The organism is Bradyrhizobium sp. NBAIM03, from assembly GCF_020194055.1.
GTDB classification, from domain to species: domain Bacteria; phylum Pseudomonadota; class Alphaproteobacteria; order Rhizobiales; family Xanthobacteraceae; genus Bradyrhizobium; species Bradyrhizobium yuanmingense.
The window spans coordinates 57672-115342 of the sequence record NZ_JADYVS010000022.1 but is presented as its reverse complement, the minus strand read 5'-3'; the positions used below and the strand labels follow the sequence as shown (position 1 = coordinate 115342).

Below are 57671 nucleotides of genomic sequence, written 5' to 3'. Positions count from 1 at the left end.
GCCAGCTAGACCGCTACTGTGTAAGCGGTGCGACGTATTTGGTCCGGACGCGCCTGATGCGTGATCCAAATGGTAAACTCTCCTCCTCGAAGACCCGCCCGAAGCCGGATGTCGTAACCGGCGATCAGTCATAAAGCTTGCAGTGGACTAGGCTGACCGCCCCTCCGGTCCGTCGCGCCGCTGTAGCGGCCGCTGATCGTAAGCGCGCCGAACGGCCTTTTGTCTGGACCTGAACGTCCTGACGTCTAGTGGCAAGCTGCCCTGGGGCCCCTTCCATTTGTGATTTGTCGCGCAGGTCTGTCAGCTTTCAGTAAGCTCCCCCGGATACAGAGCCGTTGAGGTTGGCGGGATGTGGCAGGGACAGTGCTAGCGTACCAGAACGGTCGGCGCCGAGTCATGTTTCTCGTCAGCCTCATCAGCAGTGCGGATGCGGCAGGAACCTTTCGTCAACTCAGCCCCCCGCCGGTAGGATCCGGACCGCGCCCGCACTGCTTCATTGGGCGGCTCGGCGTACAAATCAAGCACATCCTCGATGCGCCGGAGGCAGACAGGCGGTGCGCAAGCTAAAGGCGCAGATGCCGCCGATGCCGGGATGAGTGGTGACGATATCGCCAGCAGCGTGGACGTCGGCCACTCGATGGTCTATCGAACCCGTCGGCGTTTTGTCGCAAGGCAACCCGGTGGCCGCCCAGAGCGGAGAGCCCGTGCAGGGGCAGAGCGCGAGCTCAACGACAAAGAAGAGGTCCTTCTGGTGGCCACCTCCTGCTTCAGCCCTCCGACCGCGCGCGCTGGACACTGGAGCTGCTGGCCGACGAGACGGTCAGACTGACGTCGCAGGAGAGCCTGTCGCGCGAGACGGCGCCTGGCCGAGAACGATCTCAAGCCATGGCGCAGAAGCATGTGGTGCACTCCAAAGGTACAAATGGGGTATGTGGCCAGTGAAGGCCATCTAGCACCGGCCGCCGTCGACTTTGCCGAGCGCATGCGCGAATTTCATTGCCCCCGAAGCATGCCAATTGGCTCAACATCATCGAGATCGAGATTAGCGCGCTCGCCCGTCAGTGTCTCGACCGGCGCATCGACAGTTATGCCCATCTCGTCAGAGAGACCGCTGCATGGGAGAACGCCGCAACGCCGAGCGCGCACCCATCAATTGGATGTTCGCGATCGAGAAGGCGCGCACCAAATTAGGCCGCTCTCTATTCTAAAATATCTACCAGAGTGCCGAAAGCAAAAAGACTCAAAATCTCTGTGCCGAAACACTAGGTGCCCACGAGCCCCGTTCAGCCAAGTTGCGGCCGATGGAAGAGAAGAACGCGGCCTCCCGGTAGGCTCTCGGCCGTGTAGGGCTGACCGTGGACTAAGAAACGGGTCATTGGGACATCCCGGCTCGGCAGAAGACCTAGGCTCTGCAATATGTCGATCACGACAGGCGAAGCCTCTTGGGGGCCGTGCGTCCAGTGATCGCCGAACAACTCTCTCAGTTCAGGCACTTGCGGGAGTGGCTGATGGCCTGATGCCGGTGCGGCAGACGGCAGGGAAAGGTTTGGCGCCAGCGCCGAAGGAGCGTCCTCACGCCATTCGAAAAGTGCCGGCGAATCAAACCCTGGCGCAAGACCGCCATAGATATCTGAGGAAGTCCTTGGTGCCGCAGCTTCACTCGGCAAAGTTGGCCGAGGGTGATGAATGAGTTGAACGTCGTTGGGGCCTTTCGGTCCCAAGATGGCCGTGTAGCGTTCGCCGCCATCGCTCTCTCATGAACTTAATGGACCCAAGGTGACTGGGACCTCTTCCCTGATGGGATTTCAGAGCGCCGCGCCAAGAGTATAAGTCAGCACCGATCAACGCCAGCCTCGTTGTGGCCGGCGGCGGCTAAGCCATCGTCTGGTCGCGCTGCCCCCATTAATGGTGAGCCTCGCGTCCTGCGTGGCTCTGCGGCTCGGCTACAGCGTCGCGCATCACGGGCCTCTTCGGCTCGTGCTCTGAGCATAATCGACCATGCCTTCCCGCTTGAAGAAGTCGAGAACGTCTTCATTGATGCGAATGGAAATGGTGTTGTTCGTTGCTAGAACGGAGCAATCGCGGTTGCTGCCATAGAGCAGATAATAGCAGACCTCCTCACCGTTCCCAAGGTCCTCACTTAACGAGTAACGCACACTTGCTCTGTATGAAGCTCAACATCAGCGGCACAGACAGCCGCGATGGTCGCGCCGGCACCGGCCAACGGAAGGAGGTTCAGAACTAGCGAAGAGCTCAAGCTAAATGATCTCGAAGTATCTCCGACGTTCAAAGTCGGTGACCCGATGTTGAACGGATTCCCACTCCCAACGGCGCGAGCAAGCGAACGCTTCAACAAACCTTTCTCCGAAGACATCACTGGCCGCTGCAGACTCTGCAAACCGAGATGTTGCCTCTGATAGGCTTTGAGGCAGCCTCGCGGACGGACGACACATTTCCAGGCTTGCATCACCGACGATCGAAGCCGGTAGTTCCGGACCTGTCTCGACGCCCAATATTCCTGAACCAATCGCACATGCGAGCGCGAGATACGGGTTCACGTCTGCGCCAGGCAGCCTATATTCCAGGCGATGCGCAGATGGCTCTCCCGGAATGGCGCGAACCGCGCAGGAGCGGTTGTCAAGGCCCCAGCTTGGACAGATTGGTGCCCAGCAGCCAGGTACCAATCTCTTGTAGCTGTTGACGTTCGGCGCAGCGAGCACACAGAACTCATTCATGTATTCTAGTTGTCCGGCGATGAATTGCCTCATAAGATCGGAGACGTTGCCTAACGCATCACCGTCGTAAAATACATTTTTACTATCCGAGGACATCGAGATGTGAATATGGCCGGACTGGCCGGGCCATTTCTCGGAAACCTTGGCCATGAATGTAGCCATCATGCCTCGCGTTTGCGCCCAGGCTTTTATCATCGACTTGAATATGATTGCTCGATCGGCGGCTTCCAGCGCATCACAATGACGAAGTGACGCTTCGACAACGGCAGGTCCCGTTTCAAAGTGTAGTCCGCTGAGAGGTATTCTAGCCTTCTCACAAATCGCCAAGATCTCATCGAACAGCTCATGTTGTGCGACAGAGCGCGCAATCGAGTAGCCGAACGGGCCGCGCGTTAAAGGAGCCCATTCGCCGAACGGCTTGTCTTCAATCGTGTCTGCGTTCTCCTTAAACAGCATAAATTCAAACTCGAACCCGGCAGTGCAGTCGTATCCGTGGTCAGCAGTCCTTCGCAGGACCTTACGCAGAACACCGCGCGGACAGATGTTCTCATGTGCGCCCGCGAACTCCGCGAGATAGAGATATTGATCGCCGAGATGAGACACCGAACGGCCGGTGCCTGACAAAATCCGCAGGTCAGCATCTCCGAACGCCGATAGCGGCTTTTGCGTGAAACTGGCCGGAATGACCCGGTCCGTACAATCCCACGCCAGCACCGCTTCAGAGAACTTGATAACTTTATCTTCACCCGCGAGATCTTCACCTAAGACGTGTTTGCCTCGCAGAACGCCATCGAAGTCGCTTAAGCCGACCATCGCCGCGCGGGCTGGATTCGCTCCGGTCAACCTGGGATCAGTTGGCATCAGTCGCGATCCTGCATCACCAAATCGAACACCTGGTCCATCCGCATTGCTCGCAACTTGCGATAGTCATTCTCAAGCTGAGTCAAGTCGCTATTCACGAGATAAACGATGCCTGGTGTCGACACTAAGTCGATCGTGGGAACTAGCTCTTGACCAATCGGGACGAATGCAATGGCATCCGCGAAGCTCGGGAGCTTGCGGATTGCTTCGAGTCCCGGGTAACCGGCAACGACACCGCTCATATCTGAGATCAGCGAGACGCAAAGTGCGTGAGCCTGCCGCTTGTAGGGCCCGCGCAGCCTCATATATTCACCAAAGCCCTTGGGATCTGCGTAACGCCAGGCCGTCAAGGTCATATGGTTGTGCCCCAACGCCATCGTTCGTGCTTTTGCCGACATGGTCCCTTGAAGCCTCGCTCCGAAGTCCACCAGAACCGGTCCCCGATGATCGACGATGATCTCAGCATGAGCCGGTCCGTCGACGATCTGTAGTGCCTGCAACGCACGCACCAAGTAGTCGGACAGTTCCTGAACGATTGGTTCGTTGCCCCCCAACAATCTCTCAAGTGAGCAGACCGATGATGCCCTCTCAATCGGAACCGTGTCATAGGTCCACGCCTCCGTAACGAAGGCTTCCCCTTCGATCGAGACGGCATTTACGGTATATTGCTGGCCGTTTATTTTTTCTTGCCCAAGGGCAAAACGATTCAACGCTCCGACACGGTTCGTCTTCCCGACAATTGCGCTCACAGCCCGCTGAATATCAGCGTCTGTCGAGCAAAAGAATACATCCTCGGTACCCGTACTGTTCAGCGGCTTGATCACGATCTGATCGAACTTCGCTTCACGCTTCCAGCTCGCGATCTCTACAGGACTGTCGGACACGACTTGTCTGATCGATCGCACGCCTGCAAAGGTCAGCGCGCAAGACAATCGCGCTTTGTCACGCCGAGCAGCGGATAGCGCAGTCCCATTTGATGGTAAGCCAAGCCGCTCCGACAGAGAATCGGCGAGTTCAACTCCGGTCTCGCAGCCCGCGACAACGAACTCCAATTCCCGGCCATGGAGAGCCTGAAGATGATAATCAACGATGTCGTCATATCCCATGCGCTCGGTGGGGCGAATGACTTCATCATAAAGATCCGCATTGAAATGCGATTGGAATATGGACGGAATCTGTGCAGCCGACATCACATGCACCGTTCCAATTCCATAGCGCTTGAATTCTTCCGGTAGGTATCGGCCGGTAGAATATGCGTCTACGATTACACAACTCCGTTCTTTCATGCGGATCTCCGATACTGCAAGTAGATGTTTCCGACAGCGACAGCCGTAATGAGAGCATTTCCTATGAACGTATGTAACGAAGGCACGATGCGAGAATCGAAGTACTGGAACAGGAAGGTGATGATAGGGGCGGTGGACAGGACCATGTTGACGGTGAAGGGCTCTACCCGGCGAATGCCCTGCTGGATCAAGAGCAAAGGAACAATGATCGTCGACAGCCCAATTGCCGCGATCGCAAACCAATGCTGCGAGATCTCAGGCACGATAGATGAATGGTCGACCAGTCCCAGCAGCAAGAGAATCGTTCCATAAAAGCGATGCGCCAGGACTTGTCGGCCAGAAAACCCACGATCGAACAGCAGTTTGACAAGTATATTTGTAAGGGCCAGCGATAGGCCGGCCACGATCGCCAAGACGATGCCGAAGGACGATCGAGCCCCCCACTCCACGCCTGCGTTGCCGCTGGCCGAGATCCAAATCATGTAACTCCCGATCGTTGCGATCGTAACGCTCACGACAATATCGGATGCTGGAGGGGCACCCTGGCGCCTGATCAGTGCGTTTAACCACACTGTTGCGGTGGGCCCCAGCGCCACCATGAAGGCGATGACGATCGCAGGTTCAGCGTATTTCAGTCCGATAAATAGGCCGATCCAGCTGATTGCTGTCACGACATTGAGCGCGACGAAGACGAGGAGCGACCATTTCGCCACCGTTGCCTCGCGTCCTTCCTGGCGAGCCAGGAGATTGAACATCAGACAAACCACAGCGAAGGTCAGCAGGAGCGCGACGAACACATCCGCTTGCTGAAAATACGACGCCGCATAAACCTCGCCTGCCGCGCTCACGACGACATAAAGCGCCACAAATAGGACTCCCAGAACGAAGCGATTCGCCAATCCTCCAGTCTTCCTGTGCCCGCGAGGCGGCGCACGGCCCTCGCAGGACCGGACGCGTGCTTCGGCTCCGAGGGAGTGTCCTTTCGACGTGCACGGACCACGTTTGGTTTGAAATGTCACAACCTGCCTCTAGTTCTTCTTAGTTCGGTAGTACCCAACACACGCCTCTCCAAATGCCTTGAACAGTTGCTTGCTGAGGAGATCGGTTGAGACGTGCCATTCGGGGTGCCATTGCACACCGATTTGGAGCGTCGGGGCGCCAATGACCGAAGCCGCCTCGACCAAACCGTCAGGCGCCCACGCCTCGCGCCTCAGCGCCGGGGCAAGCGCCTCGATGCCTTGATTGTGCAGCGAGTTGACTTGCGCTTCGATCGTCCGCGCGATTGGAAAGAGCGCGCCATCGGAGCATATCCTGACGGTGTGCGCGGCGTCGTACTGACGGTCTCTTGGACGATCTGGCTTCTCGGCATGCATCGCGCCACTTTCCGGCTTCCACTCCGCAAGCGATGAGCGGAGCGTGCCGCCGAAATAGACGTTGAGTTCCTGAAGCCCACGGCAGATGCCCAGAATAGGCATTCCGAGCGCGATGGCGCTCTCTATAGTTACGGCAGAGAGCCTGTCCCGCGGACGGTCAAGGATCCCAAGCTCAACGTCCTGCCGATCAGCCTGCGTCAAGGACGCAGGCGCTCTCAGGACGGCGGGGTCGATGTTCGATTCATCACCTGTCAACACTAAGCCGTCGAGCCGGCGCATGATCGCCGGGGCGATCTCCTCCCTCGCATCTTCGGCGTCGATCGTCGGCAATATGACGCAAGCCACTCCCGCATGACGATGGAGTGCCTGCAAGTACTTGCGCCGCAACCAGTCGCGATGCACACCATCGACCAGAAGACGGTTCGAAGTGACGCCGACCACGGCTCTGGTGCTCTCTGGCCGTAGAAACGTCACGCGAGCTGCCCTCGCGCGCGAACCTCGGCAACGGCCTGCTCATACAAGCGTCGATTTCGCTCTTTTAACTGACCTATGACGCTAGGTTGACCTTGAGGTCCCTTGACAAAGAGACCACCCCAGGTCGCGGCAACCTTCGCATAGTTCGGATCCTGCATTCGGATTTTCTGAGCTTTGCGCAACAGCCAAAACGGGATGCCCGGCGAAAGATGATGCTCAAGGTGGTACTCATCCAGATTCTGTCCGAGGATGGCTCGCTCGAGGAAGTTTCCTTTCCGATTCCTGGTGAGATAGACGTTCTGCGTCTCGGTTTCGCACATAGGTGAGTGCTCGGCTAGCTCGATAAACCATCCGAGGACCTGAAACGTGGTGAGATAGGGCACGATCCAAAACAGGACGACGATATGGAGCAGCCCAACAGCATATGACCCGGCCAGGATGCTGATCCAGAAGAGATAGAAGCCATACTTGTCGATAAGTATGCCTGAGCGGCTCTGCTCCTCGACATCTGTGATCGAAAATCGATTGGCCCAAAGATACTTCAGATACGCTACTGTCGCGCCGCCGAAGATCGGCTTCCAGATCATGTTGAAAGCGTACCGCTCCGGAGGCTGCACGTTGTAAACGCCGCTGGCCAGAAAGAACTTCAGGTCGGGATCCTTGTCCGGATCTCCGAGATAGGGATGATGCAAATAGACGTGCGAGATCCGGTAGGCCCAGTGGCGCTGGAACAAGGGATAGGAAGCGAACAGAATGCCCAGGACGTAGTTCCAGGTCGTGTTCTTCGCGAGCGTGCGGTGAGCCGCATCATGAGCAATGGTTGTCAATCCGCGCTGATAGGCGCCAATCAGAAGGACGGCCAGCGGGTAGAGCCACCATGAGACCGACACAGTCGCGAGCGTACACGCTGTGATGACAGCGTAATCTTTGGCAATATAAGCCGCTCCCGTTATGTTGTCGGGCCTGAGCTCGGAGAGCTGCTTATTGATTTCTCGGCTGAATTGAACGGCCTCATAGCGTGATGACCTCAATTTCCAAGCGTCTGCCTGATTCATGAGAACCTCCTCCTGATCGCCTTGCAGGTTGTCAGATTGCGGAAAGCGCCTTGTCCAGATCGCGCAGGATGTCGTTGACATCTTCGATGCCGACGCAAAGCCGGATCGAGCCGCCAAATATGCCGGCGGCTTCGCGCTTTTCCCGCGGGACGGTGGTGTGGGTCGTCGAGACAGGATGGGTCACGAGCGTGCGGGCATCGCCTACATTCGAAACGTGATACATCAAGTCGACGTTCTGGATGAACTTGCGCCCGGCTTGTTCGTCCTCCACCTCGAACATGACCATCGCCCCGTGTCCGTATGCAGCATTGAGTGTCTGTTCAACGGTTTCCCGATCGGCGCCTTCGAAGAGCCCGGGGTAGAAGACACGGCGCACTTTTGGATGCTCCTTGAGAACGTCGGCCACGATCCTGGCATTCGCGCAGTGCTGCTTCATGCGAAGTGGCAGCGTTTCAAGCCCTTGGATCAGTTGAAAGCTCGCAAACGGGGCGATGGCTGCGCCGGTATCGCGCAACCAGGTCATGCGAGCCTTGAGAAGAAACTCGCTCCTTCCAAGATCGTCGACATCGCGCACCGCATTATGCCAAACAACTCCGCCATGCGCATCGTCGGGACGGTTGAACAAGGGAAAGCGAGAGGCTCCCCGGTAGCTAAACTCGCCGTTGTCAACGATCAGTCCACCGAGCGTCGTACCGTGGCCGCATATATATTTCGTTGCGGAGTACGTCGTAATAGCAGCGCCGAGATCTGACGGCCGGCATACCAGTGGCGTCGTCGTATTGTCCACGACCAAAGGCACGCCGTACTTTCGGCCGATCTCGGCCAGCTGTTTGACGGGGAGCGGAATCAGACAAGGATTCGAAATCACCTCTCCGAACAGGCATATCGTGCGATCATCAATGGCACGTTCAAATGTCTCGGGCTTTCGAGGATCGGCCGTCCTCACGCTGATCCCAAGACGCTTTAATGTGTTGTGGAGCAGGTTCCAGGTATTGCCATATAGATACGGAGAGGCGACGACATTGTCCCCCACTTCGCCACTTGACAGGTTGACGATCGCAAGGAACGTCGCTGCTTGACCTGACGCAACGGCGAGCGAGTCGCTCCCCATATCGACGGCGGCGTAGCGCCTTTCCAGCGCGCGGGTCGTTGGATTGATGATCCTTGTGTAGGTGAACCCATCGGCCTTGACGTTGTAGACGTCAGCGATGTGGTTGAGATCGCCATCGAGTTCATAAGCCGTATTCTGGTAAATCGGCACTGCGACGGCTTTCGTCGCCGGGTCTCGCCGATAGCCCGCATGCAGAACAGCAGTCTCGGCCGAAAACGGCAGCCGCGGGTCCCCAGCCACTCGAGCCGGCATCTTTATGCGAGCCCCGCATGCCTCTTGGCCCGACATCGGCTTTGCTAACCGAGCCTGACCGGACCGGAAATATGTACGAAAAGCGCACCCCAACTGCTCGATCCAGCTGGATTGGATTTCCCCAATGCAACCGACGCGAAAACTCCGCGTGGCAAGATGCAGCTTTGAGTAGATGTAAAGGTTGTGGGCCGCCAAGTGGCGATAAAGCCCATCGAATCCTGCCTGGTCCACGATTCCCGACGGCGCACTGAACGCGACGCAGACCGGCGACTGCAAGTCCGCGGACAGCAGCGGAGACACCAGTCCTTCGAGTTCCTTGACGAGATCGTCCCTGACCTTTTCGTACCTGCAGCGTCTGGCATCGATGCCCTCCTCGTGCAGAATCTTCAGGGCCTTTGTCGTTGCCTGAACGATGTGGGTGGGAGGGGTCGACCGCCACTCACCGGTGCGCTCGAGCGAGAGCCATTGATCTCTCACGTCGAGGACAAACGACCTCGGTTCTTGAACCGCATTCTCCAGCAGCTCGCGGGACGCGATGACAAACGCCACTCCCGGCGGCCCTTCTATGCACTTGTTGCTCGACGTGACCAGGACGTCAGGTCCACGCTGGCTCAGGTCGATATTAAGGCCGCCGAAGGAACTCATCCCATCGACGATGGTCTTTACGCCACGTCTTCTCGCCTCCTCCACGATCGCGTCCAGCGGATTGACGATTCCGGTTGTCGTCTCACAATGCACGAAGCACAGGTGCGTAACGCCAGGATTTCGGCTCAGATGCTCGCCAATTTCTTGAGGATCCAAAGGATCGGTCGCTCGCTTCACAAGCTTCAGTGCTTCGACGCCCCACAGCCGCAAGATTTGCAAAATACGCTCGCCATAGATGCCGTTTATGCAAACGAGCGGCCTGTGGGCTCGGGACACAAATGAAGAGAGAGCGGCCTCCATCGCAAAGGAGCCCCCTCCCTGAATAGGCACGACCGAATAGTCGTCAGCATTTCCCAGCAAGTTGAGCATCAGCCGCCTCATGCAGGCGGTCACTTCCTTGAACTCGCAATCGCGCGATGCGAGATCAAGCTGCATCTGGCTCCTGACCGCCAGCGATAACGACAATGGACCAGGCGTCAGCAAAGAGCGCTGTCTTATCAAACCATTCCTCCTCAAGTTGTATTCTTCAATAGACCTGGAGTACGCCCACCCCACCAGGGAGCCCCTGTGGCGAGTGTCGACTTCCTCCGTTCAACAGCTTCGGGTCAGATGCCCATAGATTGCGGGCGCGCTTCGCGTCTGTGTCCGAAACCCTGCCGGATGACAACCTCCACATCTCATCGCAGATGCAGAGCGATCTTTCACAAAGCTGCTCACCGATACCATTCATCACCTCCAAGATATTGGCCTTGCGACCGCGCCCTCGAACGCAACCGGCGGCGACGCGCGCTGTCATCTAGCCATCACGCATGCGCAGGCGTGAGCGCGGTCGCCTTCTTGCGTCGCGAAGCGGCAGGTCGACCGACCGACTTACGTGCGAACCTGCGTCATTCAGGCAAACCTGACATTAGGAAAGCGATGCAGCCGGATCATCGCGCCGGGATGCAGATTAAGGCATGGCACACTTGATGACGTCGCAGGCAGCGGGAGTCTGATGCATGGGCTTGAGACTTGATGCATTCGCACTTCGTAGCTCGTTGGAGGTTTGGGACGCTGATGACTGTCGCTGTCCATTTCGAGATCGTACAACTTGACGTTAGGGGCGTTTCAACCCTCTCCGGGGATTTTCTCGTGAGATTTTTTTCCTGACGTACTCCCATCTGGCGGCGACAAGCCGACGTAGGCAGCGGAGTGCGGAGGTTCACAGCGAGCTGAAGTATTTTGAGAGTTCGACATCAGGACATTCGGCATTCCGCCTGCGGCCGCATACCAGCAGGTAAGGATGGCCAGCCTTTCCGTTCACGTATTCCTCGCCATACCGCAGATGGAGGTACCGAGCTTCTCCGCCATGCCGCCGAGATCCTCCTGGATAGCTGGCACCTGGAAAGTGTACGCCTCGTCGCACATGACCGCCGCTGTCAGGTGTCGTTGCGCTGAATGAAGCGCCCTTGGCAGGCTGTGGTCGAATCCGGCTTGAAGGTAATCTGAGCGACCTTGCGATTGCTGTCGCTTTAGCAACGAACAGTTCGACCTTTCGGCGAGGCGCCGTGACGCAGAACCTGTCGTCCTGCTTTGCTAGGACCAGGTCGACTCGACTCCAGATGAGTGGCACGTGTCCCTCTGTGAGCGCGATCGTTAGGCTGGCAGCATCTCTCGGGCCTGCACTCCGCTTCGTGGCGAGAAAGTCTCACGAACGATCATCGCCGTGGCGAGCGTGCCGCGGTTGACGGGCTGGTCCAAATCGTAAGGCCCAAAGTGAAAGGAGTTCCATCGCGTCCAACACTCAATGGAGCGCAAGTACCTCGGCGGTAAGGCGCTCTGATTCGACGGATCGCATCTCGCAGCCGTTCTGCTCGCGTTGGCCCCTCTGCAGCGCCTGCTCGTTGATGGCGAGCTCGCGTTCGACGCGGTCTACCGCGCGGTCGAACAGGTTGACGGTTGACCAGAGCAGATCATCAAGAGATCGTCCTTGTCGCTTGCCATGGATGAGCTCCCTTGCCTTTTCGGCCGCGCCATGGCCGCCTTCATGACGATCAACGACGGCAGGCGGTACGGAGCAGAACCCGAAGCGCGGAAGTCCGTAGCGCAGCACGGGATGGCTAAGGTTCGCGGCTGCTTTGTCTCGCAATGCCAAGGCGCGGGTGTAGGCAGGCGTTGTCCGCCGTCGAGCGGCGGGCCACCGAAGCAAGCTTGCCGAAAGCCGGCATGGCCGCGACAGGAGGGAGTCGTGGTCGACTGCCAAATTCGGGTCCTGAAAACAAGTGCCCGCTCGCCGGATGCGGCCAAGCCCGGAAACCGAGGCCCCTCATACTGCGCGAGAGATCGAAGCCGGCCGAGACGCTGTCCGGCTCGGCTTTAACGGGAGCTCGGCGTGTCGCTGGCCGTACGCGCAGCAAGAAGCGCCAAGCGAAAAGTCAACTTACTGGAAGTCGGACTTCCTCTCTGGACTTTGTTGTCACATCGTAGATTCTGATCTGGAGCATGGGACGGCGTTTCTTGAGCTCCTCCGCTCCCGCCCATGCTCCATCTCTGCTCGCGTACTCGGTTTTGAGTTGGCCATCCACTTCGAGCACATAACCGGAAGCGGGCAATCGACGAGTGGGTGCGACCATTTTGTTCCTTTAGAGCCAAAAGTCCGATCGCAGGCTCGCCAGAGCTGGATCGCCTTGGCCGGCTTGCGGGATATCGTGCGAATCGATGGTGCGACGCGAGGGACCTCTAACCATCAAGAATTGACCGCGCCATCAAGACATCCACTACCGCTTCCGCTGAATGCTCTAGGGTCTGCTCCATGGTCCTGAGATGAACCTCCGGTGTCGTTGGTGCTTCGTAGCACGAATCGATCCCGGTGAAGTTCTTGATCTTGCCGGATCTCACCTTTGAATACAGGCCTTTTGGGTCTCGCCGCGCGCATTCCTCGAGCGGCGTATCGACAAAGACTTCTATGAACTCATCCTTGCCAACCAGGCTGCGCACCCTGTCCCGTTCGGCCCTAGTGGGCGAGATGAACGAGCAGATCACGATCAAGCCGCTGTCCGCCATCAACTTGGCAACTTCGCCGACACGCCGGATGTTCGCCACGCGATCCGTCTCCGAGAAACCGAGGTCCGCGTTCAATCCGTGCCGGAGGTTGTCGCCATCCAGCAGCATGGTATGCCGCGACATCGCAAACAGCTTTTGATCAACAAGGTTGGCAATCGTCGACTTTCCCGCGCCAGACAAGCCAGTGAACCAGATGACGCAAGGCTTCTGATTCTTGAGCGCGGCGCGCTCCCTCCTGTCCACGGATAGCGCTTGCCTAGCAATATTGGTGGCCCGCCGTAGCGGAAAGGCAATCATGCCGGCCCCGACCGTACGATTCGTGTAACGATCGATGACGATAAATGATCCGGTCTTTCGATTGAGGTCGTAAGGATCGAATACGGCGGGCGTTGCGGTTACAACATCGCAGAAGGCGATCTCGTTGAGGGAAAGCGTCCCGGCGGCCAGATGCTCACAAGTGTTGACGTCGATTCGATGCCTAATTGTGGTAATGCTGCCAGAAATCGTCTGCGATCCAATCCGCAGGACGTAATTGCGTCCGGGAGCGAGCGGCTCCTTGTCCATCCAGATCACATAAGCAGCAAGCTGGTCGGCCACCTTCGGTCGGTCGTCCGGTCGCGACAGAATGTCGCCACGACTGATATCGATTTCGTCTTCCAGTGTAATGGTAACCGCATCCCCGGCTTCGGCGGCGACGAGGTCACCATCGTGGGTCACGATCCGCTTGACGCGCGTGGTCCGCCCCGACGCAGCGACAACGATCTCGTCTCCTGTCGAGATCCTCCCGGAAGCCACCGACCCGGCATAGCCCCGAAAATCCGGGTTTGGCCGGTTTACCCATTGGACCGGAAAGCGGAAAGCCTGGCTTGCGGTGCCGGACTGGATGTCAATGCTCTCCAAATGCTCGAGCAGGCAGGGACCATGATACCAGTTGGCATGAGCGGAGCGGTCCACGACGTTGTCGCCGTAGCGGGCCGAGATCGGGATCGGAACAATCGAGGTGAAGCTGAGACCGGCGGCAAAGGCCAGATAGTCACGGGCGATCCGATCGAAGCACTCCTTGTTATATGCCACAAGATCGATCTTGTTCACTGCCAGCACGACATGGCGAATACCGAGCAGCGAGCAGATAAAGGAGTGGCGGCGGGTCTGAACCATCACGCCTTTGCGGGCATCGATCAGGATGATGGCGAGCTGGGCATGCGAGGCGCCGGTAGCCATATTGCGGGTATACTGCTCGTGGCCGGGAGTGTCGGCCACCATGAAGGAGCGCCGCGGCGTCGTGAAGAAGCGGTAGGCGACATCGATTGTGATGCCCTGCTCCCGTTCGGCCTCCAGCCCGTCCACGAGCAGCGCGAAGTCGATGTCATTGCCGGTGCTACCATGCTTGATGCTGTCGCGTTCCAGCGCCGTGAGCTGATCGTGGTAGATCATCTTGCTGTCGTGCAGCAATCGGCCGATCAGCGTCGATTTGCCGTCGTCCACCGAGCCACATGTGATGAATCGCAGCTGATCCTTCGTCCTGGCCGGGACCAGTTCTGTTGCCGGATTCGTAAACATCAAAAGTAGCCTTCCCGCTTCTTCTTCTCCATTGAAGCGGCTTCGTCGGCATCAATTAGGCGTCCCTGGCGCTCCGACACAGTCGTAGTCTGCATTTCCGCGACGATATCTTCGATCGTCGTCGCATCGGATTCAATAGCTCCGCTCAAAGGATAACATCCAAGCGTGCGAAAGCGGATCATGCGCATTTCCGGCGTCTCGTCGCCGTTAAGCGGCAATCGCTGGTCATCGACCATGATCATCGCACCATTTCGACGCACTATCGGTCTTTGGTTCGCGAAGTAGAGCGGAACCACCGGAATCTTCTCGAGCATGATGTATTCCCACACCTCGAGCTCGGTCCAGTTTGACATCGCAAACACGCGCATGGTTTCGCCCTGGCGGATCCGTGTGTTGAACAGGTTCCAGAGCTCCGGCCGCTGATTACGGGGGTCCCATACGTGTCCGGCCGAACGGAAGGAGAGTATCCGTTCTTTTGCGCGACTCTTTTCCTCATCGCGCCGCGCTCCGCCAAAGGCAGCATCAAATCCGTGGAGGTCGAGCGCCTGCTTCAGCGCGTCGGTCTTCATCACCTGGGTATGGAGCGCGGAGCCGGAATCGATCGGATTGATCCCGCGCGCGAGGCCCTCCTTGTTGACATGGACGATCAGGTCGAGGCCGAGCCGCCTGGCTGTCGCGTCCCGGAAGCTGATCATCTCGCGGAACTTCCAGGTCGTGTCAACGTGAAGCAGGGGAAACGGCAATTTTGCCGGATAGAACGCCTTGATTGCAATGTGCAGCATTACGCTTGAGTCTTTTCCGATCGAGTAAAGCATGACCGGCCTTTTGAACTCGGCGACCACATCACGCATGATTTCAATCGATTCAGCTTCGAGGCGGCGCAGATGTTTCGGTAGCATGTGCCTTCTTTTCGATGCAGGATCTCTGTTCTTCGCCGTTCTATGGCTCCAGCCTAGAGTGGGAATATCCGCGGCGGAAACGGCTGGCCAAGACGCATGGCTCGTCGATGAGCTCAAGCCCCACTGGAGAGGAGACTTGCAGACGCGGGAGCATATCGCATTCCGCCGCTGGTGCGGTCGGCGCCTGGGTCACACCTGATCGGGAGATCAGCTCGTGCGGGTTAAGGATAATGGCTAAATCAGCCAGCGTGTTTTATTCGCAAGCATTCAGATCCGTTAGCGGATATTGAGGATCCGCTCAAGCCGCGCGACTTCGCCTCGCAGCATCTCGATAGCCGCTTCGCTGTTGCGAATGCCATCCAGCCCCGCAGCTCGATCAGCTTCTGACGCCAACAGCGTCTGTTGCAACTGGGCAGCCATCGTGTGGACCGGCTCTCCAGCGTGAGGTGGGCCGGATAATGCTCCCGCCTTGGAGCTTCGCAAATCCCACCAGGTTCGGAATACCTGACGATAAAGTTCAGTTACCTCCCCTCCCCTATCCAGGACTCCGGCTTGCTGTGCATGTACCAGTTCCTGCTCATATCCGAGTTCTAGCAGAAGCTCGGCGCCGACCAGATCGGTCACGGTTTGCATCTCTTCGACGCTCAATTGAGATTGCCATGCCTTGACAGAGCTTTGGTCGACGGCGTTTCGTTCCAAGATTTTTCGGTCTCCGAAGCTACTCGATCGAAGATAATCTGCTTGTCTCATCCCCGCCGATGCGACGGCCGCTGGATCACAGCCGAGGCCCCTCAACAGACGCCGGATTTCCTCGTCCGGATGCGCCACGAACAGTTCGTATTGCACGAACTGTGTGCGCGGGCGAGTGCGGTGGGCGGCGAGCTTGGGAAGGCCCAGAACCAAATCGGCGAGTGACGTTATGATGCCGTCGGGCAGACGGAGCATGAGATCGACGAGACTGGAGACGCTGACCGGATGCGAGCTTTCTGCCCGCAGTGGGACCCCCCACGTCGATTTCAGTGAAGCCGCGATGGCATAGGGATTGCGCATCAGAAGGATGTGTGGCGCCTCTGGATAGACAGATTCAAGAAACTCAAGCGCCGTCCAATAGCGTGGTGTCTTGTCTAGGATGATGCGCTTGCCCGCTTGTGCCAGATACTGATCATAGGCTGCATCGGCAAAAGCGCGGCTAGGGATCGTGCTATCTATCCGACCCAAGAATTCAGAGGTCGCGGCCTCAATCAGCGAGCCACCCGCCGGATGGCGCTGATCCACCCTGCCAAATGCTTCAACCGCCAGCATCAACCAGGGTTCAGGCGGAGCCACAATGTCTGGATGGTGCTGCAGCAAATGCGCCAGGAGTGTCGTCCCGGATCGTGGAAGACCGAGGAGAAAGCACACCGCAGGCGAACGGCCAAAACATCCGCTCATCGTTCAGACGCCTCGTCCTTGAAAAGCGAACCCTGTCGGCGCTCGCTCGATTGATCGACAGAAAGCCAGCCGCAAAGCGCTAAAACGACCAGAATTTTGTCTGCCACTCATGACTTGAGAACCGTTCAGTTCGATCGATCGGCTGGATACAGAAAGACACCGCAATCGCGTCCTCGATTACTCGACAGTTGAAACGAAGTCACGAGCCAGCTCAACTACACGAAGATTGATTGCGGATATGGGAAGGTTGGAACGAACTATACAGACGTTTGCCGAAGACCGCCAAGGCACATGGGAAGGTTATTACGTATAATCACAGCTCCCTGTTGCTGAGGTATTGAAGACGTAAATGCGACATGCAACCTCGCTGATGCTCGGCATACACCAAAGAAGTTCGGCAAAAGAGCGGACGGCTCGGCGAGCTCGGCAAAGAAGCAGACCATGTCGCGGACATCTCACGTGGCAAGGTGCAGCAATCTTGTCAGCGCGCATCGCTGCCGACGCAAGCGTGAATGCTGCCCTTGGTCCGCCAAGACACTCCATAGTCCGGCCAGCCTGTTGTTCGCCAGCCTATCCTTCCGAGTTATACCAAGTAATTGATTTTCCTGCTCTTGGAGAGTTGCCCCTCCCTTAATCGGCGCAAGGAGACTTGTAAACGATGGAACCTGACTTAAGATGCCTCCGGATCTACCTGATCCAGCAAGCGCGCTTGGCCGCATCTCTACTGACGGAGACGAGCTTGTCCGGTCATTTATGTGGGAGATCAGATCGATTCGTGCGTCGAAGAACTTGCCAAATTAAATGTGCTGGGCATCACTCGGCCACGGTGGACGATCCTGATGGCTGTGAACTATTTGGGCAAAGAAATGCGTGTACCGGTCAACCTGGTGTCACGATTGATGCTCGTCGACCCCTCCTTCGTGACAACCCACTCAAAGCTGCTAGAGAAAAACGGTTTGCTGCGGCATAAGTCCTCCGCAGACGATGCCCGGATCGGGCAGATGTCGCTGACGGCCAAAACGCGCAAGCATCTCCGACTTTGGAGCCACGACAGGCAGCCCTGGTTGAGCTCGCTTTTGATGAAAGCGGCGTTGACCGATCAAGCGAGTTCATTGCCAAGGCTGCTACAGTGAGGCTTCGCCTGGAAAGGGCCCGCTCTGGCGTTCAGAAGATCAAACGCACGACTGTCAGAAATGGAGCTCGCTAACATGAGTCTCCCATCCTTCGAATATGTTTTGAAGCAGCGCGGTCGAAGGTGGTTGTGGTCCGTTCACAACGCCGAGGGCGCTCAGGTGATGACGGGTTCAGGATGTAACCGCCGCGCCGCCACCTATCAAGCTAACAGAGCGCTTTTTCAATTGCTGTTGAGCGCGCCATATTGCCTCGGAGCTCGAGCTAGCCAACAGGCTCGGCGAGGTTCGCTTACGCCCAAACTTTAGTCTGGCACGAGCTTCGAGGATGCCCCATTCGCGAGTTGTTTCCATTTCGCTAAAGCGATCAGCCGATGTGTTCGGCCCAGCGCGGCCAAGACTGCCTCGCCGAAGCTGAAGAAGCTGCTGGCCGAACGGATGCTAGATTCGGCCCCTACAGGAGTTCCTCTGAGACTGGTCAGCTTCTCGAACTAACGCGCCAAGGACTGGGCGTAGTGGCACCATCGCATGCGTTCCGGGGCCGAGTGTCTTGGGGTTTTATCTTCGAGACAGGGCTATGGCTAAGACTATCTCTTCACTCGCGATCATACATCGCAAGCGGCTGTCGAAACCGCCTTCCAAGAAACTTGATCAAAGCGCTGGAGCACGTTCCGCGACATTGAAGGCATCCAGTACGTGCCTGAAAACTTCTCTCAGCGCGGGTCGGCCACGCTAATGTGCGACAAAGTCTGTATGGCCAAAGAGGGCGGCCCGCGAGCCGCCCTACCGGCCACTAGCCAGCGTTGCTCACAATTACCGCTGATGTCCGAGTCCGATTCCGAGATTTAAGGCCTTCTGGCGTAGCGCACCTTCGCTGCGTTTGGTCATTTTTGCTATTTTTATGACCGGGGTCCGAGCCTTCGAATGGACTTTGAGCTCTTTGATATCTGCCTTCGTCCACTCGCGCCGCTTAACGCGTTTCTTGGTTGCTTTTTTCACGATGAATGCTCCTTCTGAGAGGAGCGCCTGTAACACATTTTTTTCGGAGCGACGACCGTAAAAAAGAGGCACTCATCGGAACTCGCGCCAGCGTATAAGTTCGGTCATGCTTTCTGCCCATAGTGTTTCGAAGAAAGGGTCAGCGGAGATAGCCGCCTTGGCTACGTTTGTGACGAGGTCTCAACTGCCGTCTCCGACCGATTTGAGGTCAAACTACGTCGGTGGTAACCGCGCCGTTGGACATCTTGGCGAATGGCATCGCTCACTAAACGCACCGCCCGCTTCTTTCGCTTCCAATTGCCGTCCAACCCCGCGGGGATCGCAATGCCTCGCGGAACGACCAAAAGATCGCGCCTTCCGTTCAAATAAACATCAAACATGTCGTCCCTCGTCAGGCACGAGCGTAGATCGCGGGTTCATACATTTGGTGACATCGAAGCAACAGTCGCGATTAAGAACTCTACGCGAGTTTTCTCCGGATGTTGCCGCACTTGAGGGTGCATGGCGCAATCCCGCTTCTCCTTCAGGTGCTCCGCATCGCCGAGAACACAGGAGGCTTCTCACGCCTTATTGTCGCTAACGTATCCACTTATCGGGGCTTCGTCAGATCGACACGATAATGACCATCCGCGTTTTTAAGAATATTGCCGCCCTTGTCACGAATATACGCCCGAGCAGGTGGAGCGCACTCTTTTGTGTTGAGCGTCTGGATGCAACACGCCTTGCCCTTTGAGACTGATTTCCCTTATCCAGCGGCCACCTCGCCGTCGCTGAGGCGAATCTGATCGGACCGAGTTGTAGTTCGGCCGAACTTTGATCTCCGCCGGGGGTAGTCGCGCCGGCGGTTCATAGCGGCGATTGAGGACGACGACGGCGGCGGCGGCCAGGCTGGCGACGAAAGCCAGCAATACGCAGAACGTAAACGCCGGATCGTGTCCCATCGCTGCGGCAAAGAAGAAGACGTAGGCAGAAACAGCGAATATAGACATAAGGGCTGCTTCACTATGTCGTGGACTTCGAGGCGGCGATGGGCTTGTCCTGTATCGGCCTTCTTTGAATGCGGGCATGCTCAGGAGTCAAGATCTTCGGTGAGGAACTGATTGAGCGAGATGATCGCGAAAGAGCAGCCGGAGGATATCTCACGACCGATCGCGCCGGGTCTGTTCGTTCGGGCAGTCTTTGAGCGGACTTGCATGGTGTTGGCTCTCGAGGTCGGCGGCGCAGCGGACTTTGGTCTGACACAGGCCACACACGCGTTGCAGATCGCAGTCTCGATTGCGGCAGCAAGCGCATTCTCGGAAACACCGCCAAGTGCGAGGCGCTTGCTCAAGAGTTCAGGAGAGCCCGGTCTTTGCGCCATGGTTCGAAAGGCGGATACGGACAGACTAAGGTCACGTGCGATCGCATCGATGTCCTGCGAGCTCAACTAAGCCGGTTCGGATGTCTGGGACAGGCCCGCGCGTAACCGGCTGAGGAGATGTCTAAACCGTCAAGGATATGTGTGCAGATTGGACAACCAAGCCTAACCCTTCGAAACAGCCATAGCTGCCGGAGGCAGACTTGTTTTTGACATTGGATCAAACAAGACCGACTTGTGGGAGCAGGTCCTTCGATCCGGATGGCCCTGCCGGTACGATGCTTGGCGGAGCGCTGCAGACCCCATTGAACGGCAGGCGGCAAACCGTCCAGCGAGGTCCGCTTAGGTGTGGTGAGACAACAGGGTGCCCGCCGAATTGACGAAAGCATCACCAGTTGTTCTCTCGAATCGACGGTCGACACGACCCTGTCCGGGATCACGCTTAGATTACAGATTGACCCCACAACTCAATTCGCAGACTTCTCGCCAAACTCAAGCTAACCAGCCTATGCCGGCGGCAATGCAGGCGGGGTTCGAAGCTCGATCACATCGGCGAAGACTGTCCAATCGCGGACACTCTTTTGCTTGCAGAAATCGGTCTCCGCCTGCTGTGCAGCAGCACTTAGCGAGGCGGCATCGATCTTAAACGCTGCCTGACAGGCACGATGTTCGTGACCGGTATCGTCACAAACGGTCTTAATGAACCGAACGTTAAATGAAGGCATGGCCCCCTCTTCTTGTGGGTTTGCTTATCCACCATCCTGCCATTGGCGCCTCAAGAGTATTTGATCTGCCTCAAGCAGCACCCCCAAGAGGTTTGGTTGTCCGCTGCTCCGTCGAGATAAAGTCGAGACTTTGGCAGCGCGGCCCGCGCGCTCCTGTTGTCCCGCAAGCCGCGCTATCTCTATCTGTCTAGCTTTGCAGATCGCACTCTGTTTGAGCCGAGGGACAGCGTCTTCTGGTCTGCTCAAGCCCTCGACCAACAAATTGGGGTGACGATGAATTGGGGAATGTCTCGAAGAGAGGATCGAGAGCAGCATGCGCCGTCACGCCCGAGATGCCGGCTATTGATCTCTATCGATCGCGATCTCGGGGGAGCGTTACAATTTTGCACCTTGAACTCCCATACTCAACCGCTGGCAATATGGAGGCTCGAGACGCCGCGAACCTTACACGCGATATTTGGTGGTCTCACGAGGCATTGCCGCAAACACCAGGTCATTGCGCCAATGACCGGGCAGAGGCATTTCTGAGGCGTGCCGGCGGCCAGGACTATCGACGGCGAGACTACGCGCACGTGATCGCGGGCCAATGAGGCGAACCGCCCCGACCTTCTGACGGTCCGCCCTGCCGCCCCGACAGCAAAGCCGATGATCAGGCTTGTCGCAGCCAACGTTTGATAAGGCCAAGATTCCGGACTTCAGCGCCAAAGATTATCTGGGATCAGCGCCGGCAAGGCTGCCGACAATGCGAAGCGAGCGATCAATTGACTATCTGCTTGCTGGCTATCGCAGCATTGAGGACAGATGCTGTCGTGGCCCATCGCGAGGGATGCGCCTCAAATCAACTCGGCTACACGCTGGCGTGTTGCAGACCAACGCGGGACCCTGGCGGATCGCCCGAGTTGAGACATGTCGCCTGCCAACGCAGGCCTGTCGGGCTCGCAGCAGCCGCTCGAGCTTGGCCGTTTTGGACGCGCATCAGCTCTTTTTGACCTGTATCAATTCTGCGGCGACTGCCTACTGATAGAAGTGAGCTTCCAGTCCAAGGTCACACACATGGCAGACAGAAAGACTTGGCGCCCCATCATCTTTTCATGTCCAGATACCGGCGACCGAGTTCAAGGACTGCTGCCGGACGCACCCGAACCGCGTGCCGATGACCTGCACAGAATAACCTGCGCTGCGTGCGATGGCGTCCACTTCATCGACCTGCGGACGGGCGCGATGATCAGCGCCGAGCGCAACTAGGCCCATCCGAATGGTGTCAAGAAAATTCCCGCGCCTTCCCGTTCTCGATTGGGGATGCCGCTTCGCTCGTAAGGGCGCGGCTGACGTCATCACAACCCAACGCCCCGCGCTGACGTCGTGGGACAAGGAGATTTTCACCAACGGAGGATGTTTCGGCATGACAGACTACGGCGACATTTGTCGCGGCGCCGGCCAGATCGTCGCAGCGCAGTCTAGTTTAACTTCTGCAGAACAGCGATGAATACCAACCGCCGCGGGCTTGAGCTGATTCAGATCGATTCGACCGAAGCCCGGGAGTTGTTTCGCAGCGCCAATCCTAATATTTCGGTTAGCGAGCGGATCATGTCCCGGCACGATAGGTTCAACGGCGCCACGGCCGATAAAATCCCGGCCGCGGCCGACCCCATCGAGAGCACGCGCCGCCTAGGTTATACCGAGTTGAGCCTGTTCGCGCGGCACACCAAGCGATCTCGTCCGTAGTGTTCAGAAGGTTGCCTGAATTTGTCAGCCCGCAGCGATGAACTCCGTCCAGGATCTAGTGGCGACCTGACCTGGGAGCGGCTCGAAACTGCGCCGCCCTTTGATCGGGATCTGGAGATTGCCGTGATCGAGGGTAACACTATTCACCGGGTGGTCTTTCCTTGCCGCCGGATCTTCGACGGCTGGATTAAGGCAAAGACCGGAGAACGCGTCGCCGTGCAGCCGACGCACTGGCGCATCTGGCCCGGATAGCGGCGACCATCCTGCGCAATAGATTGGCGTGAGTTGAGGCCGGGACTGCCTCGGGGTGGCCTCTCGTGGTAAACAATTTAGAGTTGATCAATGAGAGGGCCTGCCAGAAACATGTCGGACCACATCAGGTACGGCTATGGGCCTGGCGCGGCAGACGCCGCGTTGGCTCTCGTGCTGCGACGGGCGTTAGTCCGCATCTTCAGGACCGCACGGGCACGATCATCTACCTTCCGGTCGTTTTTCCCGCTTTCGCCGCGGCCGCGGACTGGGGGAGCTTCGCTACCCTGCTCTGCATCAGCGACGGCCGGTTCCAGCCCATTGTCACGTCTAACACGCATGGCATGGGTGTGGGGCTATCGATCTGCTGGACGATCATCGAGCCACGAGGAATCCGGGCGGCGACAGGATCTTTCAGTTCACCGCGCGATTGCGGAGCTTAGTGAAGACACATGACTGGGCGGCGCATTCTCGTGATCGACGATGACGCCGCTATGCGGGACTCGCTCGCGTTTCTGCTTGATGTTAATGGTTTCTACGTAGCAACCTATGAGACGGCGACCGCGTTTCTCAATGACGTCGCAAGCGGTCCGGTTGACTGCATTGTGTCAGACATCTGTCTGCCGGCTATGAGCGGTCTCGAACTCGTCAGAAAAGTGAAAGCCGATCGCGCCGACTGCCCCGTCCTCTTAATAACTGGTCATGGCGACGTATCGCTCGCAGTCGAAGCGATGAAAGCGGGTGCGGTCGACTTCATCGAGAAGCCGTTCGAGGAGGAGGTGCTATTGCGTGCGATCAATAGTGCTTTGGAAGCGCGGCCAAAAAAGCCAGCCGACGCAGCGAAACTGCAGGCGGAAGCCCGCCTCGCGGATCTCTCGTCGCGCGAACGCGACGTCCTGCAGGGACTATTAGCCGGCAAGATTAACAAAGTGATAGCCCATGATCTCGGCATCAGTCCGCGGACAGTCGAGGTTTACCGTGCGAACCTGATGGCCAAGACTAATGTCCGCAGCATGTCCGAGTTGATGCGGATCGCCATTACCGCGGGACTCTAGCAGCAGCGCAAAATAGCGTGAATGGCTTATTCATGCATCAAGCTGACGAACGGCGGGTTTCGCGCGCACCGAGCCGATCATGTTTTCGGTGACGCCTGCCGATGCAACACACCCAGGCCGGCCGTTGCGCCAGGTCAATATGTCACGCGAGCCGAGACCTATGATCCGGGCTAGACCCCAACTCGGTCCACATGCGTACTTATCGCATGATCATCAAGCACGTCACCACGCCAGCGTACATCGATCAGGATGCCGTCAACATCGGCCCCGTCACCTCCGCGGCCGACCGATGCTGACGAGGATCAAAGTCAAGGCGCCGAACAAGACTTCCTGCGGCGAGCCGAAAGTGGCGATGGACGACAACGTTTCGGCTGGCTGGAGCTCTTCAGGGGTACGGCAGTGCGCGGCCGACGAAGCCAGCATGCAGCTTCGTAATCCGATTTGAGCATGTTTGAGCAACCAAGTGACCGCGCCGCCCCATACACGCCCCGCTCATGGACTTACGTGTAAATACTTAGGGGCTTCTACCTAGGGAAAACATCCAAATTTCCAATTCGTCAGGAGCAGCCAATCTGCGTCGAATCGACGTTGGTAAGATAGGGTCCGCCATGCACGCCCAGGCCGCCAGTTCTAGCGAGACGAGACGCCATCCGACCAGCGTCTTGCGTGGGCGACCTCATCGTCGTGAACCATTTGGCATAATTCCGAGACCGAAGCGTCTCACTCCCAATAGCGAGATCTACCGCGAAGACGAGGCAGCCCAATACCTCTATCAGGTGGTTTCGTGCGCTGTGCGGTCGTGCTGCGTAACGACGGACTGCCCAGGAGCTTTGTGCAACACTTCAGCTAAGTTGATTTACGCCAGCTCAAATTGAAGCGCGCTACTTTTTGCGTCGAATGGCGCGGACAAATCGCAGCCCCGCGAAGGACACCGAATTCGGCTTGGGCAGTCTTGCAAATGGCAGAAATCGCTTCCAGCCTAGATTGTGCCTCCAGGAACACCGCAATGATCATCGATCTTCTGCTTCGAGAGCATCGCAACATTGATCTTCTTCTGGTCGCTCTTCAACGCGAATTGGAGATTTTTGAGAAGGGGATCCGCCCCGATTATGAGGTCATTCGCGCGATTATCAGCTATTTCGAGGTTTACCCCGAGGTGTACCATCATCCACAGGAAGACTTGATTTTTTTCAAGCTCAAGTCTCGCGATCCGGAGGCAGCTGCAATCGTCGGCGATCTCGCGCTTGAACACCAGGAAGTTGTCGACCGTTTGCACCACTTCGCGCGAGCTATTGACGCTATCCTCGCGGATCGTGACCTCTTTCGGCAAGACGTCGGCAATATCATACGCGACTTTATAGTACGCGAGCGGCACCACATGATGTGGGAAGAACGAGATTTCTTTCCCGCCGCTCTGAAGGCTCTCTCGGCTAAGGATTGGACCGAAATCGCTTCCGCCCTCACGAATGATGGAGATCCGCTGTTCAGCGAGACAGCAGCAGCGACTTCCGATGCGCTAAGAGCGCATATTCTGCAATTGGAGCAAGAAGCTGAGGCCGAACGGAGCTCGGTCGCGTTGTCGTCCGCCAAGGCCGGCAATCCGTGACACAGCGCCGAGACGGACGGGCCGTATTGATCGCGGCCGTTTGACAGCAGGAAGTGGACCTCATGCTCATTCTGTCGAAAGAAAATGGGGGTGCTCGCGGGCACGTAGGCTGCCGCACCCCCAAAATGGCTTCTGCGCAATGTGATCGCTTCCTCGACCACCGGCGCAAACAGCATGGCCGAGCCTAGCTGAGCTCTGGTTCCGGCACCACAATGTAAACCTCGCAGGTCTGTCAGTTGCGCAGTGATATCGCGCGAAACGGACGCCTCTCATGTCCGCCGACCGATGAGGACGGACGATTGCCGCCGCGCGGGTGCGGCGAAGCACTCCTTGAGCCCCGCCCCATACGCTCTGAGACATCCGGCCGCAGCCGGTCCTACTCACTGCACGCGAAATGCGAGGCACTGCCAGTCCCGGGTACGTTCAGCACCAACAGCAAGGCGCTGGACGTGGATCGCCACGACCAGTTCTGGCGCAATTGGATTTCAACAAGCTATGGGGATCCGCATCGTAAATAATGCTCGTTCCTGACGCGTGTCCGCTTCATCGCGATCCTACATACGTGTATGCGGCGTGCAGCATGCCCTCCCATTGGCCTTGGAGCGGCCATAGGCATCGGCGACGCTCCGGTAATTAGGTCCAGAAACCTCTGTTTGAGATCTATGAGCGGACCATGCGGAGGGTGTCACGAGCTTGATGATGCCGCGGTGCCGATAGGGTGCTCCTCAGCGCCCAAGCCGAAACCCGACTATCGGGTGGAACCGGTCGACCAAGGACTGCCTTAAGCAAGGTTCAAATTTAGCAACCGCTTATGCATTGGATAAGCTTGCGAGATCCATGGAGCCGGGCTTACGTCGCCCTAATCGAACATAAGGCTCCAGGCAGGAAAGCGCACCGAGTTTGCTGTTGGTGTCCTGCGGCGACCGCCCGGCATGCCCCCTCGCTGCTATCGTAATCGTGCCGACGTGCTCATGAGCGACAAACCTTGGTGTAGATTCTAACTCTCAGGCTATACGGTCGCATACCACGGCATAATTGAGCTACGCTGAGCTTGTGCTTCAACTCGGCTCAGATTTTCGGCGAATGTCCTCGCCGTGATCGAACTGGCGGCTTCGCCGATGGAAGTCCGCGCGAATGCGTCAGCGTCGCTCCTCCCAGACTTTCGCCCGGCCCGCTAAGCGGGGCGGGGCATTTTTTATGTTCCTAAGGCTCCCGCGCAAATGACCACAAGCGGATCAGCTTTGTCGAAAAGAGACCGAAGCCCGGATCAACGGCCTCGCGGATCGAATGCAGCGCGCAGTTCGCGGGCGGCAGCGACCATGTTCGCTAGTGCTGGCCGAACCTCCTCCCATTTGCGCGTCTTCAGGCCGCAGTCTGGATTGATCCAGAGCTGCGAATCCTGCAGCCGCGTCCGAGCCAACACCATCAGCTCCTTCATTTCGCCTGTCTCGGGAACGCGTGGAGAGTGGATGTCGTACACGCCCGGCCCGATCTGATTTGGATATTCGTAGTTCCTGAACGCGTCGAGTAGTTCCATTTTCGAGCGCGATGTCTCGATCGAGATGACATCCGCGTCCATTGCAGCGATCGCACCAATGATGTCGTTGAACTCCGAGTAGCACATATGCGTATGAATTTGCGTTTGATCGGCGACGCCCGATGAACAGATGCGGAAGCAATCGACGGCCCAGTCGAGATAAGCCGCCCACTCCGATCGACGCAACGGCAATCCTTCGCGGACTGCAGCTTCGTCGATCTGGATCATGGTCGCACCAGCATTCTCGAGATCGCGGACTTCGTCTCGGATCGCGAGCGCAATCTGGCGGCAGACCTCGCTTCTGGGAATATCATCCCGAACAAAGGACCAGTTCAAGATCGTCACCGGTCCGGTCAACATCGCTTTCATCGGCTTCCTTGTTAGTGATTGCGCGTAGCGCCACCAGTCCACGGTGATAGGCTTCGGCCGTGCTACATCGCCAAACAGGATCGGTGGCCTGACGCAGCGCGAGCCGTAGGACTGCACCCATCCGCTCTTGGTAAATACGAAGCCGGCGAGTTGCTCGCCGAAGTACTGCACCATGTCATTGCGCTCAAACTCGCCGTGCACGAGGACGTCAAGACCGATGTCCTCCTGCCAACGTACGGCGCGCGCAGTCTCCTCCTTGAGGAACTTGTCGTATTGCTCGTCGCTTATCGCACCTCGCGCATGCGCCGCACGGGCATTCCGGATCTCTGTGGTCTGCGGAAATGATCCGATCGTCGTGGTAGGAAAAGCCGGTAGTCCGAATCGATTGCTTTGGATCTCGGCCCGACGGGCAAATGGGCTCGCGCGCCGACACATGGTCTGGTCGATCGCTCTCATCCGGACAGCGACATTGGCATCACGGATTTTCGGCGAAGTCCGGCGGACAGTCGCGGCACCTTCCGACTCGGCAAGAGCTAACGCAACATTCTGGTCGCCTGCGAGTGCACGCGCTAGGATCGCAAGCTCCCGCATCTTCTGGACCGAGAAAGCAAGCCAGCTCTTGACGTCGGAAGCGAGCCCGGTCTCGAGTTCAACATCGACCGGCACATGAAGCAGCGAGCAGGATGGGGCGATCTGTACACGATCCTTGCCGAGCTTCGCAATCGCGGGTTCGAGCCGCTGGCGCAGCGACGACAAATTCGACCGCCATACATTCCGACCGTCGACGACACCGAGCGACATGACGAGATCACTTCGGCCGCCAGCGATGATCTGGTGCAACAACTGTGGCGCTCGAACCAGATCGAGGTGCAGCCCGGCAACTGGCAGGCTCAAGGCGGTGTCCAGATTGTCGCCGAGGTCGCCGAAATAGCTGGCAACCATGATCTTGATCGCCGGCCCCTCCTTGGCGAGCCGGTCATAGGCATGTCGCAAAGATTTTCGCGTCCCCTCATCCAGATCAAGAACTAGGCTGGGCTCGTCGAACTGAACCCAATTTGCCCCACGTTTGGCCAATTCCTGCATAACCTCGATATAGGGCGGTATCAGTTCATCCAGCAGTGAGAGTGGCTGGAACGTGGGATCGGGACTCTTGCCGAGCTTTAGGAATGTGACCGGCCCGATCAGGACGGGGCGGGTCTGAAAGCCAAGGGCCTTGGCTTCCTCATACTCCTCGATCGGCTTGCGAGAGCATAGCCTGAAAGTCTGTCCCCTGTGAAACTCGGGGACCATATAGTGATAGTTGGTGTCGAACCACTTGGTCATCTCCTGTGCGGGTGCGCCAAATCCGCGCGGTCCGTGACCGCAACTCGCTTCCTGGTCGTCGCATTGTGAACCGCGGGCCATGGCGAAGTATGTCTTGAGCGAAACGGATTCGGCTTTCGAGGCGTAGATCTCCGGGATGGCGCCAACCATGACACTTGTGTCGAGCACCTGGTCATACAGCGAGAAATCGTTCGATGGAATGACCGTGACGCCGATAGATTTCTGACGGGCCCAATTCGCGGCACGCAGGCCAGCTGCGTCCTCGAGCAGCTGCTGTTCGCTGCTTTTTCCGGCCCAGTAGCTTTCTAGAGCGACTTTGAGCTCGCGCCTTGGACCGATGCGTGGCGTTCCGAGCGTGGCAACAGGGAGGGAGAGAAGAGACATAGCGTTAACCCATGTTGGGGGCAAAGGCCATGGCGGACGCAGGCAGGGGAAGTCGCGGTGCGACGGCTGCTTGGCGCACCACCGGGACACCCCGCCCGTGGACGAATATAGTGTCGGGGCAGGTCTCCTGGCTCGCAGGTCATCGCTGCTGTCCGGCCTTCCCGAAGCCGCGCAGGCTTCAGTGACGTCGTTGGACAGCGGCTCGCCGCTCACAGTTGCGGGGGCAGCGCCGGCATTTTCACCGGCTTCCCTCTTAGCTCCGGATCAAATGGAAACCGGAGAACCTCGACGACTTGGATTATCGGCAAGAGCAGTCTTCCGTCAACCTCTCAGATCATGTCTCAAGCTGATGCTGCGACATCTGCTACGCGAATGACCGTGCATCTCTAGCATTGAGATGATGTAGCAGTGCTCTCCAATCAGCGATACCGCAATGAGCATCGCAGTTGCCCGCGGGTTGCACGCCAGATCGGTGGAAAGGACAAATGCGGCTTGCGCGGTCGGGGCCGCTGCCTCGAGCAGAACGCATTTGTCGCCAGTCCCAGCTTCCCAGCGGTTTTTCGAGCACGCGCGCCATCCAGCCACCTTCTCGACCAACAGGATCAGTGTTGAATAGGCCAAGACACCTGGCTAAGCCAGCAACTTACAACTTACCCGGGCAGCACGTTTGATTTGCGGTGCCAGCCACACCCCAAATGCTCGGCGAAGATCGGCTTGCCGTCGTTCGCCATCGAGTACAAAGCGCGCCTGACTGAGGCTGTTCTCGACTTCCGGAGCGCCGGACGTCGCGAAAGGAGCGCCAAACGCGCCATGGCCCCTTGGCCGAAAGTGCCCGAAGGCATGGCAGCGATCAAAAGCCCACATTCCGGCAACGATAACCGAACCACACGGTTCAATGACGGCAAACGTGCTGCCACTTCTCATCAGGAACTTGGCACCGAGGCGTTCCGCTGTGCCGTCGAACATCCGGTGCGTGACGGGGATGCATAAGCCGTGCTGGAGAGGTTGAACGGAAACATCGAGACATGCGCCAGTCGGAAAGTCGACAAAGAGGACACAAAACCGGTGCGAATTGCCGTCTATTATCTGGCACGAAGAATGCACGTCCTCTGCCTGCCCAGTCCTCCTGCTGGGCATGTCCAGCACAGCAAATTGAGGCTGTCGGTGGCAGTGAAGTTAGCGGCGCGTGACATAGAGGGGAGCGCCTGCTCGCACGGGAAAACCAGTGGTCGCCCCGTCGCGTCGCCGCTAACTTCTTGCGCTCGCGCATAACAGGTTGAAGGTTGCCTGCTCTGGAATGACGTGTGGATGAGACCGGATAGGCCGACGGTTATGAAGAAAACGTCAGGAAGACGCGCGCTATGGCTTTGGCTCGGTCGATCCCTGATCTGCCTGGCCGGGCTGGCTGCGACGAGCAACACTGTTCGCGCTAACGACAGCCCCCTTGTCGAAAGAGTCAAGTCAACGTGGCGAGCGCAAGACGGTGAGACAATAGAACAAGTTATCTCCAACGTCTCGAAGGTGGCACAGTTCGTCCCTCGGATGTGGGGCGTCGCTGAACTTGACCAAAATGAATATGTTTTTGTTTCTTGGACCAGGCACCGGGATGATAAATCAGACGAAGAGTACGTTATCACCTGGAAGGTCGCGCTCGACGGGACGATTGAACTTGCGTCGACCTATGCGAAGCCAATGGAATTGGGCTGGCGCGCCTTCGCGCTCTCGTTGATCGCCAGTGAAGTCAAGGATGGCGAAAGGGACGCAAATCTTGGCTTTCTGCATGACCCGGCCAACTTCAACTTTGTGACGACCATGCAAGGTCGGCTCGGTGATCTTCTGCGGCAGGGCAGCTGCACTATCGTTGATCCTGTTGGAGTGGACTACTTGCCGAAGCAGAATGACAAGCCGACCGAGAAAGGTGATCTGTGGCGCGTTTTGCTTGTGGTGAACTGTAATATCCCAGGGCCCCGCTATTTTACATACAACGGGGTCATCACTTTCGAGAAGAGCGAAGGACAAGATTGGGAGCCGCAATCCTCCTTTGCCAAGCGTATCGCGGCTTTTCCTCCTGGCTCCTGGTTCGCTCGCATGGAGCCAAAGGAACGGGAGGATTAGAAGGGAGCTAAAGGCCTCGGTAAATGATCGCGCAGAGCAAGATCGCGCCGTAGCTCCTGCAGGGCCGAACGCCTCAGAGCAACGGCAAGACTATCAGCTCTAAACTCTCCGGTGTTTACACCTTGAACAGTCGCGAGCTTTCCCGCGGCCTTCAGCCGGCCATCGAGAAAATGGGGCAGCACGATTACCTCCGATTCTTTCTGCGAGGAGTCGAGCTCAGCGGCGCGTGCCGCCTTGCGAGAGGCGGCTTGACCTCGGCGCACCCCACGCAGTGGAAGGACACCATTTGCGAGAGAACCAGCTCTCCATGCCATTCTTCACGGGACTGGGCCTGCAGATGCCTCGGGCCCAAGCCCGATCCGGCGTGCGAACCGCGCATCGCGCGACTGACTGGCACCCGCAAGAGCGTGACCATTCCGAGGCCGAGGTGGCACGCGGGATCGACTGCTGCGACGAAACCGGTTAATAGGGTAATGGGGCAGTGTTAGCGGCCCCGGCTTGACCACCGGTCCTTCGAGTGCCCCCAACGAGGAGCCGGAGCCGTGCGCGAGGCATCGAAGACCGGACTGAGTCGCCCGCTAGATTTCCTCGCACGCATTCGTCTGCGCATCGTAGATCCGGATTTGAAGCATGGGAAAGCGCTTCTTTAGTTCTGCTCCACCTGCCCTGGCGCCGTCTTTGGTTGCGAATTCAGCTCTGAGTCGGCCATCCACTTCAAGCGCGTAAGAAGAGACGGGCAATTCCCGGGGGGCTGAAACCATTTCATTTCCATTGGGTAGTGAGGTGGCTCAGAATGATGTGTAGCTTGAGTCGGCCATACCACACCAGAGCTACCTGCTCGGATGCCGCGATGGGCCTACCCATGTTGTGGATTGACGCCTCGCACCGAATGGCATCAGGACGGCACTCGCGATCGTCCGAACACGCGGGCGGCTTACCCCTCGCCGGTGCGTATACGAAGTAGCCACGGCTCCACATGGTTGTCCTTAAATTTTCCCGGCGCAAACGCATGCCCTCATGCCGTGCTGGGTAACTCTCAACACGTGAGTACGGGGAAGCGCACAACGAAAGAGCGGCCGCCAGTCGCGCCGACCGGGTCATGAAAAATCCTGGCCTTCTCCGAACGGGGCCGCGGCACCACCCGACCATCCCGGCTGGCTCTCAAGAGAGCTCCTGGTTTTCCGCGGTTTGCGCAAACGATACCGATTCAGTTGCGCTGCGAGCGTTGAGCTGGACTCCGTGGCGCCTTTCGTCCAAATCTCTGATAGGACGCGAGACCAGATTTCTTTCGAACGTCGGTCTTTCCGTGGCAAGAACTTAAAATGTCATCGCTCTCGCCGAAACCGTCGGCAGCCTTCTGTGTGCCGATGGAGGTTGGCACAAAGCATAGCCAGGTTGCTGTCCTCCACGCCTGACTTCCACTCGACTGTCACAATTCACAGGCGCTTTTCTTCTTCAATCGCGTGAGAAACAGCGTTCCGAGGCTCGGCTTTCTCCCGCATGCCGAGTTGGCGGCTGAGCGATGGGGATCTCCTCCTCAGGCCGAGAGAGGGTGCTGTGCGCGCCCACTGAGTGAGACCGGTGAGGCTCGAAGGATACCGCGATACGCACACCGGAAGAAATCGCTTGAACCTCACGCAGCGTCAGGTCGTAGCTTGGAAATGAGGGCCAAGCTTTCATAAAGCAAACGTCGAAAGATGCGGCCCGATAACGGACATAGTGCGTTTAAGCGTCGAACGCGGCGCCGGATCGCACGTGAACATGAATCAAGACGAAAGGCTATTGTCGGAATGAAACACCGCGTAATGACGGTCGCATTGTTGGCTGTCATCACATCTCCGGTCTGCGCGGCGAAGCTCAGCGGCCCTCCACGCATCCTCGACGGCAATACGATCGAGCTCGAGAAAACCACGCTTCGGCTCTCAGGCATCGACGCTCCTGAGACTGACCAGATTTGCCTCGACGCCCACGGCCGGAAATGGGCTTGCGGCGTGGCTGCTCGCGACGAGCTTATCAAGCATTCGAACGGACGAACGTGGGATTGTCATACCACAGGAGTTGATGAATACGGCAGGTCGCGTGGCCGTTGCTTCATCGAAGGCGAGGACGTGAACGCCTGGATGGTACGCTCCGGCTGGGCACTATCGTCGCCTTCTGCCAATACGTACGTTATCTATGAGGTTGTGGCGAGCAAAGCCTATGCGGGGCTGTGGTCGGGGGCGTTCATCGCGCCCTGGGACTGGCGTCGCCGCAACAAGGGGACGATCATCATCGGCGCGAGCTCGGTTCCGATCGACGCTCAGGAGCTCCTGCTCGGATCCGCTTTGCTATCGGACCCGCCCTCGTCAGAGTGTCTGATAAAAGGCACCGTGGGCCACAACGGCGAGCGACTTTATCACTTGCCCGGGCAATTCGGTTACGAACAAATCGACATGACGAAGAAGCCCGGTGAACGCTGGCTCTGCAGCGAATCGGAAGCCGAAGCGACCGGGTGGCGCAAAGCCGCGCGATGAGGTGAGATGCATGCATGCAGGCCATTATCCGAATATGTCCTATCTGACCAAGATCGCGCCTTCGCGCCGCTCGCTGTTGCTGTTCGCTGTTTCGGCGGCTTGCCTGCGGCTTGACAACAACATTGTCGATGCGAAGGAAGCAAAAACGCCGCCCAAGCCGGATAACCTGCTCTCGCCGGATGCTGCCCTGAAGCGGCTGATGGAAGGTAACGATCGTTATGTCCATGGCGTATCACGAGGCGACGATTTCAAGCGCGAGCGCTCTGTTTTGGTGGATGGGCAAAATCCATATGCCGCGGTTCTGAGCTGCGCCGATTCTCGCGTGGCGCCTGAACTTGTCTTCGGCAGCGGACTCGGTGATCTGTTTGTCTGCCGCCTCGCCGGCAACTTCGCCAACGATGACACGGTCGCCAGTATGGAATATGCGGTCGCCGTGCTGAATACGCCGCTGATCCTGGTACTTGGCCACGATCATTGCGGTGCGATAGACGCCACGATCAAGTCGCTCCACGACGATAAGCCGCCGCCGGGGCACATTTCATCCCTCATCGCTGCGCTTGCGCCTGCAGTAACAGCATCTCGCCAGAAAACAGGTGACACGTTCGCAGAAGCAACCCGACAAAATGTAGTCGATAATGTCAACAAACTTAGATCGACGGGGCCGATTCTCAACGCGGCAGTTGAGCAGAACAGACTGAAGGTCGTCGGGGGGCTATATCGGCTCGACACCGGCAGGGTCGAATTGCTGAGCTGACGCTGGCACCTTCGCGCGGCCAGCTGGTCGTTTGCCGCCTGATACAGGGCTTCGTCGAGTTCCGCGCAATTCGCTCGTGCATCGGCTGCATCAACTGCACCGAGTACAATCAGCTCCACAATTGTTATAGCTTCGGGAAGCTTTATGGTATGCGCGGCCTCTTAATCCTCCTTGTGTTCTACGCGCTCATGTTGGCAACGCGAGGCCAGCACCAAGAAACACTCATATCGCGGCCAACAGTATTCAAGCCTGCACCTTAATGCGCGAGGCGGGCCGAGGGGGGTCAAGCGGCAGATCGCGGTGCGAGGCATGCAGGGTCTGAGCTCTCGGCCCCCGGAACAAGCGACAATTCCGGCAGACTCTCACTCCCGATCCGGCAAGCCATCTATGGTCCTGCTTATGATCACCAGGCTCAGCCAGGGCCGAAGATCAAATAGAGCAGGATTACGACCGCCATGACTAACCAGCCGACTGACGTAAAGAAAATAGCTACTCGCGTAGGCATCGGACGTCTCTCTGCATCAGCCATTTGGGAGACCACAAGTGTCGGAAAGCAGCCTTGTTGCATCTGTCTTGGGCCTAGCTTGGATCAGCATAAACAGAAACTTGTCGCGCGCACGACGATGGCGACCATCGGCTCGAGCGGAGAACAATCTTTTATGCCCGCGCCGGAGTTCGTGAAGCCTGACGGTCAACTATCGACAGACGCGTTGACGTGCCATCTAAAAGGCACTCGTGGCTCTGCGCAGGCGGGTCTTGTCATTGGAAGTTCCGAAGTGGCGCATCGGAAAGGAGCATCTTCGCGGCCGGCGTGCACCTTTGAAGTGCGTTTTTCCAATGCGGACATCAGCTTGATGATCGCGACTCGCGCGGTCATCGCACGTCGTCCATAGTCTCTTCAACCAACGCATCGTCGACCAGACTGATCAGGCGTTGCTGCCGCTCAGGCTCCGCGACCACGGTAAATTGCGCTGTTGGTAGTCCCAGGAGATCGCAGCGGGGCTGAAACTCCAGCAGGCAAGCCGAGCCCGACTGGTCCGCGGCCGAGGTCCACTTCAGTCGTTCTCCTCCCGCCTTGTTCGGTTGATGACTTCTTGTGCCTGGTATCAGACACGGGAGGCGCGAGCATCCTCCTGGCGCGGCACGGGTCACGTGATCTCGCTCGATTCAGCCACGACCGGCAGACATGATTGGTGGCACGTCGATTGCTGGGGATATGGAAACGAGCCGCAGGCTTGGGGTACCGGTCGCCAAGTCAGGTATTCACAACGTGGTTCGCGCCGGCCGAGCCCCAATTGTGACAACCTGTCCGTTGGATAAGACATGACAAAACGAGCGCTGCCGTCAGCCGTCCGAAACATAGTGCAGCAGAGGCGGATCGATCTCGCCGCCTCATATCGGTTGCCTTGCCAGTTCAGCCTCAATGGCAACATCGAGGCCACATCTCGATCAGCCTTCCTGGCCCTCAACACCTTTTCTTTGAGCCAATCCGCTCGGGGTGCGGTTTGGACTGGCAACCGCCTGCAATCGCATCACAGCCGATTATCAACTGCGACAGTTTCGACGATCCCTCCGGCTGGGTATCAATCCGGCCGGCTTCGCCATGCGCGGGCAATCCATATCAATGACACGCGCCGTCGATCGGCTCAACACCCGAGGAAAGTTTATGAACGCTCCACCAGAGAAGATCACTGCAGAAGCCGACGCTATGGCTGCGACCTGGGATAATCTGTCGCCGCTACTGGTCGATATCCGCGCGCGTCGAGACGAGTTCGCCCGAGCGCAGAAGATTCCCGACGAGATCATCGAGGGCTTCAAGCGCGTTGGCGTCTATCGGGCTATGGCGGCCAGGCGATTCGGCGGTGAGGAGCGAACGCCGGCCGATTTTTGTCGCCTGATCGAGCGCATTTCTGAAGCCGACGGCTCCGCCGGTTGGGTCGCCAGCTTCGGCGATGGGGCTCGCTACCTCGCTGCTCTTCCGGACGACACGCTTCGCAAGGTATACGCGAATGGACCTGATGTGGTGTTGGCAGGTGCGGTTTTCCCACTCCAGCCCGCCAGGCGAAGCACCGACGGATTTGTCGTGAACGGCGTGTGGCCATTCGCCAGCGGCTCACCGGGCGCGGACCTGATAGGCGTTGGCATCACTGTGGAAGACGATTCGACCGGTGACCTTGTGCGTGTAGCCGTAATGCCGGCCGAGAAGGTGACAATCCGCCCCAATTGGGACGTCATCGGCCTGCAAGGCACCGGCAGCCACGACGTCGTTGTCAACGATGTCATTGTGCCGGAGGAATGGACCTTGATCCGCGGCGGTCCGCCGACACTCGACGGGCCGGTCTATCGTTATCCGTCCGTGGCTTTCGCTGCGCAGGTGCATGCAATTGTCGGCATCGGTATTGCGCGCTCGGCGCTAGACGAGGTGGTCGCCATGGCCGGAAGCCGCGCCTCGATCACTGGAGCGCCCGTGATGGCGGAGCGCGGCTATGTCCAACTGGAGATGGCCAGAGCCGAAGCCATGCTGCGTTCCGCCCGTTCCTTCTTCTATGAGGCCACCGAGGAGCTGTGGAAGGAAGCGCTCAAGGGTGCGGTAAACCGGAGCACGGCGACGCTGATGCGACTCGCCGCAACGAACGCCGCGCGGCAGAGCGCTGAGGTCTGTAGGATTGCGAGCGGTCTCGCTGGAAGTACGTCGCTCTATAGCACCAGCAATCTGGCGCGCGCCATGTGCGACAGCTTCGTGGTTGCCCAACACGCAGCTCTAAACGAGGGAACGCTCCAGAGCGCCGGCCGACTCCTGCTCGGAAGTGCAGCACAGCCGGGCTTTCCATGAAGTGGTTCACCCACGTCCCCACACGCTCTGCAGCTACGAATTGCAGAGCCTGCGATATGATGCGGCCTGCGGTTGCAAGGACTTGGCGGCCTGCCGGCCTTGTTTAAAGGACAAGAAAGAGAGAGACCCTTGCGGTCAGGCGCTTCTCAAAAACACCACCGCATCTCCATAGAGCATCCCCTCCCCGCCGCACTTGCCCCATTTCCTCATACGACCGCGGCTATCGGCCCGGAGATCAACCGGCCCGCACATTCCGGACACGCGCCAGCACGCTCCAGAACATCTGCATCGTCAGGCTAAAAGGCCTTGAATCGCACGCGACGTCACGGTGTACCATGAGAAATAGATGACGAGGATGCCCGGAAAATCGGAGCGGACGGCGGCTTCCTGCCATCGGTGAGACGATGATGCCAATGCGGTCGTTGTGTGTGCAGCAGAGGGCCCTCGCGTGCGGGATCGCGCGAACGGGCAACGAGTGCTCGCATGCGAAAAATAACGTACTTCGTCCCAGCCCAGGGGAAGCTGGGTTGCTGCGCTCTGCGGCCGACACATTGACGCCATTCAGCTGCGGATCGTCTCTGTTCGGCAACGCTCACTTTATCACCATGGCTCGACGATCCTCAGGATAACGGACAATACACCCTTCAAGGTTTGTGCGAGCCAGCGTTGAGCCGCATTCGGTCAATATCGTCTGATAGAAAGGAAAAGGCGCGAGATTTCTCCGGTCATTAATCCTTTCGTAATTAGAATTTGCGGTGAACGTTTTGCCGCAAATAACCGTCGACAGTTCTCCCTCTGTCGACGACTGACTTCGGCCCGGCTATCGAAATGAGGCCGGGCTTTTTTTTGCCACCGATCGACGACAGTTTGGACTGTTCTGGCCCGTGGTATCTGATGATTGCGAAGCTTGGGGAGACAGAGACAAACGTCAGAATGATCGAGAGGATAGTTCATCACATCCTGAAGCCGATTGATCCGATCCTAGTGCCCGAGCTGCTCTGGCTGCTCGCCTCCATGGGCCATGGCGACCACCCTCGCGGCCCGGGCACCCACGACTCTGCTCGGAGCGCCTGATCCAGCTCCCGGGCATGAGTATGGAGAAGACTGTCCACGCCATCCTAACCTTCTACCCGCTTGAGATTTCGCCGATCCGCGCGCGTGATGATGCCGGTCGACGATCTCGACCGTGTGCCCGGACGCACGCACGGTGCAGACCGAGATCGAGCGCTGGGTCGGTCGCCCCATCAGTCGCAGCAAACTCTCATGTCCGGATCTTCTCGCGCTAAGGCTTAGGGCTGGCGCGGTGCAGGTGGGTGACAGCACCGGATATGCGTGCTTTCTGATCAGGAAGGGCGTGATCAGCTGAGAGAACAATTCTGCGCAAGATTGCGCAGGACTCTGCACCCAAATTTGAATAGCCTCCGCGCAACAGACCGACTATTGTCGATCCATGTCGCGCGCCTTGTGTGTCTAACTGCTACTATCATCCTGTCGCTGCTGTCGGTCGTCGCGAACGCTGCGCCAATCCAAAAGCGGCCCAAGCCGGTCTGGCAAGGTTACGGCTTCCTGCCCGGCTATCGCCAGCCGCTCAGCAACAGCATTCCGCTCTACGGGCATAAGGACGCGATGCGCCGGCTCTCGCGCGCCGACCGGCGCCACTGGTATATTGACCCGGTTCATCAGTACCACGGTTGGGATGGCGAATGGCACTATTTCGGCCGCCCCGGCTTCCGCCGGCGGCCGCTACAATGGCGGCGGTTTCGGGCCGTGCTGGACGCGGACGCCGATCGGGCCGATCTGGAATTGCGGGTGATCGGGCGGCGCGGCTAGGAGAATCTTCGGCCATTGCGCCAGCATTACGTCAAGGCGTTTCCTGACATCCTCGCCGATCTTCGTCATCGCGCCGCAGCCGCACGGGCCGAGCGTGCTCGCAGATTCGATGATCAACTCCGCTTGCGACACATGAGCAGCAAGTAACCGCGATTACGATGGCGGTCTTGATCCGATCCGGCACGAGATCGGCCGCTGATGATCGCGGCCCCCTTCTCCTGCGCCGCACGCTTTGCTGGACAATCGGCTGCTGCAGTTATGCTGGACGCCTCACGGCGACCTTCATATGGCATAAACACATGCTTCAGCTCGCTTTCCGATTGAGACAAGGAACTACGAGAACCAGTTGCTTCGAAGCAGTGCACCAGCTTACCAGAGGTTCAGACCATCAGCTGCCGTTCAGATGATTCCACGCTTCGAGCCCCAGCTGGCAGTGTTGATTCAAACATATGAAACGGCTCGGCCTGCTGGCTGCAAAGTCCTCGGTCGTGCCGGCTCGCCAAATAAATGATTGTCAGAGACCCACCACCCGCCCGACGCCGACGTGATGCGTGTGGTCTGCAATGGCAGCCGGAAACCGGAGTGCCCGCTCGGCTACTGACATCCCCTCGCCTTCATGACGCCAATTGTGCAGCTTTGGGTGGCATGGAGCGCGCTGGTCAGGTCTCCCAGCAATGAATGAGGCGCTCGATACGAGCAGCCACTAGAAGCGCGTATTTTTGAGCAATACATCACCTTCCACTGTGCGCGGATAATGGGCCGCCACTTCGAATGATGGTAGCAAGTCCAGAATGGCTTGCAGGGACAACTGCCCTTCGTAGAGCTCACGGTCGCTATATTCCGTGTAGATGAAGCGCGTGTTGCTCAAGGTCCGCATGCCGCCGGCAATAACATCGGCTTCGGCTCCCTGGACATCCATCCAGATGAAATCGACCGTGTTCAGCTCCGCCTCGCCGCACCAGTCATCCAGCCGCCGCGTTTCAACCGAGACAGGGCGATCGAATCGGACCCAATCATACTCAGTGAGATGATTCTTTGGGCGGCGTATTGAGCCGGAGAGGTCCCATTCCTTCGCGTCACCATCTGCATTGCTTGGATGGAAGTCGATCATCCCGTTTCGATCACTGATCGCGATTTCAAGCAGCTTCACCTTGTTGAGGGACGAGCCCAGCTTTTTCTTGAAGCGCGCGATCGCTCTGGGGTCCGGCTCAAAGCAGTAGAGCTGAGCTTGCGGGCAGAGGTTGAGAAACTGTTGCGTATCGGTCCCGTCATTGCAGCCGATATCCAGGATGACTGGATTCGGCTTCTGAAGAAGTGAGACGATGTACTGGTGGACTTCTACAGAGGACACAGGTGCTTTTCCCATTGGGCGCGGAGATCGCGTGAATTTCGAGCTTCGAAGCTGCAATCACACGCCAGATGCGCCGGCACAACGTATATCAACGTATATTATTCATATGCCCCTCAGTCCCCTTGATCCATGACGGCTATTTGGATGCCATCGACATAAAAAGGGAAACCTCTCGGACCGACAGGTGCAGCGACTGCCATGGCGGGCCTCTGCTGGGTTCGTACCAGCGTGCAATGACCTTATCGAGCTCGGTCCAGATCAATTCTTGAAGGTCCCGCGCTCAAGATAGTTGGCATAATCGTTATTATGCGCGAGGATCTCATATTGTTCGAACCCGCCCTTCGATGAATCTTGTGCGCCGCACGTTTCCCCGGCTCCTAGATGCTGCTGTAAGACGAACCAATTATGTGCAGCCAGGCCGCCGCCGTCGAAATACGCCGGCGCTTCGATCGGTGTAAGGGCCGCCAAGTTGAGGAACCCTGGGATCAACCGGGTGTTCCGACGAAACGCAATGTCATTTTCGCAACAGCTTGGCGGACTGTGTACCTGAGGGCGTTTGCTTCCGGACAAAGACACGCGCAGACCAGGCAACGATTCAGCAGAACTGCAGGCATGATCGTTCAGCTCATTTTTGGCCTGACTCTTGCTGAAATTGGGCTCGTCACAATGTGACTATCTCCAACTTGTTCAGACGCTCAGGAGACTTGTATGAATTTCCGTCCGCTTCACGACCGCGTCGTGGTCAAGCGCATCGACGCCGATGAGAAGACCGCTGGCGGCATTATCATTCCCGACACAGCCAAGGAAAAGCCTTCGCAGGGCGAAGTCATTGCAATCGGCCCGGGCGGCCGCGATGAGACCGGCAAGCTGATTCCGATCGACATCGAGGTCGGCGACCGCGTGCTGTTCGGCAAGTGGTCCGGCACCGAGGTCAAAATCGACGGCCAGGACCTGCTGATCATGAAGGAGAGCGACGTGATGGGCGTTCTCACCGATGTGTTTTCCACGAAGAAAGCCGCCTAACCCAGCGCTCGCACAGCCCACCCCCTGACGAGCGCCCGGCGGGGCGCGCTGAAGGAAGAGAAAATAAGAACTGAGGAATTCTTTATGTCAGCCAAAGAAGTCAAATTCGGAGTAGACGCGCGGGACCGCATGCTGCGCGGCGTCGACATCCTCGCCAATGCCGTGCAGGTCACGCTCGGTCCGAAGGGCCGCAACGTCGTGCTCGACAAGTCGTTCGGCGCGCCTCGCATCACCAAGGACGGCGTTGCCGTCGCCAAGGACATCGAACTCGACGACAAGTTCGAGAACATGGGCGCCCAAATGGTGCGCGAGGTGGCTTCGAAGGCGGCGGATGCTGCCGGCGACGGCACCACCACCGCGACCGTCCTGGCCGCCGCGATTGTCCGCGAGGGCGCCAAGTCGGTTGCCGCCGGCATGAACCCGATGGACCTCAAGCGCGGTATCGATCTCGCGGTCGAGGCCGTCGTTGCGGACCTGCAGAAGAACTCCAAGAAGGTCACCTCGAACGAGGAGATCGCCCAGGTCGGCACCATTTCGGCCAACGGCGACCAGGAGATCGGCAAGTTCCTCGCCGACGCCATGAAGAAGATCGGCAACGAAGGCGTGATCACGGTCGAAGAGGCCAAGTCGCTGGAGACCGAGCTCGACGTCGTCGAGGGCATGCAGTTCGACCGCGGCTACATCTCGCCCTACTTCGTCACCAACGCCGACAAGATGCGGGTCGAAATGGAGGACCCTTACATCCTGATATACGAGAAGAAGCTCTCCTCGCTGAACGAGCTGCTGCCGCTGCTCGAGGCCGTGGTGCAGAGTGGCAAGCCGCTGGTCATCGTCGCCGAGGACGTCGAAGGCGAGGCCTTGGCCACGCTTGTGGTGAACCGTCTCCGTGGTGGTCTGAAGGTCGCGGCCGTCAAGGCTCCGGGCTTCGGCGATCGCCGCAAGGCCATGCTGCAGGACATCGCGATCCTGATCGGCGGCCAGGCGATCTCGGAAGATCTCGGCATCAAGCTCGAGAACGTCACGCTCAACATGCTCGGTCGCGCCAAGAAGGTGACGATCGACAAGGAGAACACCACGATCGTCAACGGCGCCGGCAAAAAGGCCGACATCGAGGCGCGCGTGGCCCAGATCAAGGCGCAGATCGAGGAGACCACCTCGGAATACGACCGTGAGAAGCTCCAGGAGCGTCTCGCCAAGCTGGCCGGCGGCGTCGCGGTGATCCGCGTCGGCGGCGCGACCGAGGTCGAGGTAAAGGAGCGCAAGGATCGCGTTGATGACGCGATGCACGCGACCCGCGCGGCAGTCGAGGAAGGCATCCTGCCGGGCGGCGGCGTCGCCCTGCTCCGGGCTTCCGAGCAGCTCAAGGGTCTGCGCACCAAGAACGACGACCAGAAGACCGGCGTCGAGATCGTCCGCAAGGCGCTGTCCTGGCCGGCCCGCCAGATCGCGATCAACGCCGGTGAAGACGGTTCGATCGTGGTCGGCAAAGTCCTCGACAACGAGCAGTACTCTTATGGCTTCGATGCGCAGACAGGCGAGTATAGCAACCTTGTCTCCAAAGGCATTATTGACCCGACCAAGGTCGTGCGCATCGCAGTCCAGAACGCCTCCTCGGTGGCGGCGCTGCTGATTACGACGGAAGCGATGGTTGCCGAGCTGCCGAAGAAGGCCGGGGCTGGTCCAGCAATGCCTCCAGGCGCCGGCATGGGCGGTATGGACTTCTGATCCACTCTCCATCGATGACATGAAAAACCCTGGCACGAATGCCAGGGTTTTGCTCGGGCGAGCTTGCAACGTAGCCCTTGCAAGCCGCGCCAAAGGCCCAACCCATCCGCCTATCCGTATGAACGGCGGTAGGGCCCAGACTTAATTTGCTTGTGACTTTTCCTTCGGCGGGGACATGGCCTCGGTCCACGTTAAACGGGTCCAGCACTGCGATGGAAGTGGGCCTGTCGCTATTTCAGTCTCACGAACCTACCTCTGCTGAGTGTTTGAACCCTTCGTCTGGGGCTTATCCGGCGCCGCCTACCCGCTTTCGACCTTCTTGCCTACTTTCCTGTCCTGACGCGTGGTCCCAAGCGCCCAAATACCTTTCCTGCAGTTTCGCACTTACATCTCATGGCGAGAGCGCTTGTTTGAAACCCCTCAGCGAGAATGCTCATTGTCAAGAGCCACAAGATGTCCCGTGGAAGTGCCATGATTTAGCGTGCGCTTCATTTTTGTCCTCGCGGATGGGCTCCGCTTCGCCTACTGGGCCCTGAACTCCGCCGCAGGGTCCTACCATGATATCTGTTTTAGAGAGAGTGTGTGTCAGCAGGTTGCGCAATTGAGGCTGTTGAGCATACGGCCAGGCAAATCACGGGGAATGACTTTTGAGGATGCAGCGGGACCGAAACTTTGGACTACCCAGAAGTAGAGTTTTACGACTCTGAACACTTTGGCGGGCTGGTTGCCCCACGTGAGTTCGCAGCAAAATCGGCGATCTATTGCCGATTGCCCTCCGGGAGCATTCTTTGTTGTAGAATTTGCGCCAAATCCCCACGTTTCCTGGGCGTCTGCATGGCTGAGGAACTGATCGGCGCTGAGATCGGCCGGGAAGCGGTAGGCGCAATAAACCCCCGTCCCCGACAACGTGCTTATACTGCGCTTGCATCCACACTATACCAATGTGTAGCCAAGCTAGCCACGCGGATGAATTGGCCCGAAGCGGGGCCGGGATCATTATGGGCCTTATGGCTATGTATACTCAGGTTAACGCCCAATTCGGTGAGGCGCAGGAACGCACAGCTGAGGGCCGTGCAGCTGCACTTTTCTCCAGTTTGATCGCTGACCTCAGTCAGCTGAATTTCGCAGACGCTGATGACCGCCGAGCATTCCCTCCAACCCTACACAGCATCTTGGCAAGGCATGGACTGTTCGGGCTCACCACACCAGGAGAGCACGGCGGATTAGCTCTTCCCTTGCAAGAGGCCATCGACCTCATCTCCGCCACTGCATCCTTCGACGTCTCCGCTGCCTCCACCCTCGTCATCCATAACTTCCTAGCCTTGCCCTGCATCGAAGCGGCACCGCACATCCCCGAACAAAAGCATATCATTCAGGGTGCAACACGCGGCGATCTCTGCGCTTTCGCTTTGACCGAGCCTGGAGCTGGCTCTGCCCCGAGGCATATAGAAGCTTCGGCTCTCATGCGCGAAGATAAAGTTCGGATCTCTGGCCGCAAGATCTGGATCGGCCTCGCTGACTGGGCTCGCTGGATCGTTTGCTTTGCTCGCGCGTCTGGTCCCGATGCGAAAGGTCGGCTCGTTGGTGTACTCGTTGACAGGCAGGCTCCAGGGCTAAAGGTCACGCACGAGCATCGCACACTCGGTCTACGTGGCATTATTCAGAATACTCTGGAGTTTCAGGATGTCGAGGTGCCGCGTGCTTACGTGCTCTCTCGCGATCAAGACGGCTGGGGCGCGGCGTCATCTAGTATGAACCGCGGCCGCATCGGTGTGGCTGCTATGGGTCTTGGAGCGCTTGAGCGCGCTATCCAGCTCGCAGCCTCTTATGCAAGCCATCGTCGACTCGGTAAACTGCGTATGATCGAGAACAGCTACATCGAGCAGTTATTTGGGCAGATGGTGCTGCGGCGGGAAGTCGTGAAGGCGATGCTGGCAGCATCCTGCCGACTTGTTTCAGCGCAGGGCGCGCCCAACGTCCACCTTGCGTCGGCAACGAAGGTTTTGTCCTCGGAATGGTGCGGTCTTGTCGCTGATCAATGCGTCCAGCTGTTAGGTGGCCGTGGTTACGATGAGGGAACGCCTTTAGCTAAAATCTATCGAGACGCTCGCATCCTCCGCATCTTCGAAGGTCCGACTGAGGCGCTCTTATCACACCTCGGCCGCTGCCTCCTCTCTAAAGCCACCCGTGATGAAATAGCCGATCTGTTTCGGTCAGTTGGTGCGGCTTCAGTCCATGCTGCTGCAATTGAGGAACTCTCTGGGCTCGATGAGACAGACGGTGCCGTGCTGATCTATGCGGGTTGGCTCACCACATTGGGCTTGGCAAAAGCTGTCATGTCTGCTGGTTGCTTCTCTATCTCAGATTGCGCCGCAGCAGCGGCTGACCTGGTCAGTTCCGAGCTAGCAACTCTCCGTACTCGCGCGCCGGCACGGCAATCTGTCGAAGTCCGCAATGGGGCCAGTCGGACTCTGACCACCTTCCTTCAAGACGCGGCTTGTTCTATTCGCTCACCTGTTCTCACTGACGATTATCTTAAGCTAGTGCAGTATGTCTGAGAACTAGCGGATGCCGGACCTCTTTCCACCTGGTGGTCCCGCGCGCGACTATGCAACTCCGGAAAGCCGAAGACTCAACGGCGAGATCAATCGGCGGACCGAGGTGGTCAGCATCTTCCCCAACGAGGACGCCATCGTCCGCCTCATCGGTGCAATTCCTGCCCGAGCAGAACCACGAATGGGCCGTCCAGCGCGCCCGTTACATGACGCTGGAAGCCATCGCAACGTTGAGCGATGATCCCACCGTCAAGCCTATCGGCGATCGCCAACTGACCTCCCGGCTCCAGCCGCTGGACGCCGTGACCCGCCGCCCGTTGCACTATGACATGGGACACGATCGCATCGTATCATCTACGTGACACCCGAGCACAATGTCGAGAAAGAGGGGTCCATGAAAGGCAAGCGTAGATCGGATCCCGTTTTGACTGGCGCTTCACGGCTATTTTCGCCCGCGTGAAGCGCTTATGCGCCTTCCATTTTCCGGACAATGCGGAGACAGCGGCCTCGAGCGCTATCCGGTCGATGAAGCGGCGATCGAATTTCTCTGGGCCGCACGGACGCATATGTCCGTGCTCGGGACGAGAGGGGTCACCTATGACATCGAGGTATTCCGACATAGTCCGGCACACCGCCGACATCCGGCGGCATCGAGTAAGAGTGGAAGGCCGTTCGTTCGCCTGTTGTCGGATCACTTTTCGCGCTTGATCGGATGGGCCCAGCTGTCGTCGAAGTCGCAGAGATAATGGATCGTCTTTCGTGAATGATGTCGCAGAGCCGCGCCTTGCACACATCGATGGGCTTCTGATGACACTTTCTGCGACACATGGCACATGCGAGTTTCACGACCTCTTTGAAGAGATCGGCTTGTGTCTATGCTTGACCATACCCTTAAGTCGGACGTCCGCTGGACAGACGCGTGGGTTCCAGACAGGAGCATCGACCCACCCACACCGGCCGCTTTCGTTTTATAGATCGCGTCGGGTTCGTCAGCTTTCGGAAAGCTAGTCCGTGTACAATGCCGTTGAAGTTAGCGGCGCGTGGTAGGGACAGCGCTTGCTCCGTGTATGCGTGGGGCTTTTGGGCGCCGAGTCACGTTTCTGCTAACTTCAACCAGTGCGGGCGTGGCAGGGACAGCGTCTGATCCATCCAGCCCGACCAGCGCCGAGTCGCGCCCGCGCTGCTTCCGGTGTGAGACTGGAATCATATCTAAACCACGGGGCGACGTCTTCCAGATCAAGCTAATAGCCAGCTTGCGCGCATTCCGCGGAGAGGGCTCCGGGTCGCATGTCACCTGGCATTGTTCGGGAAGTGTCAAATGACCTTCTAGCCCAGCTCGATGCAAAGTTTGACCGTCAGGCTTGGAACGAACCTGCGTCGGTTCCGGGGCTGAGGTCTTCTCCAGAGCTGAACGTCAGCGGAAGTGCAGCGACGAGGACAAGGCGCGGATTGTTGCGGAGCTCGTGGCGAACGTCGACTCAGTCGTGCGCTGGTGCGACGGCATGCATTGTCGTCCACGGCAGCTGTCTGGCTGGCGAGTTCAGTAGAGAAGTGGCCGGCGACGATTCCGAAGCCGACGAAATACAGCTTGTGCCGCCTGTGTTGGATCCGTGATGCTTGCCCTTGGCCCTGAGCGTAAGGACGAAAAGCGCCGAACCCCACGCGAGGAGCTTAACCAGCTTTCATGCAAGCTCTAACGGGCCAACGGTCCTGCTTCAGTGCAAGCGAAGCCCATTCAGTCTTTGACGCGCGAGGGCACGAGCTCATGAACCCGAGTGACCGGCCAGCCTCTCTCTGAATATTCTCCCCCTCGCTGCACTACTTCCAGAGAGCTTCCGTCGAGCGTGCCCCTCCAACGTCCGAAGGGCGCCGGTGAGCTCCGCTACCACGTCGGGCGCACGTTCAGGGTGCCACAATCCGTCTTCCGTGCCGTGGTGTTGCACTGTCGGACGCGACGCGGCTGTCCGGCACTAATCGCGAAAGCATCCGCGCGTGGGATCGGCAAGGCCCGTTTTGGAACCTCCGCAACACTCACGTCATCCTCTGTGTGACGACCATCGATATATCAAGTCCGTTCGGCGGGTTGCGGTAGCGGTCGGCAAGACTTTTGAACAAATCATCCATCTGATCTGACCGAACTGTAAACTCTCCATAGTTAGGATCAAAGAGGGTCGTCATTCCGTTCGATGTAGACGTTGCGATCATGTGGGCGTCACCTTCGGCGAATCGCAAGCTGACCAAATAGATCGATGGATCGTGGGTGACCTCGCTCACGATCTGGTCAATGCGCGAAGATGTACCAAACCTATATCGCTTTTGCTCGGCGGACGGCTCTAGGCCAGCTTCGCGTAACATCGTGCTTCTTGCCTGAGGATTGTGAGAACTTTCCGCCGACTTGAGGCGTTCATACCGCTGCTGCAGCACTGCGGCTGAGCTGTGAGTTTCAGTACCCGGGCGGAGCGCCCTCATCCGGGATGAAGGACTGCTTGGGAGATTGCGGATCCACTCCGCTGCCAATCCAACGCAGATGCCGTTGACATTGGCCTCGGACAATTCAGCAGTCCTGTAACCGAACAGAGGAGGGATAGGCCTCGCTGGAGAGGATGGACTTGAGCTGGAGGACAAAGAGGTTATGCTGGAATCTGAGGTGCTTGGACTGTAAATGTTTGCATCGGAGGTATGTGGCCTGCTGCAGCAGAGCCCCATTTTGTCGGGCAATTCCCCAGGTGACGAGCTCTCCCGTCGAGCGAGATCCATCAGTGTTTGCGCAAATTCGCTGCTGTCTGCCGGCTGACTCGGTTCGTTAGTTTGATTAGGGCGTGTGGATTGACCACTAACTCGATTATACATGGCGGCTCGCCTGCCTCTTCAGCGTACGTTTCCTCAGAGCGAGGGCGGGCTGCTTACGCCCTGCCTGCGAATGCTATTGCGGCAAGCTGACGACGAGCTGACAACCAAATAGGCTTGGAGAAGCTACCGCCCGAGTTGGCTATTTGGCGACTCGACCGTCTCTGCTCATCAGCCCCGCTTCAGATGAGGAGTAGTGCCGACGAGCTACCGGCTCTTGCAGAGCGACCGGTAGGCCTAGCTTGAGCAATTCCGCATGCCGTCAGGGTGACCGGACCCCGGCTCGTGGCGTAGGCGGCGCCTGGACAGCGCCTTCGTCAAACTGAATTCGGCCTTCGCTTTGGCTTCGGTCTCAGCATTTCGCGTTATGCCATTCGGTCGGCACATGCTTTTCGCTTCGTCGGATCGTCCAGTGATTGACTCGTGACAAGTCGTCTGCCCGGTGAGACGTCGTTGTTGCTGCCGAACCGGCGTTCAGCACGGTACTGCAAACACTGGTTTGAATGCCACCAAGACCCGAACTCCAATTCGTTCCTTCGATAATAATTGGTCCCAAGCGCATACGAGACATCTCTTGAACCGGATCAGTGCACCATCAGCAGCTCCTTTGAAAACAGCGATTTCAGGCTCAGCACCCCTGCACAGTGCAACAGGCGATCGGCGACTATATCCGCTTGCGACGCCGCGTTCCGGCGGCGCCGAACCGGTGCTTCTGCACCCGCTCGGCCTCATCTTCCGCTCAGATGTCCTTTTAACTCAGCTCATCATGCTGTCGCGCTCATCTGGGCGAACAACTTTGCGGCTTCTGATGGCCCTAGCCCAACGATGCCCACAAAGCTCGGCGGCGGCATTGGGATGCCGCGATGAGTGGGTCTCCACAGGTGCAGGCAATATCGGCTGTTATTCACATACTGCGAATGTGGCGGATGCAATTGCATGACACACTCCTCTTCATCCCAGAACAGGTCTTTGACAAAGCACATCTCGTCCCAATTCGGACAGCGCCGCGGCGTCGAGACAGCGACATGCTCCCAGCCAGGACGGACGAATCCACTTATCTTTAGTTCACACCCGCAAGGCCCCTGCACGAGGAACACGCCGCAAGGGCCTGATCCCGGAACGGTAGCGAACCGGCCGTGTTGCACGCGGCCGGCCTCCAGCTTCTCTATCATCTGCGCCCGCACGCCCGCTCCTTTGCCTCTCGGATGGCCTTGAACTCGACGCAGATGACGTTGTCTCGCAACTCGTCAACCGGCTCGATCCTCGGCCCAGCGCTCCTATACCCCTTTTCAGCGCACCATCTGAGAAAGCCGCAGATGTTCATCATCACTCGTTCTCCTGTTATAGTCTTCTAACACTCGCATTGTGGGCGAAGGTCGCTCTCAAGGGCCACTGATTGCCTGAGCATGCGCGATAGCACGATCTGCGCGATGGCGAATCAGTCCGCCGATTGCACATTCCCGCTCGTAAGGCAGCTGTGCCATCAAGCCCCTCTCATGCGAATCATCCTACTTATCGATGCCAGCCAGTATTGGTCGCACGTCGCCGAACAGATCGCGCATCAGCAACAGCAATGTCCGCCATCGCTCTTGCCCGCTTCAAGCAAGCGTTAGCGCCCATTCATGTTTCATGGTGACCTTCTTCACAAGAACTTGTCGGCTCTTGGCCGTCACCTCCTCTTCAATGAATTGGTCGGCATCATGGCATGCTCCCTATGGTGGCGTTTGACATCCACATTCTATGATGACTCGCAAAACCACTGCTGGCACCAGTTGATGCTTCGCGGCGATCTTACTGCTTGGTGAGATCGTAGTACTTGACCATTCGCAGCTTTCGGTCGAGTCTGAACGGTGCCAATGCGCCATCTACGTAAGCTCGATTGAATTGTACGGGACCAAATCAAACGGGCCTGCACCAGAGCCGCTGACGCCGAGCACGAACTGTTTTCGAGCTGATAGCATCCAGCGGATCGCCTGCCATCTCGGTGTCTCCTCGTAAGGTGATGGTCAGAAACAATGATTAATCGATCTCTATGAGTGCGACCGTCGGCCGCCTTCCCGCGCTACTACGATACAGCTCTTACGCATTTCTCACGGTATGACGCTCGCGAAGCGCTCACGCTTTTGCTGCTAATGCGGGTGTTGTCTTTCAGACATGGACGTCGCGAATCCGACCTTGGACAGCGGTTCCGTGTCGCCAACGCCCGACAGAGGCGTTTTTGCTTACATCAAAGCGGTGCCGACACTTCTCCGTCGTGGCATGTAGATTGCTGTGGCAACGGAACGCCGACCTTAAATGCACCGACGATACGACGAGCATACCATCGGCCGGATGCTCGCCGCGCTCAGACAAACGATTCTGACACTCTCCTTATGAAAGAGGACCGCGAACTTATGAGTAGTACGAGGCATGCAAAACCCGGCATTTTTCCGTGGACCAGCGCGACGTCTGATGAAATGACGCATTGGCGCGCACCAAAGCAACAACCGATCAAGCATTACGGCGCCGATTGTCGCTGCCGGCAGGTGCAAAGGAGGTGGAACCTTTGGCTGCTGGCTGCACTCCTCATAAATGCGCTGCTTTGGGCCGGTATCTACTGGATCATCGCAGCGCTCTTCTGAAATTTTCTCGCGGATGCCAAAGGCGCGAGGAGCTTACCGACACCTCTCGCATGCCGCGGCCGCACCGTATGCGCACCATCAATCGGACGTGGAGACCTCTTCACAGACTTGGTTCCAGTGACACACTTCGCGCGACTACCTGGAAATCCGTCCCTCCGACCAGCGCAAAGTAAATATTGACTGATGCCGCAGAACTCTCGAATTTGCCAAACTGATATGCCATTGCAGCCGCGACGAAGTGCAAAACACTGACCTGTAACAGCTCAACATGTCCCCGCGCGGATGTCATCCGGGCTTCCGCTTTAACTGCGACGCATTGACTCAAATTGAGGTCTGGATCCCGCATTTTTCGTCATATGAGAATTAGCTTTCGAGAAGCTGACTAAACAAGTAGACTTGAAGGAGCGTTGGGCAGGCGGCCTGCTCCGCCTTCACCTACGTGTCGCGATCAGGAGCGCGCCACAGGACCGTCAGGATGCCTTGGCCCACGGTGCCCCTCAACGTCCCTTCCAGGCACTGACTTGCAGCTGAGCGACATTTTGCGCGGACCATTAGGTCGGGTAGCGATCAACGGGCTGGGGGCCTTTTGATGATCCGCAGGGACGCTTTACAGCTCTTCCTCAGGCCACGTATCGTCCTCGTTTTTGTGCATCCGCCACACGTGGGCACGCCGAGCCAGCTTGTCGTATTCCACGGCAATTTTAAGCAGCCTGTCTTTGGCTTTTCCGTCAGCGAGCGCTTCCGCTTTCTTTCGCGTTGCTTCCGCACGGCCTCGCCAGTGGTCGGGCTGGTAGAGTTTACTTTTCGGATTCATGCCGAGAGCATGCAATTGGCAGATCAAAGAAATGCGACACCGGCGCTCCGTATAATCACGTAACAGCGACGCTCGTGGCCTCGGTTGCCGAAGCGGGCAGTCGCCATGCACAGCTGCTATTCTGAAACACCAAAGTGCGCCTTGCAGCCGAGGCTCGTACGAAGAATGCACAGCCCCGACATCCTCAGACGATGGGATGCACAAGGGGCTTGAATCGGACCTAGCGTTAGATTGTACGATCCTGGACAAGTGGGAACCACGTCCGACAATCCAGCGGTCCGGACACGTCATGAGAATTGCGAATGTTTGAAACATCTAAACTCACCTGGCGCGACTCGATCAGGACGATAAGATCTTCCAGGCGCATCGTTGTCCGCGCTTCGTCGGAGCTGTTCCTGTCGCGGCTGGACGAAATCGCGCGTTTCGAGATCTGCACGGCAGGCGCTTCCATCACCGTAGCCTCGCCGGAACGGACGCAGGACGGAGGCTCCGCCTCAGATACCCCACCCAACGAACACGGGCGCGACTACACCAAACACAGTCTCGGCCCGCGCCATCATGGTTCGCTCTGAACGATCGAATGCATCATCAACCGTGGCTTGAGCGCACCTGGCTTTTGCCCGATCTCTCTGCCTCGCGATAGTTGGCACGTGCCCTTCCCGCCGGCTACCGCGTCAATAGTCGCCTGGCGGATAGGCTCAGCCAGAGTACCTAAGCACATGTCACGCCCAAGCAATGCCTCGCGACATCCAAGCATGCACAACCGCACAATCACCGGAAGCTCCGAAATGATCACTTGTTTGGCCAGCTCACCCGCCAGTGCATCCCCTCTTCGCGGAGCTCCACCACTAGGGCAGGTGTCGTTTCGTCGTGCCGGACAGATGACCAGCACCGTACAGTCAGACCGCAAAAGTGAAAGGACGAGCTTGCCGGCACAGCACTTAAGCAGTTCCGGCTTGTTTCGCGGTTGACAGGTCATGTTGGCACTTCGCGCAGGAAGAACAATACCGCTGCCCGACCGACCTAAAGGGATATCATGACTCAAAATCAACGAACTCAGCTGCCTTCGCGCCTCACACTCTACTACTGCGCCGTCGCTCTTGCCGTCGCAATGACAGCTCTAATACCCAGGCTGGTCAACGCGCGCGATCAAGCGCCGACCGCAGAGGAGAAAGAGGCTTGCATGGAGGACGTGTTCCGCCTTTGTAGCAGCCACATACCAGATCGCACCGCTATCACTGCCTGCCTCAGATCCAAGCAAGCGAGCCTCAGTCAGCAATGTCGCTACGTGATCTCCGTGCGCGACACTGGCAAAAAAAGCAGCGACTCGAAGTGAAGATGTGCTGCCTGTTCGTTTGCCTCATCCACAGAAGTGGTCCAAGCCTGACCTGCAGGACGGTCACCCGAGGTCAGATGACGAGCATGGCCGCCTACAATTGACCGACGCTCTGGTTCAATCGCGCTTGTCCGGATAGGCGAATGCATAAATTACCCTTCGATACGGTTCTGATCGCCAATAGGGGTGAGATAGCCGCACGTATCATCAAAACCTTGAACAAGCTTGGGCTTCGGTCTGCAATTGCCTACCATGAGGTTGACGCGGGAACCCCGGCCGTCTCAATGGCCGACCTGGCTATTCCGATCAGCGGCCGCACGCCGATCGCAAGCTATCTGGATATCGAGCAGATCATCGCTGCCGCCCGCAAGGCGAACGCCGGCGCGATACATCCCGGTTATGGAATGCTTTCCGAGAATGCGGAATTCGCCAGTAGAGTGACAAAGGCCTGTATTGTATTCATCGGACCCGCTCCAGAAACGATCGAGCTAATGGGCGATAAGATCCGCGCCCGTGAGTTCGTTCAAAGCAACGGCTTTCCAGTCGCACCCTGCGCCATCGAGGAAGATGATCCGGCCACATTCGTTTCGAGAGCGCGGGCTATTGGAGTTCCTTTGCTCGTGAAGCCATCATCTGGCGGTGGCGGCAAGGGAATGCGGATTGTACGCGACCTCGCTACGTTGGAGGCAGCCATTGAGCAGGCGAGCAGTGAAGCGCGTCGCTACTTTGGAGATGGCCGACTTTATGTTGAACGATATATCGAAAGACCGCGACACATTGAAGTACAGGTGCTCGGTGACGCCTTCGGTAACTTGGTCCATCTCTTCGAGCGCGAATGCTCGGTGCAGCGCCGTTTCCAGAAGATCATCGAGGAAACGCCCTCGCCAGCGCTATCACCAGAATTGCGGACCCGGATTTGCGAAACCGCCGTCGGCATCGCCCGTGCAGCGAACTATCAGAATGCAGGAACGGTCGAGTTCATTTTCAGCGGCGGAGAGTTCTACTTTCTAGAAATGAATACACGCCTTCAGGTCGAACATCCGGTGACCGAGATGATCACCGGCGTCGATCTGATCGCCGAACAAGTCTATGCGGCAGCGGGCCGAAAACTTGCACTTTCGCAGTCCGACATTCTTTCAAATGGGCATGCAATCGAGCTCAGGCTTTGCGCCGAGGCTCCCGAACGCGGATACGTCCCGACCACCGGCAAAGTACTTCTTCTCGAGTATCCGGATGGCGCACGAATCGACAGCGGCATCATGCAAGGCCAGCACATCACGGCGGCATTCGATCCCATGCTCGCCAAGATCATTGTGCATTCACCGAGCCGCATAGAGGCTGCTCTGAAAGCCTACCGCGCCGTTCGCGAACTGGTTCTACTTGGGTGCGGGACCAACGCGAGCTTGCTCGCACGGATTCTTTGCGACGAGGCATTTCTTGGCGGTCAGTTCCATACGGGATACCTAGAAGAAAATCCACATCTCGCCGCCGACAACTTTGCTGCCGAAATGTCTGCGTTCCTGGCATCTGCGGCTCTCCTGACAAGACCGGTCCGCGAGTCGGCCGATGCCGTGCCCGAGTTTCACGCAGCGCTCGGTAGTTGGAGAAATTGACGTGTATCACTCATTCGAGGTCGACGGCGTATATCATGAATTGTGGCTTTCACCCAACCAGCGAGACTACCGGCTCCATCTTCGAGACCAGGTGATTGCCCCTGTCGCGTTCAGCCATTGCAATGACAGTAGCGGCATCTTGACCATTGCGGGCCAGAGCGAACCGGTCAGATTCGCCATCGAGGGGGAGCTAATTCACCTCCACATCCGCGGCAGGACGCGCATTTTGCGCTACAACGACCCGTTGCGAGCGTGCGCATCCGGCAATAACGAGACTCACGCTTTGGAGGCCCGGGCGCCGATGCCCGGCTTTGTTGTTGCGATCACAGTTTCGTCCGGTCAATCGGTCTCGGCGGGAATGGCACTGATGACGATTGAAAGCATGAAGCTGGAAACGATCATACGCTCACCACAGGATGGCATCGTCCATCGGATTCACGTCAAGGAAGGTGAGAGCTTCGAGCACGACGCTGTGCTGGTCACGCTCTCTAAAGAAGGGCGCTGAAATGCAGCGGATCGGTTCCGTGGCGAACGTGAACTCGCAGGAATTTCGTCGCAACGACCTGCACAACAGACAACTTGCCGCCGAATTGAAAGAGCGCCAACGCGTTGCCCGCTTCCACAGGCCTGAGCGGGACTTCGAGCGGCTGCGTCGGCAGAATAAACTTTTTGTTCGTGAGCGGCTCGCGGCCTTGCTCGATCCGGAAACTCCGTTCCTAGAGCTTTCGACGCTGGCGGCTAACAAGGCATACGACGGCGAGGTGCCCGGCGCCGCCCAGGTTGTCGGCATCGGCATTGTGGCGGGGCGAGAGGTTATTGTTCACGCCGACGATGCCAGCGTGAAGAGCGGCGCATGGTATCCACTCTCGGTCAAGAAGATCGTGCGGACACTGGATATAGCCATCGAAAACCGTCTGCCGATGGTTCACCTGTGCGACTGCGCCGGCGGATTTCTGCCTTTGCAGGCGGAATTCTTTGCTGATCGCTACCATGCCGGTCGAATTCTCCGCAATCAATCCGTTCTCTCGAAGATGGGGGTGCCGCAGGTCGCCATCGTCATGGGCCACTGCACCGCGGCAGGGGCCTACGTCCCTGCGCTTAGTGAATACAACATTATCGTCGAAGGCACTGGAGCGATTTTTCTCGGCGGTCCTCCGGTCGTGAAGGCTGCCACCGGCGAACAAGTGTCCGCCGACGAACTTGGCGGCGCTCTCATGCATACCAGCGTGTCGGGCACCTGTGATTACTTCGCAAGCTCCGAAATCCATGCGATTGCGATTGCCCGCGACGTCGTTGCTCGCTTCCACCAACCGGCGAAGACCTCGATCGATCGAGTGGCCCCCGAGCCGCCCGCCTATAGTGCGTCCGAACTCTACGGTATCATTCCAAAGGACGCGCGAGCGCAGTTCGACATGCGAGAGATCATCGCTCGTCTGGTCGATGGCAGCCGATTTCAAGAATACCAGCCGCGGTATGCGACATCACTCGTGTGCGGCTTTGCGCGGCTTTATGGATATCAAATCGGGATCATTGCCAATAATGGCGTGCTGTTCGGCGACAGCGCGCTAAAGGGGGCTCATTTCATTCAACTGTGCGACAAGAACCGGACGCCCCTGCTCTTCCTGCAGAACGTAACTGGCTTTATGGTTGGCCGCGAATATGAACGGCGTGGGATCACCAAGGACGGCGCCAAGCTGATCATGGCGGTGTCCGGAGCGTCCGTGCCGAAGTTTACGATCGTTTGCAATAGCTCGCACGGCGCAGGAACTTACGCTATGTCGGGACGCGCGTTTGATCCTCGATTCGTGTTCAGCTGGCCGAATTCTCAGATATCTGCGATGGGCGCCGAGCAGGCCGCCGGAGTTCTCACACACGTCAAGGCGAGACAATTGGCTCGCGCCGGAGGGCGCCTCTCGGAGCAGGAATTGGCAGCCATTCGAGCACCAATTCTTGAAGAATATCGCGAGCGGTCAAGTGCCTATTATGCGACCTCGGAAATCTGGGACGACGGCATTCTTGATCCTGTCGATACCAGAACTGCCCTCGCAATCGCATTGAGCGCTTCGCTCAATGCGCCGATCGATGCGCCGCAATACGGCGTATTCCGACTGTAAGGCAGGACCGAACACGGCTGGCTCACCGCTTCATGCGCGCGGATCAACGGGACGCGTCGATCGCTCTATGAAGGCCGTCCTGCGCACCTTCATTTACAATCCGGTGGCGTTATTTTGTAGAGCCCAGCTGAGATCGGGCTCCATCTCCCCAGCACCAATACTCGCGAAGCAGGTAGAGGAAGCCGCTTCAATGCTCCACGACGGCGGCGCCCGACGCTAAAAGGCTTTGGCGGTGATCCGGTCGGAACACCGCGGTAAAGAGGCCGCTGCGGGCGTGGCAAGCGGGCGCGAGAGAGTGCCATCGGTCCTGGCATCAAGAAACTACAGTGTTCTACTGGCCGACGACCTCCTCTCGACGGCACGAAATGGAGAGCTTGACCCTCACGTAGCGTCAGGTTGTAGCCTCGCCGAGGGCGCCCACACTCAACCGACTGCCGCCTCAAA

General features: G+C 58.0%; 36 protein-coding genes, 2 pseudogenes and 1 riboswitch. Of the genes and pseudogenes, 20 read left to right on the top strand and 18 right to left on the bottom strand.

The genetic code is table 11. The annotated features are described in order from the left end of the window. Window positions 1–2258: 2258 nt before the first annotated feature. From I6F21_RS27730 to I6F21_RS27685, 10 genes are all read right to left on the bottom strand, one after another. Window positions 2259–3596, bottom strand: coding sequence for a glutamine synthetase (locus I6F21_RS27730; RefSeq protein WP_225130881.1), 1338 nt, complete (start codon window positions 3594–3596; stop codon window positions 2259–2261). Further along, window positions 3596–4882 (bottom strand): ATP-grasp domain-containing protein, encoded by a 1287-nt coding sequence (locus I6F21_RS27725; RefSeq protein WP_225130883.1) that lies wholly within the window; start codon window positions 4880–4882, stop codon window positions 3596–3598. The genes I6F21_RS27730 and I6F21_RS27725 overlap by 1 nt, the downstream gene beginning before the upstream one ends. Beyond that, window positions 4879–5781, bottom strand: coding sequence for a DMT family transporter (locus I6F21_RS27720; RefSeq protein ID WP_225130885.1), 903 nt, complete (start codon window positions 5779–5781; stop codon window positions 4879–4881). Before I6F21_RS27720 ends, I6F21_RS27725 begins: the two co-directional genes overlap by 4 nt. Window positions 5782–5910: 129 nt before the next feature. Further along, entirely contained in the window at window positions 5911–6696 is a 786-nt protein-coding gene (locus tag I6F21_RS27715; protein ID WP_225130887.1) for a gamma-glutamyl-gamma-aminobutyrate hydrolase family protein, read from the bottom strand. A gap of 29 nt (window positions 6697–6725) precedes the next feature. After that, window positions 6726–7784, bottom strand: coding sequence for a dhydrorhizobitoxine desaturase (gene rtxC / locus I6F21_RS27710; RefSeq protein WP_225130889.1), 1059 nt, complete (start codon window positions 7782–7784; stop codon window positions 6726–6728). A 31-nt stretch (window positions 7785–7815) separates the two neighbouring features. After that, a complete protein-coding gene (locus tag I6F21_RS27705; protein WP_225130891.1) occupies window positions 7816–10347 on the bottom strand; it encodes a 2-aminoethylphosphonate--pyruvate transaminase in 2532 nt (843 codons plus the stop codon). Window positions 10348–11575: 1228 nt separating this feature from the next. After that, window positions 11576–11920 carry a hypothetical protein gene (locus I6F21_RS27700; protein WP_225147983.1) on the bottom strand — a complete coding sequence of 115 codons (345 nt, stop codon included), beginning with the start codon at window positions 11918–11920 and terminating at the stop codon, window positions 11576–11578. Window positions 11921–12510: 590 nt separating this feature from the next. Beyond that, entirely contained in the window at window positions 12511–14394 is a 1884-nt protein-coding gene (cysN, locus tag I6F21_RS27695) for a sulfate adenylyltransferase subunit CysN (protein WP_225130895.1), read from the bottom strand. Then, window positions 14394–15359 carry a sulfate adenylyltransferase subunit CysD gene (cysD, locus tag I6F21_RS27690; RefSeq protein WP_225131002.1) on the bottom strand — a complete coding sequence of 322 codons (966 nt, stop codon included), beginning with the start codon at window positions 15357–15359 and terminating at the stop codon, window positions 14394–14396. Before cysD ends, cysN begins: the two co-directional genes overlap by 1 nt. A 210-nt stretch (window positions 15360–15569) precedes the next feature. Next, window positions 15570–16724, bottom strand: coding sequence for a sulfotransferase (locus tag I6F21_RS27685; RefSeq protein WP_225145060.1), 1155 nt, complete (start codon window positions 16722–16724; stop codon window positions 15570–15572). A 755-nt stretch (window positions 16725–17479) separates the two neighbouring features. Here I6F21_RS27685 and I6F21_RS27680 point away from each other — a divergent pair. Then, the gene (locus I6F21_RS27680; protein ID WP_225152236.1) at window positions 17480–17857 is read left to right on the top strand and encodes a MarR family transcriptional regulator; all 378 of its coding nucleotides are present in this window, start codon (window positions 17480–17482) and stop codon (window positions 17855–17857) included. Window positions 17858–18667: 810 nt separating this feature from the next. Here the strand turns inward: I6F21_RS27680 and I6F21_RS27675 are convergent. Together I6F21_RS27675 and I6F21_RS27670 are read right to left on the bottom strand one after the other, a co-directional pair. Next, window positions 18668–18853 (bottom strand): hypothetical protein, encoded by a 186-nt coding sequence (locus I6F21_RS27675; protein ID WP_225130902.1) that lies wholly within the window; start codon window positions 18851–18853, stop codon window positions 18668–18670. A 656-nt stretch (window positions 18854–19509) separates the two neighbouring features. Beyond that, on the bottom strand, window positions 19510–19842 hold the full coding sequence (locus I6F21_RS27670) for a hypothetical protein (protein WP_225130904.1): 333 nt from the start codon (window positions 19840–19842) through the stop codon (window positions 19510–19512). A 111-nt stretch (window positions 19843–19953) separates the two neighbouring features. On the opposite strand from I6F21_RS27670, the gene I6F21_RS27665 reads away from it, so the two are divergent. Beyond that, the gene (locus tag I6F21_RS27665) at window positions 19954–20283 is read left to right on the top strand and encodes a hypothetical protein (protein ID WP_225130906.1); all 330 of its coding nucleotides are present in this window, start codon (window positions 19954–19956) and stop codon (window positions 20281–20283) included. A gap of 433 nt (window positions 20284–20716) precedes the next feature. On the opposite strand, the gene I6F21_RS27660 is transcribed toward I6F21_RS27665, so the two are convergent. Continuing rightward, window positions 20717–20935: a hypothetical protein gene (locus tag I6F21_RS27660; RefSeq protein WP_225130907.1), complete on the bottom strand. Its 219-nt coding sequence runs from the start codon at window positions 20933–20935 to the stop codon at window positions 20717–20719. A 906-nt stretch (window positions 20936–21841) separates the two neighbouring features. Between I6F21_RS27660 and I6F21_RS27655 the strand changes: the two genes are divergently transcribed. The 5 genes from I6F21_RS27655 to I6F21_RS27640 all read left to right on the top strand — a co-directional run bounded on the left by I6F21_RS27655 (window position 21842) and on the right by I6F21_RS27640 (window position 25570). Continuing rightward, on the top strand, window positions 21842–22180 hold the full coding sequence (locus I6F21_RS27655) for a hypothetical protein (protein ID WP_225130909.1): 339 nt from the start codon (window positions 21842–21844) through the stop codon (window positions 22178–22180). Between the two features lie 237 nt (window positions 22181–22417). After that, entirely contained in the window at window positions 22418–22660 is a 243-nt protein-coding gene (locus I6F21_RS27650; protein ID WP_225130911.1) for a hypothetical protein, read from the top strand. A 123-nt stretch (window positions 22661–22783) separates the two neighbouring features. Then, window positions 22784–22912 (top strand): hypothetical protein, encoded by a 129-nt coding sequence (locus tag I6F21_RS38890; RefSeq protein WP_275945328.1) that lies wholly within the window; start codon window positions 22784–22786, stop codon window positions 22910–22912. Window positions 22913–23361: 449 nt separating this feature from the next. Then, complete coding sequence (gene fixJ / locus I6F21_RS27645; protein WP_225183813.1) at window positions 23362–23964, top strand: response regulator FixJ; 603 nt, start codon at window positions 23362–23364, stop codon at window positions 23962–23964. Window positions 23965–24970: 1006 nt separating this feature from the next. Then, on the top strand, window positions 24971–25570 hold the full coding sequence (locus I6F21_RS27640) for a hemerythrin domain-containing protein (protein ID WP_225130916.1): 600 nt from the start codon (window positions 24971–24973) through the stop codon (window positions 25568–25570). Window positions 25571–26837: 1267 nt separating this feature from the next. Here the strand turns inward: I6F21_RS27640 and metE are convergent. Then, window positions 26838–29183, bottom strand: coding sequence for a 5-methyltetrahydropteroyltriglutamate--homocysteine S-methyltransferase (gene metE, locus I6F21_RS27635; RefSeq protein ID WP_225183812.1), 2346 nt, complete (start codon window positions 29181–29183; stop codon window positions 26838–26840). A gap of 99 nt (window positions 29184–29282) precedes the next feature. After that, window positions 29283–29486: riboswitch (cobalamin riboswitch) on the bottom strand. 411 nt (window positions 29487–29897) lie between these two features. Here metE and I6F21_RS27630 point away from each other — a divergent pair. The 6 genes and pseudogenes from I6F21_RS27630 (at window position 29898) to I6F21_RS27605 (ending at window position 39211) form a co-directional block, all read left to right on the top strand. Further along, window positions 29898–30173 carry a hypothetical protein gene (locus I6F21_RS27630; protein WP_225130920.1) on the top strand — a complete coding sequence of 92 codons (276 nt, stop codon included), beginning with the start codon at window positions 29898–29900 and terminating at the stop codon, window positions 30171–30173. A gap of 342 nt (window positions 30174–30515) precedes the next feature. Next, window positions 30516–31298, top strand: coding sequence for a nodulate formation efficiency C protein (locus tag I6F21_RS27625; protein WP_225130922.1), 783 nt, complete (start codon window positions 30516–30518; stop codon window positions 31296–31298). 1805 nt (window positions 31299–33103) lie between these two features. Then, the gene (locus I6F21_RS27620) at window positions 33104–33811 is read left to right on the top strand and encodes a thermonuclease family protein (protein ID WP_225183811.1); all 708 of its coding nucleotides are present in this window, start codon (window positions 33104–33106) and stop codon (window positions 33809–33811) included. Window positions 33812–33821: 10 nt separating this feature from the next. Then, complete coding sequence (locus I6F21_RS27615; protein WP_225142061.1) at window positions 33822–34565, top strand: carbonic anhydrase; 744 nt, start codon at window positions 33822–33824, stop codon at window positions 34563–34565. Between the two features lie 1624 nt (window positions 34566–36189). Then, on the top strand, window positions 36190–37398 hold the full coding sequence (locus I6F21_RS27610; RefSeq protein WP_225183810.1) for an acyl-CoA dehydrogenase family protein: 1209 nt from the start codon (window positions 36190–36192) through the stop codon (window positions 37396–37398). Window positions 37399–38844: 1446 nt separating this feature from the next. Further along, a pseudogene (locus I6F21_RS27605) lies at window positions 38845–39211 on the top strand (hypothetical protein). Between the two features lie 720 nt (window positions 39212–39931). On the opposite strand, the gene I6F21_RS27600 reads toward I6F21_RS27605, so the two are convergent. Continuing rightward, window positions 39932–40579, bottom strand: coding sequence for an FkbM family methyltransferase (locus I6F21_RS27600; protein ID WP_345944121.1), 648 nt, complete (start codon window positions 40577–40579; stop codon window positions 39932–39934). Between the two features lie 258 nt (window positions 40580–40837). After that, window positions 40838–41068, bottom strand: coding sequence for a hypothetical protein (locus I6F21_RS27595; RefSeq protein WP_225153937.1), 231 nt, complete (start codon window positions 41066–41068; stop codon window positions 40838–40840). Window positions 41069–41287: 219 nt separating this feature from the next. On the opposite strand from I6F21_RS27595, the gene I6F21_RS27590 reads away from it, so the two are divergent. The 4 genes and pseudogenes from I6F21_RS27590 to I6F21_RS27575 form a co-directional block, all read left to right on the top strand. Beyond that, window positions 41288–41602, top strand: a complete 315-nt coding sequence (locus tag I6F21_RS27590; protein ID WP_128932171.1) for a co-chaperone GroES — start codon at window positions 41288–41290, stop codon at window positions 41600–41602. Between the two features lie 84 nt (window positions 41603–41686). Beyond that, on the top strand, window positions 41687–43327 hold the full coding sequence (groL, locus tag I6F21_RS27585) for a chaperonin GroEL (RefSeq protein WP_225183809.1): 1641 nt from the start codon (window positions 41687–41689) through the stop codon (window positions 43325–43327). 1013 nt (window positions 43328–44340) lie between these two features. Beyond that, complete coding sequence (locus tag I6F21_RS27580) at window positions 44341–45885, top strand: acyl-CoA dehydrogenase family protein (RefSeq protein ID WP_225183808.1); 1545 nt, start codon at window positions 44341–44343, stop codon at window positions 45883–45885. Between the two features lie 70 nt (window positions 45886–45955). Next, a pseudogene (locus tag I6F21_RS27575) lies at window positions 45956–46244 on the top strand (transposase); the annotation flags it as partial. A gap of 1669 nt (window positions 46245–47913) precedes the next feature. Here the strand turns inward: I6F21_RS27575 and I6F21_RS27570 are convergent. Both I6F21_RS27570 and I6F21_RS27565 read right to left on the bottom strand, forming a co-directional pair. Next, window positions 47914–48588, bottom strand: a complete 675-nt coding sequence (locus I6F21_RS27570) for a YopT-type cysteine protease domain-containing protein (RefSeq protein WP_225183821.1) — start codon at window positions 48586–48588, stop codon at window positions 47914–47916. Window positions 48589–51957: 3369 nt separating this feature from the next. Continuing rightward, window positions 51958–52164, bottom strand: coding sequence for a hypothetical protein (locus tag I6F21_RS27565; RefSeq protein WP_225130962.1), 207 nt, complete (start codon window positions 52162–52164; stop codon window positions 51958–51960). 1479 nt (window positions 52165–53643) lie between these two features. Here I6F21_RS27565 and I6F21_RS27560 point away from each other — a divergent pair. Genes I6F21_RS27560 through I6F21_RS27550 form a run of 3 tightly spaced genes read left to right on the top strand, consistent with a single transcriptional unit; the run spans window position 53644 to window position 57227 of the window. Beyond that, on the top strand, window positions 53644–55113 hold the full coding sequence (locus tag I6F21_RS27560) for a biotin carboxylase N-terminal domain-containing protein (protein ID WP_225130966.1): 1470 nt from the start codon (window positions 53644–53646) through the stop codon (window positions 55111–55113). A 1-nt stretch (window position 55114) separates the two neighbouring features. Then, a complete protein-coding gene (locus I6F21_RS39080; protein ID WP_225130967.1) occupies window positions 55115–55618 on the top strand; it encodes a biotin/lipoyl-containing protein in 504 nt (167 codons plus the stop codon). Between the two features lies 1 nt (window position 55619). Beyond that, the gene (locus I6F21_RS27550) at window positions 55620–57227 is read left to right on the top strand and encodes a carboxyl transferase domain-containing protein (protein ID WP_225183807.1); all 1608 of its coding nucleotides are present in this window, start codon (window positions 55620–55622) and stop codon (window positions 57225–57227) included. Window positions 57228–57671: the final 444 nt, after the last annotated feature.

Bases quoted from the DNA above. Each gene is read 5' to 3' on its own strand.
- I6F21_RS27730 (WP_225130881.1), bottom strand. From the start codon at position 3,596: ATGCCAACTGATCCCAGGTTGACCGGAGCGAATCCAGCCCGCGCGGCG.
- I6F21_RS27725 (WP_225130883.1), bottom strand. From the start codon at position 4,882: ATGAAAGAACGGAGTTGTGTAATCGTAGACGCATATTCTACCGGCCGA.
- rtxC (WP_225130889.1), bottom strand. From the start codon at position 7,784: ATGAATCAGGCAGACGCTTGGAAATTGAGGTCATCACGCTATGAGGCC.
- cysN (WP_225130895.1), bottom strand. From the start codon at position 14,394: ATGTTTACGAATCCGGCAACAGAACTGGTCCCGGCCAGGACGAAGGAT.
- I6F21_RS27685 (WP_225145060.1), bottom strand. From the start codon at position 16,724: ATGAGCGGATGTTTTGGCCGTTCGCCTGCGGTGTGCTTTCTCCTCGGT.
- I6F21_RS27670 (WP_225130904.1), bottom strand. From the start codon at position 19,842: ATGTCTATATTCGCTGTTTCTGCCTACGTCTTCTTCTTTGCCGCAGCG.
- I6F21_RS27660 (WP_225130907.1), bottom strand. From the start codon at position 20,935: ATGCCTTCATTTAACGTTCGGTTCATTAAGACCGTTTGTGACGATACC.
- I6F21_RS27655 (WP_225130909.1), top strand. From the start codon at position 21,842: ATGTCGCCTGCCAACGCAGGCCTGTCGGGCTCGCAGCAGCCGCTCGAG.
- I6F21_RS27650 (WP_225130911.1), top strand. From the start codon at position 22,418: ATGAATACCAACCGCCGCGGGCTTGAGCTGATTCAGATCGATTCGACC.
- fixJ (WP_225183813.1), top strand. From the start codon at position 23,362: ATGACTGGGCGGCGCATTCTCGTGATCGACGATGACGCCGCTATGCGG.
- I6F21_RS27640 (WP_225130916.1), top strand. From the start codon at position 24,971: ATGATCATCGATCTTCTGCTTCGAGAGCATCGCAACATTGATCTTCTT.
- metE (WP_225183812.1), bottom strand. From the start codon at position 29,183: ATGTCTCTTCTCTCCCTCCCTGTTGCCACGCTCGGAACGCCACGCATC.
- I6F21_RS27625 (WP_225130922.1), top strand. From the start codon at position 30,516: ATGAAGAAAACGTCAGGAAGACGCGCGCTATGGCTTTGGCTCGGTCGA.
- I6F21_RS27620 (WP_225183811.1), top strand. From the start codon at position 33,104: ATGACGGTCGCATTGTTGGCTGTCATCACATCTCCGGTCTGCGCGGCG.
- I6F21_RS27615 (WP_225142061.1), top strand. From the start codon at position 33,822: ATGCATGCAGGCCATTATCCGAATATGTCCTATCTGACCAAGATCGCG.
- I6F21_RS27610 (WP_225183810.1), top strand. From the start codon at position 36,190: ATGACACGCGCCGTCGATCGGCTCAACACCCGAGGAAAGTTTATGAAC.
- I6F21_RS27590 (WP_128932171.1), top strand. From the start codon at position 41,288: ATGAATTTCCGTCCGCTTCACGACCGCGTCGTGGTCAAGCGCATCGAC.
- groL (WP_225183809.1), top strand. From the start codon at position 41,687: ATGTCAGCCAAAGAAGTCAAATTCGGAGTAGACGCGCGGGACCGCATG.
- I6F21_RS27580 (WP_225183808.1), top strand. From the start codon at position 44,341: ATGTATACTCAGGTTAACGCCCAATTCGGTGAGGCGCAGGAACGCACA.
- I6F21_RS27570 (WP_225183821.1), bottom strand. From the start codon at position 48,588: ATGGGGCTCTGCTGCAGCAGGCCACATACCTCCGATGCAAACATTTAC.
- I6F21_RS27565 (WP_225130962.1), bottom strand. From the start codon at position 52,164: ATGAATCCGAAAAGTAAACTCTACCAGCCCGACCACTGGCGAGGCCGT.
- I6F21_RS27560 (WP_225130966.1), top strand. From the start codon at position 53,644: ATGCATAAATTACCCTTCGATACGGTTCTGATCGCCAATAGGGGTGAG.
- I6F21_RS27550 (WP_225183807.1), top strand. From the start codon at position 55,620: ATGCAGCGGATCGGTTCCGTGGCGAACGTGAACTCGCAGGAATTTCGT.